Below are 57,671 nucleotides of genomic sequence, written 5' to 3' on the forward strand. Positions count from 1 at the left end.
CTGGAGTGATCTCAAAACTCACCGTTTTCTGCGTATTCTGACTATCCAACAAGCTCAACGTCACCGTCGCGGTGTCACCCACACGGCCCGCGTTGCCATTGAATGTGATACGGCCCGCGTTAATCTCCAGTTGGTTTATTGTTATACTCGGTCTTAGTAGGATTTTTTTTTCTGAATACACTTCACCTTCGTTACCAAACTCATCACGATACCCTGAAATCACCACCGCTAACGCCAAATCTTCAGACGTCGCTTTGGCTATCGCGGTCCCTGTCCATTTCTTAGCGCTATCTTGTGTTTCCCAAAGAATTTTATTGGTTGAGTCACCGAGATAAGATGTACTTGGCATAGTCGTTTTTTCAGCAAACGTTACATTAAAGGTAATCTGTTCGTTTGTGTTAACCAATTCAGAGCTCAGTTCAACGAGAGTCGGTGATGGAGCGCTATTCTTTACCGCAAATTCTTCACTAAAGGCAACAACGGGGCCTTCCACCCCTGTGACTTCATTCTTCACCATTCCAGCCGCGATGGTAAACCTGACGCTTTTGTCGGTATCAGTCGGTGTCGTGTAGTCAAACAGCCATGTTTTTCTGTCGGTTGTTTGGAGTTGAGTAAGGCTCCCAACGTCACCGCCGTCATTCACAGTCACTGTGATGTCTTGTTGAACAAATTCCTGTACCGCTTCATTAAACACAATCTTAAATCGGGCCTTTACCCCCCCGCCCAGCGTCCTTTTTCCTGACTCAGTCATGATCGACGATACCGTTGGAGCCTCCGCCTCATCAACCTCAAACTGAGTTGCTGGAGTGATGGTTTCTCTGCCAACTAAATCCACCACTTTAACCGTCGCTTTGTACCCCCCCACAGGCAGTTGCAATTTGAGTTGGTAGTCTTGGTCAGTACCCACTTTAACCATGGGATAAGACTTGGAGAACGGCCCATCTGTACTCGTCAGTGTCACGGTGGCAGCATCGAAGTTGACATCCTTGATCTCAGCGAGCACCGTCACCTCATATTGATTACTCTGCGGCTTTTCACTAACATCTATCCTAAGGTTGTTGACAACTGGATCCAGAAAGTCCACCACGGTTAACACGCCTTCAGTACTGAACGCTTTACCAGAAAACGTGAAGTTATCAGACGTTCTACCAATAGAGTCCATGACTTCGATTCTCAGTTTGTAACTGCCTTGGGCATCGAGGTCCAACGTTAATTCATCCTTTTCATCCTGACTCGAAAAGCGTCCTTCTTTCAATATTTGGCTATCCGGTGTAACCGAATCCAAAATGATTTTATATTTGGCTGCCGTGACATCCGAATCCGTCTGAGTATTTTTTAAGGTAAACGCTTGAGCTGACTTTTTAATCGCGATTTTTTGTTCATTTAAGCCTGAGATTCCGTCCAATAGCAGTTCAATTTTCGGGACGGACAGATTGACTTTTACGTTCTGTATAAACGTATTGCCGGCGTCATCAAAGGCTTGTACTTTGACGGTCATTGTCGTTGTGTTTGTCAAGGTTTCAACAGGAATCTCCAACACGTTGAAAGGTACTTTAACAACCTCTGTGTCTTGGTCAAAGGCCGTGTACTTGACCTTAGAGAGTTGGCTACCGCTATCCTCGATAGCAAATTCAAGTCTGACCTTGCCATTGTTGTCGTGAGTCAAATTCGTCAGTACATCACCAATAGTCGGTTCGGTTGTATCAATGGTGACCGACTCTACCGTTGATACGCCACTTTCGCCCCAAAAATCGGTGACCACCACTTTAATGGGAACCACTTGCCCTTCTTTGTTCTGAGGAGTATCAATAGTGAATGTCTGGCATAATTTTTCAGGATCGTCAGTACATGTTTTAGCTTGCCCAAACATAGTCGGTTTTTCACGTCGTGAATAGGTGACGTTGTCCACTTCCACCTTCACATCATCAATCTTCGAACCAGCGTAAGATTTGACTTTGTAGACAACCACAAGGCTCTCGCCACTGACGTATTTAGGCACGTTCAGTTCAACGCCAATACCATCGGTAGCATCAGGCGTTTTGAACTCGATAGTTAGGTCCGTCCCGTTACCAGCTAAATCTGCCAAGTTACCGACTTTAAATACTTGATCGATATTGTTTATATCAATGAAGTCGGCATAAGGACCTCCAAACTCGCACGAAATACGGTTTTCATCCGTTTGATTGGCGACCTTTTTACACGACGTTGGCGTAATCGTTTTATTTAGCGATTCTAGTCGAGGAAACCGCGTATCATCAGTATCATCAGTATCATCAGTATCATCTGTCAATATTCCGGAGAGGTTGTCACTAAAGAACAAATCAAATTTGAGTTGCTTAGCTTTTGATTGCTCGTCATAAAACACATGCTGATTTTTCAAATTGAAGTCGCTGCCAGTGACGCAACGGTTGTTTTCAAATGTGCGACAGTATTCTGGTGCTTCGATATCTACTTGCTTGAAAGACCATTTTTGAACACTTTCCGCACCATTACTCCCTTTGGTCCAGAGAATGAACGATGGGTTATCCATGTTCGTATCAATCGATTTAATTTCACAGTCTTGATAGTTGTTGGTAAGCAGGCTTGACGCATTTTTATTCGCCTCATCTCCTCGCGGCTCTATGTCTGACGTATAATTATTGCGAACCCAACAGCGCATTTGAGAAGGCACCACCGTACCATCCAATGCCAGTTTCACGGACAAATTATGATTTGACGTATGAGTTGCAAAATCTATAGGTTCAACGATTGAAAGTTTAGGCCCACTGCGCGCAACAGAAAAAGGATAGGTTGTTTCTGTTTTTTCTTTCGCGCCTAAACTATTCACCTTAACTCTGTTCGAAGCGGTGAACTTTATAAGATAGTGACCATCGGAAGAAATAACGCCCTGATCAACGGTTGCAGCCCATAGGTTGCTTTCTCCCTCAACTTCCTTAAGAGTTAGTGTTCCAATTTGGGTGTTTTCCCCATTGAGAAGGGTACCTTTAAGCGCATCAATACCGCTTTTGTCTTCGACTTTTATCTTGACCTCAAGATTACCTTGTTTGGTGACTAAGTGCTGACTATTGCCTTGAGGCCTTTCTACGTCGGTACCATCCGCATACGCAATACTCACCAACTCGATTGACGGCAAACTGTTACGGACATTTATTTTCTTTGTAACTTCATGACGGTTACCACGTATATCACTTCCGGTCATTGTAAGATTCAAAACACCGTCAGTTAGGCTGTTTAACGATATACGTTTATCTACTATCGGCGTTCCTGTGCCAGATTTACTGCTGCCTTCCTCAAACAACCAATATGTGAGGCTATCATCGTCAATCCCTGCTGCGCCTTTGTTACCCTCCAATGAAATGTAATCTTGCGCGTTGACGGTGAACTGATAGTCACCTTTATAGTAAGCCATTGAATCATAACCAGACAGGTTAATTTCCGGGCCTTCTTTGTCAAACAGTACCTTGGTGCCGTTTGAGCCATGTGATGCGATATGTGAAAGTGTGTAATTGCCTTCGACATCGGTCGCTTTTATATAAAAGGTTGCAGATGGTATATCACCCACTGGGATGATCTTTTCACTTTCTATCTCAGTCACTGTAATCGCATCAACTAGATTACTACGAGAAACCCTTTTTATCAGTATGTCGTTAGGTTTATTGCCATCAATGTCTTCGACTTGATATTGATACAGCTCAAGCGTGATTGGGGTATCATTCGATAGTGAATCGTCTGCAATGTTCTTGAGCTTAACATGAAAAGTTTTTCCTAATACGTATGTCGAGCGATTGACATGAGTATCCTCTAACCAAGGTTCTTGCAAGTCTAAAACGGGCCCTTTACGATCAAAATAAACATTTATTTGTGTTTTTTCACTGGTATTAGCGGGCTTCGCTTTGTCGGTCGCCGAAATGTATAACGTACTTGGTGTATCGTGCTGTGTGAATGCCCTAGCGACCAATTTTACTTTCACGTTGGGTTGGTCGCCGATCAGGCATGGTTTTTCATCGGCTGAATCGAGTAAAGCACATGAAACCAGATCCTTAGTGCCTGATCCTTGAAGGTTGAGGCTGACCGAGACCCGCTCACCAGCACTAAATGGAGTAACGCCTTTGTCTCCTTGCCAGTTAATCGATGGCTGCAACATTTCATCACCTGAAAGCCAATTTTTTTCTGTTGTAGACAGCGCTTTACCGCCGTTTAGCAACGAGTTGACAATAGGAGGTGTGGTATCAAGCAAGATTTTTCCTACTTGTTTTGTTTGTCCATTTTCAAGGTAATCGGTTGCTTCAACATTGATGTTCCATTCACCATCACCTTGCAGATAGAAGTTATGTTCCCTTTCGGTTGGCCTACTATTACACCCTTCCCCCTCTTTTGAGCCACACAAACCAATCGCAAAAGAAGCGTCTTTGTTCAACAGCATCTTGGGGTCTACAAACGCGTAAACCCTTGTCTCAGTATGCTCTAGCGAAACGCGACGCTTGCTCGGCTGATCTCCTACCGCATCGCTCACCGAAAAATCCAAGGAAAAGAACTGCGAAGGATTAACAAATACGTCCTCCAAGGAAGTATCCCAATTTGCACCCGTACTGTCTTTCAAGTGGTAGGTTACGACAGGGACATCATTATCAACCACTAAGGTTTCAATATAATTATCGAGGGGATAACCTTTGAAGTCCTCTGCACTTATATGCAATAAGAATTTTTCAATATTCTTGTATTGATCTAACGTCGAATCTAATGAAAAATTATAACTCTTTTTATAAGTGCCACCCGTCGGATCATTGACAATAATACTCGCATCTTTCTCATTGTCGTCACCCAGCGATACCCACTTCGGTTGCACACTGGAAGCTTTAACCCCTGATGGGTCTTCGATTGTCAAGCTTACATCAACCTGACCAGCGATATAAGTGTTCGCGCCCTTTTGATACTGTTTTCCGGTGGTAATTGTCAGGTTGTGAGACGGGCCACTTTGGTCAATGCTACTGCCTTGCTGCTCAAAAATAGGCGTCTCTCCAAGTTTAGGAAAAGCCAAGGCCAGTTGATCTGCTATCTGTAGCGCAATTGGGGCAGAAACGAAATACGACCCCGATTGTGGATTAACCATACGTTCTTGGAATTTTTGCGCCCAAATGATCTGGTACGTTGCTGCGCCATGAGTAGGTAGTCCATGGGCCTTCCCATCCTTGAGGTCCTCATATATTTTGCGGGCAATCGAAGTGGAAGTATTAACCTCACTTGGTTCGCCATTTATAAACGCTAAGGACTCAGCAAGTAGGCGATGTTTTTGGGACGGTGATAGCGAAGTGAGCACAGAATCGCCGTTAGTGTCTCTTATGGCTTGTGCCTCTTCAATGGTCTCATAAGCAGTGCGGGTTGGATCAAAACCGAAAAATGAATCTGTCCCTTGTAACGCTTCTTGAACCAGAGCGAGGATCTCCTTAGCTCTCTCAACCGTCCTGTTTTGCCCATCCTGCCACAAAGATTCAAATAATGCAGAATGAAACACGGTTAATTCGTTAATATAAAAGGTTTGGGTCGCTTCAGGAGAAAAATAGACGGTAAAGTCTTTATCGCCCAAATCAACAGTAATCTCAGTCGGTGCCTCATTACTTTGACCGTACACCTCTGGATTGTAATAATATGTGGCACTACCGCTTAAAGATACACTAAAAACGCTAGCCATATCGCCACTGAGCTCGACGCGGCAGGAGGCGACATTCAAAGCTTCATCACCTGCAGCATTGAGCTCCTTTTTGGTAGTACACGCGCCAATATTTGAACCTGAGATAAGATCCTTAACCTGAACGTTCGCACCCGCATAAGGCGTCACGACCTTAACCTCAGGAAGGTCATAGGACATTTTGAAGAAGACGGTTTTTGTCAAGCTGGGATTTGTCGCTTGATCTTTCGCCGTAATTTCCAACTTATTGGGGACATTTTGCTCCACACCATTCAAAATATCATCGCTCAAAGGGATATAATAGTAAGCGAACTGATCCTTCTCTTGGTACTTTTTCCGAGGAATGTTTACTGCATTGCCTTCAATAGCGTTAACCACATGTGGAGCAGAAAAAGCGCCATTACGAAACACTGAATGCTTAACGATCAGGTTGATTTTGTCTGGCGTTGATTTTGGCGTACCCGTGTCCTCTACTTCCGCAATAAGATAAGGGACTTGCCTCAAGATCGTATTAGTATTGGTATCTTTCTCTATAAAATCTTTAGCCGATACAGCAGAAAAGTCACCAAAGTTACCACTAAATGCCCGCAACCCTTCTGTACCAGCGATATAGTCAACCCACAGTGAGGTCGGATCATCTTGAACTGTGTCTGCTGTATAGGTGGTTGGTAACCACCCCTTTGGATTTGACCCTTTTTCTCCGTTGTCGATAAACAAGAATTCAACTCCCGATCCAGATACACGTAGATTAGGAGGATTATTGTCACGCGTGACCGTTTTAATGTCGGAACCTTTAGCGCCGACGCTACTGGTGGCTGTCACCACAATTTCGGCTACATTACCCGAGAATATGTCTTCAGTTTGATAAGCCTTATTATAATCACACGTATATACTTTTGTTTCGCTATTCTGGCCGCAGGTGAGGTCAACGATTGTTGGTGCCCCTCCGTTAAAAGTAATCTCTGCGCTCTTAATTTTCTCTAAATAATCGACGGAAAAGCGTAAAGTGTAGGTATCTTCGCCATCCTGGACCGAATCTTGTGAAAGAATGTTCACTTGGGGTTCAGAATTATCCCACTTAAACTCGATATCTTTTGATCCTTCATTTTCGAGCGTGTCTTCGGCTTCCACAATTAATTTTGCCTGCCCTAAATCAGCACCGGAAACACTGTCTAATGCGAAGGTGTTTACTCTAACCCCAATAGTCGCTTCACGTTTGCCTTGTGTGAATTGGGTAAGATTCAACGAACAAAACTCAGGACTTTCGTTATTATCGAGATCGCAACTGAATTGCTGAACGGATTGACCTGCAGGCTGGTACGAAATGGAAATGCCAACATTATCAATACCCACATCATCACGCAGTGTAAGTGCAACCATATCCATGCCGTACAACTTCTGCTCACTATCACGACTAACGGTAGGCGGCTTCTCGTCGAGTGGTACCCCAGTGCCCGTTAGAATTGGACTGTCCAGAACATTCACTTTACCACTGAAAGACGTCAATTGATTCGGAGGTAACCCGACCAGATTAACCTCGCTATTATTGGCCGAAATAATAATATGTTTGGCTAACTCATGAGTATAGAGTTGAGTCATTGGTATTTCTTTTGGGTCCACGTGACCAAAACCGAGTCGTTTTGTAGTGTTGTCTTCAGTGAGACCCACTCCGTCTAACTTTCCATCTGCCTTGATGTCTTCGTATTGAATATTAGCCAAGTTTGCAGAGGAATGACGATTATGTTCGTCTTGAGGAAACTCGCTCGCGAAGGAAGAATACGCGGTGAGCAGCATCCCATACTCATGCCCCGGAGTCGCAACTTTGCTCGGGCCACCAGAAACAAAATCTACTGGCTTGGTCTCGATTACGTCAAAACCATACAGTTCCTTGACCGCATCATTGGATGACGTAATGGCATCGCTCGTATTATTGATATTGTTTTTGATTTTGAACTCGGTTAGCCCCACGGAGATATTCGTCAATGGAGTAACCATCACGGTGGCATTGCTCCCCTCTTGATAATTGATTGCGCTTTTAAAACTTAGGGAGAAGCCATCAACAAATTGAATGTCTGATCGCGTAAAGGGGTCCTGATAGCGGCCGCCGTTAGAAGTGATCAATATCGGTCTAGGCCCCGATGTCACTGGAATACTGTAATGACCATGTTGGTCAGTCTTTGTCACACCTAAATGGCGTCCAATTTTTCCATTGTCATATTCCCAAGCAGTCACTGTCGCACCAACCACTGGCGCATCATAAACATACCCCGAAATCGAACCAACTTTTCGTGCAGGGGGCGACTTGTCGTCACCATCGCCGCCACCGCCGCCACACGCTGAAAGGAATATAGAGGCACACAGTGCCAAATAATTATAATGTTTCATTTTTACGCCAATGCCAATGACAGTTTGAATTATCAGCGATTATATTTAGGTATTTAAATTTCTCAACGTTGCGAAATGACTGGCGAAACCCTCATTTTGACTATTCAAACCAAGCTTTTGTTGGTTAATTCTCCCCTATCACCTGCATTATGTTTTTATTACCCTGCGAATTGACTTTTTATTGTCAAATTTACAAAAAAATATATCTAGATTTTGATAAATAAATCTCTATCATTGCCACTCAATCACCAAAAACTAATGAACTCCATGCCTTCAATACCTCTTGCTCAAAGAAGCCTTCGAGATTCTCTGTCACTTTGGTATCTGGCGTTTATTCCTTTGACCGTGTGTTTATTGTTAGAATTTATCCCTCATTTTTTTGGCGTTCCTTCACCCAAAAACGCGATGCCTAAGGTTAAAGTAGAGGCACAAATCGACTTACCATCAACACCAACAGCTAATATTTCTCGTGTATTGACTAGCCGCGTTGGCTATTCGTTTTATGGTGCAGCCGTCAGCCTTAATCTCAAGCCTGACGTTATTCAGGAATTAACCTCCCTCTCATCGGGTAAGTTCGATTTTATTCACTCTGTAGCGAGCAACGGTACGTTTTCAGTTAAGTTGGATAACAATCAACGCCTACGGGCATTTCTATATCAAGACAGCCGCAAGACGTATTATATTTATCACAACAATAACACGACTCTATACAGTCAAGATGGTAAACGATTCTACAAAGACAAACTGTTGCTCTCACCGGTTTCACGCCAGTTTCGTATCAGCTCTGCCTTTAATCCATCTCGACGCCACCCAATCACCCAGAAGGTCACAGGCCACCTAGGTACTGACTACGCTGTCCCAATTTCAACGCCCGTGGTGACGATTTCATCCGGTGAGATCCTCGCATCTCGTTATCATCCGTTAGCCGGCCACTATATAGTGGTCGCACACCCGAATGGGTTAAAGACGCGCTATCTGCATTTGTCAAAACGCTTTGTTAGTAAAGGCGAGAGTGTCATGCAAGGACAAAGTCTTGGACTCAGTGGCAATAGCGGCCGAACCACAGGCCCACACCTCCACTTTGAGCTTTGGAAAGACGGTCGACCAATTGACTTTGAAAAAAAACGAGCCTTTGCAGAAAAAGTGGCGGTAGCGGCCATCTCGTCCCAAACCGTTCAGGCCAAGAAAACGTTCGCTACCCTGAAAAGCTCGTTGAATTAAATTGACCTGTGTTATTCCAGCAGGGAACTTAAATTGAGGAGAATAATTTTATTCTCGAAGTGTTTATGCTCAGAAGAGGGCGCTGAATGTATACGAATGAACGTCGGCAAGCTTACATAGACCTTCATCTCGGTCTATTTTTTTATCCTGATAGGATATGCTCGTAACCCCAAATTAACTGACACAGAATTATGAACGGTCTCTTTTCGGGACAATAATGGTGACTCTCTTTTATTGACCTTAATCGCCTGTCCTTTTTCTATTCCTCTGCTGTCAAAATAAAGTGCAATCATTGTTATAAGCAATGTTTCAATAAATCTAACCACGGTTCAATTAAATCGACATCACCAGAATCCAATATACATATCGTCAAATAGGCAAGTATGATTGTTGATGCCGCCAAAAGACGAATATTTTTTGAAAGCCAGCTGTCTGATTTCATGTCGTTACCATGCCGTTGGCTGACCTCTTTGTCTTGCTAAACCAACGCATTGAGCTGAGCAATGTTAAAAACTATTCACTTCTTTTTCTAACTCAATTTTTAACGGTTCGCGTTCTTGATCTGATGTCACTAATTTATCTATTGTACGGCCTATTGAATCAACTAATTTACTTGCGCGGATGAAAGTGTAGATGTAATAAAAGACATAAAACCTCCTTGTCGGCTTTAATTTTAAATCATGAATTGTTCGACAGATTAGGGGACTAGATATTGAGTAGTTCTGATCCGATCCAGTCAGACTAGAGCCGATAAAACTTCTCGAAGTGACTCAGATAATGAGCCATCACTAAACGAAATAACAACTTCTCAATCAAAAGACATTTGAATAGTTTAAGTTACTATCTATCACACAGCGGTCATCAAAGGGCCACTGTGGATTCACGCCCTTCAGTAAGGCATTCGCTCAAACGTCAAACACAGAAAACACGCAATTAAGCGCGAGAATGATAACATTGATTGTGGATTAATTTGGCTTTGGACTAAAGCAAGAATTGCGTTATTTGGAGCGTGCAGTGGGAATCGAACCCACATCATCAGCTTGGAAGGCTGAGGTAATGCCATTATACGATGCACGCATAGGATGCTGAGAGATTGGAGCGTGCAGTGGGAATCGAACCCACATCATCAGCTTGGAAGGCTGAGGTAATGCCATTATACGATGCACGCATCATCGTCGAAGCACGTACAATATGCCACATCAACCTGAAAAGAAAAGTCTTTTTTTACAATATTCGGTTCGTTTGCTGGCTTTGAACTCAATCTGATGATTTTTCGACCGATTTCATCGATTTCATCTGTTTTTATGAGGCCATTTTTCGGATCACAACACGATCTTTGCCTAATGCTTTGGCTTCGTACATCAGATGATCCGCATCCGATAGGGGTATATCCGCGCTTGAGCGCGGGTAATAGGCACACCCTAGGCTTACGGTGACTTTGTGGTCTGGTTCGCCACCGAAGTCAATGTTACGAATTAATTCACAAATGGTTTGGGATACTTTTTTGATTCTCAATTCATCTTGGTTACTGACGACCAAAGCAAATTCTTCCCCACCAATTCGACCAAGAAGATCGTCAGGCCCAGTGTAATTTTGAATCGTTTGTGCCACCTTCTGAATCACCCAATCCCCAACATGATGCCCATAGCGATCATTTATCTTTTTGAAATCATCGATATCAAACACCATCACACACACGTGACTCGCTTTTGTTAGACAATGATGAAACTCTTCAACAAAATGTCGTCGATTACTTAGCCCCGTTAGGTAATCGGTTTCCGACAGTACTTTCAGCTCTTGATTGGCTACTGCCAGCTGGCGTGTTTTGGCTTTAACCGTGACCTTGAGTACCAAAATGTAAGACACCGCAAGTAAAACGGCAATGGCAATCAAGAGTGGCGCTAAATAAGCAGGGTAGACGGTATTGATGTGCATCCATCGGCTAAAAATACGCCGCTTCTCATCATCAGAGATCAACGCCTGACCTTGGCGAACCTGATTTTGCAATTCACGGTTCCCCTCGGCCACCGCCGATCTAAGATCCCCAGAATACAAATGACGGACACCGATGAAGGCGTTGCTCTTGTGACTGCTCAGCAAGTAGTAGCTCGCGACCTGAAGATCGGCGACAAACGCCTGTATTTCACCATTGAACGCGGCGTCAATCATGATTTGGTTATTGGTAAACGTAATCAAATTTAGATTTGGGTAATGAAGACGGGTATAGTCCGCTTCATATCCCCCTTCCACGACACCAACCTGAAAATCGTGTTCCCCCAACATGAATTCATTTAAGTCAAGGCCAATCAGACTCTGACTAATATACATCTGGGTATCAATCGTCATAATCGAAGGCGTGTAATCAAAAAAACTGTCCCTTTGTTCTGACCACAATAATCCCGCATGGAGATCGGCCCGACCGCTTTTAACTGCTTCAAGAGATTCATTCCAATCAAGCAACAGAAATTCAACCTCAACATTATTAATCCGCGCGTACTCTTTCCAGTAATCCACGAGAATGCCCGCTGGCTGGTTACGGTCATCAAGGTAGGAAAACGGCTTCCACGCTTTGGAGTTCGTAACCACTAGCGGGGTTGGATCGGCAACTTTTGCCGCAGCAGCAGAAACCATGGCCGCCAGTATCACAATTTGAATGATACGAAACATACACAACGTCAACCAATCAGTGCCCATTGCTCAGTAGCGAACGCATGGGCGGTTTATTTAATATTACTATCAATAATAGACCGCTGGCGTCTATTCGCCAGTGCTCATCGGGCGATGATGGCCTTCTTTATTGGGGCGTATAATCGAGTGCTTTTGTTACCTCAGTAAAGCATCTAGGTCGAGCAAAACAACTTGACGGAGAAGCCGTCAATCATAGAGTTCGATGCCTTATGGCAGCGCTTATCATGATCTGCGGCGTTAAGAGCGGAAGGTTTGCTACACAAAAACAACAATCGAGACATCAAATTAACATTCACAAATAATATCAGGATCCCATCAAAAACTGATTCCAATCATCGCAGCTTTGGTTATAATTCGCGCCCGTTACGCTTTGTGTTGATAAACGCAAACTTAATTTTAATAAATCGATATTCACCGATCCGCGTTACTGACATGATCGATGATTCACCCTCCTCTCTTTATATAGAGAGTCAATTGAGAAATGAAATGAGTAAGATTGATAAAGCGACACGAATTCTGCTAGCAGGATTTTGTATCAACCTTTGTCTTGGCATCTTATATGCCTGGAGTGTATTCAATAAAGCGCTGGTCACGGAAGCCGGCTGGAGTGCCGCTGAAGCTTCTGCCCCTTACGCGATGGCCACCATCACTTTCTCTGTGTGTTTACTGGTTGCTGGCATCCTACAAGATAGAATGGGGCCACGTAAGATTTTGCTGTTGGGGACGAGCCTAACCGGCTTAGGTATGATTGCTTCTGGTTTCGCGACGACACCACTGCTCCTCAATATGACGTTTGGCGTGATCACAGGGGCGGGAATCGGTTTTGGTTACGCTTGCCTGAGCCCATCGGCAATGAAGTGGTTCCACCCTTCAAAGAAAGGGATGGTTAACGGCCTGATTGCCGCTGGATTCGGCTTAGCCGCTATCTATCTCGCCCCGCTTACTGCGGCTCTGATTGAACATGTGGGTATCCAAACCAGCTTTATGCTGCTCGGTGCGGGTATTCTTGCTATTGCTGTCCCCTTAGCCGCGACAATTTATAACCCACCGGCAGGTTACACCCCGACGCCACCGCAAGTGAAAGCAGGGCAGATCGCCCCGACCGTGGCAGACACTGAGGATGTAAACTGGCGCTCAATGCTCAAAACCCCACAATTCTACTCGTTGTGGATCATGTATGCTCTTGCTGCGTCTGTTGGTTTGATGATCATCGGTAATATTACCACCATTGCGAGCATACAAGCGGATCTACCCAATGCTGTCTATTTAGCGTCTGTGCTGGCGGTATTTAATTCTGGTGGTCGTGTCGTAGCAGGCATGTTGGCAGATAAAATTGGCGGCGTGCGTACTTTGCTATTAGCCTTTTTGCTGCAAGGCGTTAATATGGCCCTGTTTGCTGGCTTTGATTCTGAATTTACTCTGGTTGTCGGAACAGCAATTGCCGCTGTTGGTTACGGTACCCTGCTCGCTGTATTCCCAACGCTAACCGCAGAATTTTACGGATTGAAAAATTATGGCACCAACTATGGTGTCTTGTACACCGCATGGGGTCTAGGCGGAGCGATTGGTGCGGTCGTGGTCGGCTATTCAATGACTAGTGGTGGCCACTATGGGATAGCGTATTCGGTTTCTGCCGTGATGATGGGCGTGTGTATTCTTTTAGCACTGATCACAAAACCCCTATCCCAGTCAAAGGTAGCTGAGCTGAAAAACGCCTGATCGTTTCACTTTTTGAACAAAGGCTCAACCTAAAGGTTGAGCCTTTTTTGTATTGGTCTCTCACCCCGCTGTTTATCAATGATGACTTGGGGAATGTTGTTAAAAAGTGACGCCGTCACTTTAAGGACGGCGTGCACCTGTCGATATCGCTGTCACTGGATACTCAGTCTTAATAAGGTGTCATTCGTTTGCTCGGCAATAAAGCACCGTGAAAGACTACAACCGTGATTTTTAAATGACTAAAACGGCATGGCTTTGATACTTGATACGATGTGTCTCTGAAAAAACGCAGCGGTCATTCTCATTGTGGTGATCGTTCAGCGACCTGACTCGTAAGTGGGATTGCAAGGCCAAAACCTCACATTTAATGAAGGCGGTTCAACAACTGAGGTTGTGAGTAACTGTTAGAGAGGTAGATTAAGGCAGGTAAAGCTGACGAAGGTTGGACGTTTGGCTATAATATTTTTGAGCGTACACCGAATCGTTCAACCGAGCGTCTTAACGCGGGAGGTGAGCATGAGTATTAGAGACAGTATTAGAGCGATTGAGCAGCAGATATACATCGCTTGCTCAGAAGGGGATTATGACACGGTCCAGATGCTTGAGCACCAGCTCGATTGTCTGAAAGTCAAAGATGACAGCGCCTTGGATGATCCTTATGCTCCTGAAGGGAAATTTTATCCCGACGATGACTGGCACTAGTCCAGATAATACTCACGTTAAAGCCCCGTAACTACGGGGCTTTTTATCACATTAATACGAGTCACGTAGCTTCATAAAAAGTCAATCTGTGATCGACCTATTTCATTTTTCTTCGCCGCCGTATCGGGCGTCTTTTGTTGCACAGGCTGTGCGCTACCGTGACGCGCTGCTTTATCGCTGCCTTTGTCTTTAGCAGGTTTCGACGCTTGGCTAACCTCAGCGTCTTGCTGCGCTTTAGGTGCCGCTTCTCGGTTAGGTTGCTGAACGGGTGCATCACAGACCACCACGTAGTACTCTTGGTTAAACTCGAAGAAATCACCATCGTACATTTTGCGACGTTTACGAGTTTCCAGTTCACCATTAACCGCGACATACCCTTCAGAGATCAAATGCTTAGCTTCACCACCTCCCGCTACTAAGTTGGCAATTTTGAACACCTTGTACAGCTCAATCGGCTGCACAGAGACCTCAATACCAATGGCTTCAATCTCTATTTCTTGTTCGTCTTGGTTGTCTTGAGTCATAGCCTGATTTTATCGCAGTAAGAAAAACCCAGAGTCTAATGCCTATTCTTCAATAAATAAACTAAAGTTAAACGAAGAGTTGTGCGTAACAGGAACTGATTTTGCTCAAACACGTGCTTTTACTATGGCTAATGTCTTCGCAAGCGCTGGCTTATCAACCCCCAACCAAAGTACTGGTTTACGGTGATGATGCTTATCCACCTTATAGTTACGTCGAAGATGGTGTAGCCAAGGGCATTTATAGTGATATTCTACGTCGGGTATTTGAAGACTTACCTGAGTACGACGTCACCCTCGTGCCTATTCCATGGCAGCGCGGACTCAAGATGTTGAAAGTCGGTCAGGGGTTTGCTTTGTATCCACCTTACTATTACTCTGACAAGCGTGCTTACATTTACCCCTACTCTCAACCGATACTTGATGAAGAAGTCGTCGTATTTTGTAATCAAGAAAGCTTGCAAGGTCGGCCTAAAAACAATTGGCCAACAGACTATTTTGGCCTGACTGTTGGAGTCAATGAAGCCTTTGCTTTGGGTGGAAATCAATTCTGGGATGCCGTCAAAGCTGGAAAGATTAACTTGGTTGAAGCAAAAGGCAATCGGCCTAACCTACTTAACTTACACGACAAAAAAACCGACTGCTACATCAATGATCGCATCTCGATCCTTTGGGAAATCAGCCAAATGGCCAACGAGAATCTGCTCCCTTCCGACTGGCAACCCACGCTTGGCGCTATTGTCAGCGCTGAGCAAGGTTATCTTGGCTTTACCAATCAGGCCCCACAAGCTTTCCCGTATAAAAAAGACTTTGTTGATAAATTCAACACCGCCTTGATTACACTGCAGCAGCAGGGAGAAATTCAAAAAATCATTAACAGTTATTTTGATAGCACAAATTAACTGAGTTTACCTACACTGCCTTAATCATTTGATTGAATCTGAGTTTCAGCCGTTTGAGGTTCTGGTGGACATCAATTAACTGGCTACGTCGCATTCCCAAAGAATGGTGCAATGCGGCTTCACAATTAACAATCGCATTGCGCACATCCGTCATTGGAATTGATGGCGGTATTTCCCGCTCGAACAGCGTGATAAGTCGAGTCGCTACCGCAATGCAATGCGGCCGTGATTTAAAGACCTCAAGACAAAATGAAATCGCTTTGCGTACTGAGTCTTGCTCGTAACGATCGATTTGAGCAATCAATCGTTTTAAAGCGGATTGACGCTTTTGTCCGTTTTCTATTTGCGTGTCAATGAGGCGTTTCAAGCACACACCCGCTAAAGACTCATCAAAATAGTCACCATGTGAACGCACAAACTGGGCGACCCGACTAAACCAATAGTAGTTATCAGTAATGTAGAGCAGATACAATAAATACAGCAGCGCCATTAGATCGAGTTTCTTGAACTGTTTCAGTAGCCCAACCAACTTAGTACGTGCTTCTTTGTATTTGCTTTGCACCAGCTCGATATGCACATCCAGTAATAGCAGCGCCAATTCATTGCGGCCATCGAGATCGGCGTTGACTAGCCGTTGCAACTCTTGATAAGCGCTCCGAGTCACCGACTGCGCCAGCTCGTAGGCACACTTGAGTTTGAGACGGATAAAATCAATCTCACTTCTCACCCCGCAGCGATGAGTATTGGCAATGTTCTGACGGTATATTGAGTATCCACTCAATGCGTCTTGATGATCGTCGTTCATCTCACAAAGACGTGAGTAGGCAAGTAAACGCGTCGCTTCACCTTTAGACAAACTGACCGCCTGATCAAGGGCCTGTTTGGCACCTTTACGATCATTCAGTTGCAAACACGCCAACGCCAGTTCATCGCAAATTTTAGCGCTGCGCTTCCCGCCTGTATTCACCGTCCAACAGTTCAACGTCTCTTGAACTTGAGTAAAACGATTCAGCCCTATCAGCGCACGGACTTGGCCGAGTAACACCCAGTGACTGTTTTTCTTTTCAGCACAACGTTGGTAAAAAGCCAGTGCCTCCGAGTAAATGCCGCAGGCTAATTTACGTTCTCCTAGGAGTCGATTGAGGCTGTCGGTGTATTCTGGAAAGTTCACCTTCGCTCGTTCAAAACAGCGGTTTTCTTCCTCAGCATCGATCGTGATCGGCAGCCGAGCCAATGGCGCCAGTGTCTGTTTGCGTTTATAGACGCCAGCGATACGCTTCTTAAATTGAAAGAGTGAATAGGGTTTTACCACGTAGTCATCCGGTTCAGCTTCTACAATCGAGTGCACCACGTCAGCACTGGTCTCACTGGTGAGCATCACGACTGCGCATTCAGGACGGAGTAAACCTAAATGCTGGCATTCCTCATAAATTTGTTTGCCGTTGAGTAATCGGCTGAAATAGTAATCGCAAATAAAGACGTCAATGGCGATTTCTTCCAGCGTTTTATAAATCGTTTTTATATCTTTGGCGGAAAAGATCAATCGATGACTAAAGCCTATTTCACTGAGTAAAATACGTAAGTTGGCCACCACCAAAGGGGAATCATCCGCTATCAGCACCCCAGCCTGACTGATGTTTTGTACTTGACTCTGCATCATTCAAACTTACTTAGACTTAAGAATAAGTCGATAGCGTATAGAAAAAAAAAGTATATGCACATATCCTGTTTATCAGTGTTGTGTTAAATCCATCCCGAATCAGAAATACAATAAATATTATCAACAATCACATTCGCTATTTCTATGCGCTTGCTTCACCATAATATTTCGATGACGGGATCCCCACAGGCAATCCGTCAAAATATCGATATCTGACCCATTTACTCTTTTAAAATGTCTATTAATTAAGCACAGAAGCATCACAGAGTTGGACGACAACGATATTAGCCAATATCGAAAAATCCAAGTTGATAATCTTTTTCATTGAAAAATGTGAACGCATATCAATAAAGCTCACATTTGCTGACGAATAAAGGGTTCACTACTGGAGATGAATAAATATTTCATGTTACATATATACACTACACGGAAGGTATTTATGCGTTCAATCAAATGGCTATGACGGCTGGTCGTACGATAAATTGGGTACATCGGATTATATGTCACAAGTAATAAAGAACAATTCTCCGCATTTGGAGGTTTCATTGCTACCGGAACATCGCTCTTCTCAGTCGCTCACTGAGCAAGATACGCGCCCTCCTGCTTTAAGCGGTGCGGAGCTCGATGAACTGATGGATAACCACTTTAAACACATGTTTGATGTGTTCAATGATGGTATCTTCTATATGACTGGTGAGCATGTCTTTTTTTACAATCCATCATTTTACGATCATTACGATATTGAACCCGGCCTCAATCACCTCGATTCGTGGTTGGCTTTGGTCCATCCGCTGGACAAACACATACTGCAACAGCGCGTCACAGAGCACCTTTATAGCGAAGAGTCTAAAATGACCAGCCAATACCGTGTCAGGTGCAAAACAGGGCAATATGTGTGGATCGAAGGCACAGCCCTAACCAAAAACATCGATGGGCAACATTTTATGGTCGGTTGTCACCGCGATATTTCTGACCGGAAGTTGATGGAAACCTACGTCCAACAAGCCGCATTCAGAGACAATGCCTCTGGGCTATCAAATGGCCCCAAACTGGCTCTGGATCTCGAGGGTCTGGCCGATCAGCAACCCGGATTGTACTCGTTGGCCTACATACAAATCGGCGACATTCGATCGTTTCTCAGTGCCTATGGCCCTGATATCCTTCGCGAGGTTATGGTTAACCTTATTACAGCGCTAAACTCTTTTTCAGAAGAATTCATCGACATTTATCGCGTTCGTTCAGACGATTTTGTGGTGCTGATTCGCGGCCATTACGCCACAGAACAGCTGCTGGTTCTTGGCCAAAGAATATCCCTTGCCTATCAGGGTTCCGTCAAAGCCAACGGTTTTAGCTACTTTACCGACATTAGTATTGGTATCTACCCAAGCTTTGATATGCAGCTAGGGACAGAAGAAATCATCAAAATTGCCGCTAGAACCTGCCAATTTGCCAGCGAAAAACGGGCATCTAGGGTTGGGGTCTACAGTGATGCGACCAAAGCGAATGTTGATCGCCACTTTTACATCGAAAGAGAGCTCGCTAGCGCGATTCAACATGACAAGCTGACGGTCAAGTTCCAGCCAATAATCTGTGCTCAGGGCAACCGGGTTGCCAGCTTTGAAGCACTGGTTCGCTGGCGCAGTAAAGAGATTGGTGAAATCTATCCTGACGAGTTTATCCAAATCGCAGAAAAAAAAGGCGTGATAGTCGATCTTGGCTATTTGGTCTTTGAGAAAGCCTGCAAATTCTCCAAACATTATTTCCACACCCACGGCTACAATATCCGAGTAAACGTCAATGTCTCGGTACTTCAACTGCTCAACCACCAATTTCCGAATAAGCTTAAGGCGTTAGCCGATGAGCAAGGGATCGACACGAAACACATTGTCTTAGAATTGACTGAAACCCTTATTCTGGATGGGAATAAAAGCGCGATCTCACAACTGAACCGACTCAGTGATTTTGGTTTTCTGCTCTCGCTGGATGATTTTGGTTCTGGTTACAGCTCGCTAAACAGTTTCTTTGATCTTCCCTTAAAGCAAATTAAGGTCGATAAGTCGATGGCTTGGCGCTGCTTAGATAACCCTGTCACGCTGGAATACCTGACTTTCATTACGCAGTTGTGTAAGGCCCATCAAGTCGATGTCGTGGTTGAGGGGATCGAAACGGCTGAAATGCAAAAATGTTTTACCGACATGGGCGCGTCCTACCTACAGGGCTATTGGTTCTCGAAACCCTTGTCGATTGCCAGTGCCAGCCAATACACACTCGTCTAAATCCACTTTTCACCGACCTCTGGTTACACGCCACATCCATTTTCTGTCTCAATACCAAGATTATCGCTCACGATCATCGGATAGTATTTGACTCGACCCTATGATCTGTAGAAAATCTCACCACATTTGATAGATGAATCGGTTCTTGTAGGTTATATAATCAGCAAATGAGTCAGCATTCCGCGACACTCAGGCACTGATTAGACACCAACACAGCGAGGAAAACAGCGTTTTCCAAATCACGGAGATGATATTCGCTTACCCCTATAAGCAGCAACGCGTTAAGGGCGATATGAACAAGGGAAACACTGAGTATTTAGGAGTTTACCGTGTCAAAATATCATCGCGTTTACGCTTTTGTTGTGACAGCAATGCTGTCTGTCACCGCGATCATGCCCGCCTTTGCCGCCCAGACCCAGCCGTTATGGTTTGAGCCTTCTGATCTTCATAACCCGCGCAATATACACGCCTTTGTGCTCAACAATGGCATGCGGGTGGTTTTGATAAATACTCGCAAGAGCAATAATGACCTTGCATTGCGCCTTAGAGTCGCCGCTGGCGTGCACCAAGAGCCCAATAACCTGCCCGTGTCACGTGTGATTGCCAAACAGATGATCGACGACTCCGATTGGCTTGCAACTTCAGACTATCAACAAACCATTTACCGTCATCATGTTGATAAGGCGAATGCCGACCAAGTCGATGCTGCGCTTAATTTCATCGCGACACGTTTCTCAAGCATCGCATTTGACTCTGGCACCACGCCTAAAATCAATGAGTTGATAGACTACCCGCAACAAGTCGAGAATAAACAGATCAGTGAGTTGGCGATTTCGCACAATGTCGCCTCTATGTCGGCAGCCAGCTTGGTGTCTTCTTCTGACATCGATCATTATTTTTCGCGTTACTACGCACCGTCAAACATGACGCTCGTAGTGAGTGGCGACGTGCAATTACGCGCCTTTCGTCAACAGGTTCAGCAAGCGTTCTCAGAGTGGCATCGCACTTCGGTAAGCGTACCTGCTGCTTTGCCTACTTTGACATTGGCGACCGCTCCAGAAGAAAGCGGCATGCAACAAGATAACTTTACGATCAGTACATTAGCGCCACTCACTTACGAAACCGACAGTAAACTTAGGCGTAAAAACCTATTGCTGGCAACGGTAGCTAACACCATTTTACAACATAGAATTGAAGCGAGTCTGGCTCAAGATCTGTCTGACGCACAAGTGTCTACGCTAAACCGTATCGTATTCAATCAGAAATTACTCGCCCAAATCACAGTGACCCATGTAGAGGCCGATCAACAATCCGCGACTAAGCATCTGGTTGAGCAACATATTCGGGCAGCCTTGAACGAAGGGTTCAGTGATTCGGAACTGGACGCCGTTTTGGGTGAGCTTCGTCGTGCCAAGCAACAGGATGTTGAACGATTTCAGACATGGGACGCCGCGCAGATCGCTGATGATGTGGTAGATTCCATTGATAGCGGCACCGTGTATACCACACCATCGACAGAGCTCGAATTATTGGAATTTCACCTTGCCCACCTCAACAAAACAGACATTAGCCAAGCGTTTTCATCTCTCTGGTCAACCATGCTTCAGGCACAATGAAACATTGGGCGAGTGGCGCCCAGCTTATACACTCGACAAGGACACAAGTTGCTGGGTATAAGCTTGTTGGGGATGGTCGAACAGATCTAGGGTCGCACCCTGCTCAACGATTTCCCCTTGCTTCATGACGATGGTGTAATGGCACAACGACTTGACCACATTGAGATCATGACTGATAAACAGATACGTCAGGCGATATTTCTCCTGAAGGGCTTTTAGCAAGTCAAGGACTTGAGCTTGCACCGTTCTGTCTAGTGATGAAGTGGGTTCATCAAGCAAGAGGAATTCTGGCTTGAGGATCAGGGCTCTCGCAATGGCAATCCTTTGTCTTTGTCCACCAGAGAACTCGTTGGGGTAACGATGACGAGTGAGTGGGTCAAGATCAACTTCACTCATGACATCGCAAATCATTTTATCGATTTCTACCTCATCAAGACGCTGATGGACACGAACCCCTTCCCCGATGACCTGAGCCACTGACATCCTCGGGTTCAACGCTGAAAATGGGTCCTGAAAAACCACCTGCATCCGACTGCGGTACGGCAACATTGCCTTTCTATCTAGCCCTTGAAGTTCCTGACCCTGATAAGAAATCGACCCTTGTGAGGCAATCAACCTCAAGATCGCCATTCCCGTGGTCGATTTTCCCGAACCACTTTCGCCAACCAAACCGATTGAATGCCCCTGCTGTAAATCAAACTTCATGTCGGTCACCGCTTTGATGTAAGACGCAACCCGTTTGAAGACACCCCCCGTGATCGGAAACCATACCCTTAATTGACTCACGCACAGTAGATCTTCACTGTCCGGTTTAACAGGCACTGGCAATCCTCTTGGATCAGAGTCAATCAGCTTTTTCGTATACGGGTGGCGAGGCGCTAAAAATAACTCTCGGCAATCTGCTTGTTCAATTAAGGCGCCCTCTTGCATCACAGCGACGCGGTCAGCAATGCGTCGCACAATACTCAAATCATGGGTGATAAACAACATCGCCATGCCCAGTTCTTGTTGCAGTGCTTTAAGCAGATCTAGAATTTGTGCTTGCACGGTCACATCGAGCGCCGTCGTTGGCTCATCGGCTATCAACAGTTCAGGCTGGTTGATCAGCGCCATAGCAATCATGACACGTTGCCTTTCACCACCAGATAACTCGTGTGGATAAGCGTTTATCTTAATGTCAGGGTGACGAATACCGACCTTTTCCAACCATTCTTGTGCCTGTTGCTCGGCTTGACGTTGTCGGGTGCCATGATGAATCGACAAGGTTTCGACCAATTGACGGCCGATTTTATGCAATGGATTCAAAGACACCATCGGTTCTTGAAAAATCATTCCGATACGCCCGCCCCTGAACCCTCGAAGAACTCGTTCCGAACAACTCAGGATATCAATGCCATCAAAGATAATGCGACCTTCAAGATAGTGACTGGCCCCTTTGGGCAAGAGTTTAAGAACGGAATTGGCAGTGACCGATTTTCCGGAGCCACTTTCTCCTACCAGCGCCAGAGTCTCTCCTTTTTTGATTGAGAGTGACACCTGACGCGTCACCTGCTCGACTTGTTTGCCCCGCCTAAATCCGACCGATAAACCATCAATGGTCAATACATCTGTTTCCATGTCAGTTTCCTTGATGATGTGGGTCAAAAGCGTCTCGTACCGCTTCCCCGACAAAAACCAGCAGTGAAAGCATCACAGATAAAACAATGAACGCAGAGAACCCCAACCAGGGTGCTTGTAGATTGGCTTTACCCTGCGCCAAAAGCTCGCCAAGCGATGGCGAACCCGCAGGCAATCCAAAGCCAAGGAAATCCAGTGACGTCAACGTCGTGACCGAACCGGAGAGAATAAACGGCATCATGGTCAGTGAAGCGACCATTGCGTTTGGCAACATATGCCGCAGCATGATGTGCGAATCCTTAACCCCCATTGCCTGCGCAGCACGAATATAGTCAAAATTGCGACAGCGCAAAAATTCGGCGCGTACCACGCCAACCAAACTCATCCAACTAAACAGAACCATGAGACCGAGTAACCACCAGAAGTTAGGTTCAACAAAACTCGATAAGATAATCAACAAAAATAAGGTCGGAAGCCCAGACCAAACCTCGATAAATCGCTGACCAAGTAAGTCGAGCCATCCGCCATAATAACCTTGGGTCGCACCCACTACGACGCCAATCACACTCGATATTAGAGTCAGGGCAAAACCAAACAACACCGAGATCCGGAATCCGTAGATGATTCGTGCCAGCACATCCCGCCCTTTATCATCGGTGCCAAGCCAGTTGACCTGATCCGGCGCAGAGGGAATCGGGCCGGAGATCGTATAATTAATCGTATCGTAACTAAAGCGGATAATGGGCCAAATAATCGTCCCTTCTTCACTAATTAAGTCAATAACATAGGGGTCGGTATAGTCAGCTTCCGTTTCAAATTCACCGCCAAATTCGGTCTCAGCATACTGGGTGATGATGGGAAAATACCATTCATGTTCATAATGAACCACCAAGGGTTTGTCATTGGCAATCAGTTCGGCAAACAAGCTGCTGATAAACAGCACCGAGAAAATCCATAGTGACCAGTAGCCGCGTCTATTTGCCTTAAATCGCAGAAATCGTGCTTGATTGAGTGGATTACGTCTCGTTTTATTTCCCATTTAACGAGCCTCAAAGTCAATTCTTGGATCCACCCAGGTATAGGTGAGATCCGAGATAATACTTAGAAGCAGACCCAGTAAGGTCATGATATACAGAGAGCTGAATACCACCGGATAATCTCTCTGAATGGTCGATTCAAAACCAAGCAGGCCGATCCCCTCTAGAGAAAACATGACTTCAATCAACATTGAGCCCGTAAAAAAAATACTAATAAACGCCGCAGGAAACCCGGCGATGATGATCAACATGGCATTGCGGAACACATGGGTATAAAGAATACGGCTTTCATCAAGACCTTTCGCCCTCGCTGTGACAACATACTGCTTGTTAATCTCATCCAAAAAGGAATTTTTGGTCAACATACTCAGGGTCGCAAACCCCCCGATGACCATGGCCAAAATCGGCAGCGCTAAATGCCAAAAATAATCGACAATTTGTTCGCCCCATGTCAGTTGTTCAAAATTGCTCGATACCAGACCACGCAACGGAAACCAACTCAAATAATTACCACTCGCAAACAGAATAATCAGGATGATCGCGAACAAAAAACCCGGTATGGCGTAACCCACAATCACCACTGCACTTGACCAGATATCAAACCGAGAGCCATGGTGAATCGCTTTCATGATCCCAAGGGGTATGGACAACAAATAAATGATCAGCGTGCTCCATAATCCCAAAGAAATTGACACTGGCAGACGTTGAATAATCAAATCAATGACGTTGCCCCCCTTGAACAAGCTTTCACCAAAGTTAAAGGTCGCGTAGTTTTTGAGCATATCGATATAACGCTCAAGCACTGGCTTATCAAAACCAAACTGCTTTTTAATTGCTGCAACGACCTCGGGGTCTAGGCCTCGTGACCCTTTGTAACCGCTAGCACTGATGTCATCGGATACGCTTAGGTCAACGTCACTTCCCCCTCCAGCAAAGCGTTCCATGATACCAGAGCTATGGCCTTCAAGCTGAGCAATCGCTTGCTCGACAGGCCCGCCCGGCGCAATCTGTATAATGAAAAAGTTAATGGTGATGATCGCCCACAAAGTCGGGATCACCAACAGCAGACGACGAAAGAGGTAAGCGGCCATATCTTCCCCTTATTAACGACGTTTCTCGGGTAACTTAGCCGACTTAGCTTTTGAAACCCACCAAGTGTCCGTGCCCAAATCGTATTTCGGCAGAGTCTCGGGCCGCTCAAACTTATCCCACATCGCAACCCGATACTCACTAACGTGCCACTGCGGAATGATGTAGAAATTCCACTGCAATACCCGATCTAAAGCTCGGCCTAATGCCAACAGGACGTCGGGGTTCTGCTGGTTCTGGGCAATTTTCGTGGTCAGATCATCCACGATAGGATCGACCACCCCAGCGCGATTGTAAGAGGAATCTAAATAGCTTGAGTTCCAAATAATCAACAGATTAGGACTGGGGTAAGGATTGGCTGAGTAGGCCGACGACACCATATCGAAATCGCGATCACGTAAGCGTTTGATGTACTGCGTCGTATCGATAGTGCGGATTTTCATATCGATACCCAACCGTTTCATATTTTTCTGAACCGGAATCGCAAACCGCTCCGTGGTTGGGCTGTAGATAAGCAATTCAAACTCAAACGGTTGACCGGTTTCCACATTCGTGAGCACCTTATTATTCAACGCCCAACCTGCGTCTTTTAACAACTTAAATGCGGTTCTCAACTGTGTCCGTATCCGACCCGACCCATCAGTCACAGGCGGTTGATATTCTTGGCTGAACAGTCGAGGGGGCAGTTGATCTTTATACGGTTTTAATACCTCTATTTCCTTGGCAGAGGGGACGCCCCTTGCCTCGTAATCAGTATTCTGGAAGTAACTGCGAGTGCGCGTATACTGCCCGTAGAACATGTTTTTATTCATCCACTCAAAGTCCATCGCATAACTGAGCGCTTCACGCACGCGAGGATCGGTAAACATTTTACTTTGAGTATTGAATACAAAGGCCTGCGTATTTTCGGGTTTTTGGTGAGGAATTTCTTGTTTGAGAATATACCCTTTGTCGAAATTAACCCCTGTATAAGCATTCGCCCAAAATTTGGCTGAGTTCTCCAAACGGAAATCAAACTCACCAGCCTTAAACGCCTCCAGCATCACGGTATCATCACGATAGTAATCATATTGAACTTGTTGAAAGTTATGACGCCCCACATTCACAGGCAAATCTTTCGCCCAGTAGTCTTCAACTAGGGAATAGGTGACGCTTTGTCCGGCTTGATAATCACTAATTTTGTAGGCAGAACTGCCAATCGGAGGCGTCGTTAATGGCTCAGAAAAAGCTTTATCTTGCCAAAAGTGTTTTGGCAAGACTCGGGTTTGTTGCGCTAGGCTAAATAATGTTTCCCGATTGGGCTTGGTCATTTCAATGCGAACCGTAAGGTCATTCAACGCCGTTACCGATTTAACGTCTTTATAGTAAACTCGGTACTGGGGAACGCCTTCCGTCATAAACTTATCAAACGTAAATGCCACATCATGCGCAGTAATCGGCTTATCGTCGTGAAAACGAGCCTTAGGGTTGAGATCTAACTCTAGCCAAGCGTAATCGTCAGAATATCGAACCCGCTGAGCGATAAGCGGGTAGTAGGCATCGATTTCATCACTGGGAGAAAACATCAAGGGATCATACAATTCACCGCTAGCGGCGGCCGACACCCCGCGGGATGCATAGCGGTTAAAATTGTCGAAGGTGCCAATCCGACCATAAGTGATCTTGCCGTATTTGGGCGCATCGGGGTTAACATAATCAAAATACGGGAAATTCGACGCGTATTTCGCCTCGCCAAACCCCACCAAGCGAGTTGTCTCTATAACTTTTGCATCGCTGGCCAAGCTCACCGTGGCGAGCATTGCCCCCAGCCACACGATCACATTGCGTGTTTGCCTCATTCCCTGCCCCCTCAACGTTATTGACATTTAACCTTATCATCAATAATTAATAACAATAATATAACCAATAAGATAAGTATAGGTGATCTCAAAAAGCTTGCGTTCAGATCCTGCCATAAAGACTAATGACATAAGGTATTATGATGAGGTGAACAACACACAAGACTGGTGTTACAGAAGTGTCAGCCCTTATTTTTAGCGTCAGATAAGGGCCGACGAAAGAAGGGGGTCTTTGTGCTAAAGCACGGCCTACAGCATGTCCTTGGCAATGAGATGGAGTAAGTACGTTTCACGCTCAATGCTCATGCCTTTTTTGGGGCTATGGCTCATGGTTTGCTCGTTATGCGCGATGGCTTTGTGGATATTTATCCACTCCGCTTTCATGCCGTTTTTGATTTCGTAATCTTCATAATCAGTGTCGCCAAGCTGGCGATCAATTTTGCAGGTGTAGCAAAAAGAATGCATGTGCATAACATCGGCCTCGTCTTTATACCAAGGACGAAATTCCTCATAAAGACCAAAGGGTTTAATACTGTGAATATTCTGCGCGCCGGTTTCTTCGCGAAGTTCACGCACCAAACCTGCCAGAATATCTTCCCCTTGGTCAATACCGCCACCAGGAATACTGTAATCATGATATCGCTCGGTATAAAGCAATAAGATGTCTTCACCATCAAGCACAATGGCTCTCGCGGCTTGACGCTGTATGATGGTTTTGTTGTCCAAATGATCTAATTGAGGATGAATCGCGGTTTTTAGGTGGCGCATAATCACTTCACAGTGGTGAGATTTTCCGCGATTCTATCATATCTTAAGTGTCAAGTTACGCCAGTTTAAAGCGTTGGATCATTGCCATGAGATCATTGGAGACACGGCCAAGTTCTTTACTTGAGCTGGCCATCTGTGCCGATTCAGCCGAAACGGTGATCGCCATGTCATTAAGGCTAACCATGTTGCGATTAATATCGTTGACCGTCACCGTTTGCTCTTCCGCCGCTGTCGCAATGTGCTGATTCATCTCTTCAATCGTGTGGACTTCTTTATTAATTTTGCCGAGCGCGCCACCCGCTTCACTTGATAGCGTAGAAGCGTTGATGGCTTTGGCCGATCCCTCATCCATGACTTTAACCACATTCTCTGCACCGGATTGCAGTTTCTCAACAATGTTTTGAATCTCAAGTGTTGATTCATGGGTACGAAGTGACAAGCTTCTGACCTCATCGGCCACCACGGCAAAGCCACGCCCCTGCTCCCCTGCCCGTGCCGCTTCTATGGCCGCATTAAGGGCCAATAAATTGGTTTGTTCAGCGACGCCGCGAATCACTTCCAACACGGTGTCAACGTTGCGGGCATCTGACGCCAACTTCTGCACCACTTGACTGGCCGCTTGTATCTCGTCCGCCAGATCATTGGCGCCTTGTACATTTTTATTTATGATCGCATGGCTGTGACTGGCCTCATGAGCCGCCTGACGGCTCGCATCGTTGGCCTCCACCGTTCGCGCCGCCACTTCCTCCACCGTCGCCAGCATTTCAGTCATGGCAGTGGCAAGCATGTCTACATCACTTTGCTGCTGATTGAGACTGTCATCAATCTGGTGAACTGAATTGGAAAGTTGATTTGATGCACTCGATACCTGACTACCCGCATCGCTGATACCCAGCATAATTTTCTGAACCGAGCCGACAAACTGATTAAAATAGCGAGCTAACAGGACCAATTCCTTGCTGCCTTCCTCTTTGAGCCTTTGTGTAAGATCACCTTCGCCTCTGGACAGCGTTTCCATCGCTCTGACGGTCCGTTTTATTGGCGAGGTAATGGTCTTGATAAAGAAACCAATCGCTATTGACAGCGTTGCTAATATCCCAATGGCATAGCCAATAGACGCTAACTCTGAATTTTTCAGGTCCGCCTGTAGCGCCACCATATTCATACCCGATCCCACCATCCAGCCCCAAGGTTCAAACATCAGTGCGTAACTGGTTTTGGGATCCATAGTGCCGCTATCGGCGTTTTTCCAACTGTAGTCAACAAAACCGCCACCGCTCCTCGCCACCCGATATAAGTCTTCGACAAAGGCTTTTCCTTCACTGTCTCTAAGAGCGAGTATGGGTTTACCAATCATAGACTGCACACCTGACGCCAATTGAATACCTTTAGAATCACCAATAAAGATATAGTTGTTGTTGTCAAATCGCATCGCGGCTATCGCGTTTAGCGCTTGCCCCTGAGCCTCTCCTTCAGAGAGTTGGCCTGATTGATATAATTGGTAGTGGTAGTCAATCACACCAGTGGCCGATTCAACTAAGGTGGACACGCCACGCTCATAATTGTCACGGGTATGCTCGCGGGTCTGATCAATATTAAGGAAGGTGTTTGCAAACAGCCCAAGTGCAAACAAACCCAAAATCGCCCACGCCCGCAATGCAATGGACACCTCAGAAAGCGGTTGTTTAATCATATCCCTATTTCCTAGCCAAAGAACAACTGTTTATGATCCCCGAGCAATTCATCAAAATAACGGATGATTCAACCAAGAGACATTCTATTTATAAATAACAATCTAGCAGTAAATCGCTGACTTTGAGGGTGACAATCGAACAAAAAATAAACAAAAAATACACCGCGACACCATAATGATATCATTGTTAATTTAAGCAACTGATGAATATCGGGGGTTAGGTGACATGGCAGAAATTAAGGGTTTTATTTTTGTTTAAATGCAGGTTCAATAGGGGCTTACTTCACTCACGTCACGTCTTAGAGAGGTTGACATATGTTAGATGTCGCTGTTTTTAGTGCCAAGGCTTACGATCAGGCTTCTTTCGCCAACGCCAACCAGCAGCATGGGTTCGAGCTCCATTTCCATGAATTCCAGCTCACCCAGAAAACCGCCAAAATGGCCATCGACTGCGACGTAGTGTGCGCATTTGTCAATGATGATTTGTCTGCCCCAGTGCTCACCATACTCGCAGAGCAAGGCGTTAAGCTTGTTGCGATGCGCTGCGCGGGCTTTGATCGTGTTGATATTAACGCCGCTAAACGCCTCAACATCCAAATCGTTCGAGTCCCCGCTTATTCTCCAGAATCAGTCGCCGAGCACGCCGTTGGGTTAATGATGAGCTTAAATCGTCGTTTTCATAAAGCCTATCAACGGACTCGTGATGCCAACTTCTCACTCGATGGTTTAGTGGGATTTAACTTTCACGGCAAGACCGCTGGTATCATTGGCACGGGCAAGATCGGGTTGGCAACCATGAGAATTCTCAAAGGTCTCGGAATGACTCTACTGTGCCATGACCCGTATGAAAACCCCCTTGCCTGTGAGCTTGGCGCGACCTATTGCTCAAAAGGCGAACTTTTTCAACGCAGTGATATCATTACTCTTCATTGCCCTATGTCAGACGACAACTACCATTTGCTTGATGAACAAGCCTTTGGGCAAATGAAAGATGGTGTAATGATCATTAACACCAGCCGAGGTGGACTGCTCGACGCTTCTGCCGCTATTGAGGCGTTAAAACAAGGCCGTATAGGCGCTCTGGGGTTAGATGTTTATGAAAATGAAAAAGCGCTGTTTTTCAGAGACAAATCAAACGATGTGATCGTCGACGATGTGTTTCGTCGGCTGTCCTCCTGCCATAATGTCTTGTTCACTGGCCATCAGGCATTTTTGACCGAAGAGGCTCTGGGCAATATTGCCGATACAACCCTCAACAATATCGCCTGTTTTACGACGCAAACCCTTTCTGGTAATGAGTTGATCACACCGTAGCCCGCATTGTGGTTAATCCGCCGGGCTAAACGCTCGGCGCTCCGGTTATGGTTTTAACGGCTTTGACGGCGCGGTTTGTCGTCGGCGATCACCCAATAGCATAGCAACGAGCGGCTGCCTCGCCTCCTTGCCGCCCAAAATACACAATAGTGCCAACCCGCCCGGGATCAGAATCACCATCAACACAGGCCTGAGAATATAAGAAAAGAAACCGATCGTGGGTAGAAAAATAAACCATTGACCTAATTTTAAAATCACCGACATACAACCTCCAATTATAAAAATGAGCACGTTCATTTTTATAATTGAACGCGCTCAATTTGTCAATAAGCAAGGTAAAGTGGTACGATGGGCTACCCTCTGATTTGCTCTATTCGCTATGAAAAAACGACAACGGACTCACCAAACCATTCTTCACGCGGCGTGGGAATTATTCGCCCAATATGGATACGAAAACACCACCACAAGGCAGATAGCGCAACGAGCGAACGTTGCAGACGGCACCGTATTCAGCCATTTTCCAACTAAGTTAGACCTACTTCGCCAAGGTATGCTCGGCCAATTGCGCGATATTGGCCATGGTTTGAACGACAATGACACCCTGTCGACTGCACAAGACTTCATCTCTCTTATCACACCGTACTATCAGTATTATTTTGACCACATATGTTTAAGTCAGGCACTGTTGAAAGAGGTGATTTGGGATCTTGACTACTACAAAGAGATGGATTCTCAACTGATCGACACAATGGAGCATTCCCCCAATGTGCTTGTCAAATTGCCATTGTTGATGGATAGCTACTTTATGACTCTCATCCGTCACCTCAGCAAACCGTGCCCAAATTTGAACGCGGCGCTTGACGATCTCAGCGCTAAAGTACGACAAATATTGGGGAGCCAGTGACCGTAATACAGGCGAAAAAAAGCCCCTTTCGGGGCTGGCTGGTTTGATTTTTCCGATCTCAGGGCTATTTTCTCAGCGCATTGAGCTTAGCCTGCGCAATACCAAACACAGTATCTATCGGATAGCTGCCTTCATCACTGGGCTCTCCTGCGGGCTTGCCACTAAACAACTCAATCGCTTCTGTCACATGGTCGATCGCCCAGATTTGAAACTCGCCACGCTCAACAGCTTTGACCACATCAGGCCTTAGCATCAGGTTATGCATATTGGCCCTCGGGATCACCACGCCTTGGGCATGACTGCGACCTTTAATTGAGCATACATCAAAAAAGCCCTCTATTTTTTCATTAACGCCACCGATGGGCTGAGCTTCACCGAACTGGTTCATTGACCCAGTAATCGCTATATCCTGTCGATTGGGTTGTTTTGAGAATGCCGAGACAACCGCACAAAATTCTGCCATGCTCGCACTATCGCCATCCACACCCCCATACGATTGCTCAAATGTTATCGTGGTTGTGAGCGGCACTCGGGCAGTTTTGCCAAACACAGAAGAAAGGTAGGCAGTGAGAATCATGACGCCTTTCGAGTGAATACTTCCACCGAGATCGACACTACGCTCAATATCAATCACATCTCCATCGCCATAACAAGTCGTCGCAGTGATCCGGTTGGGTGCCCCAAACATGTATTCACTGGTGCTCAGGACAGACAGAGCATTAACTTGACCGACCGCTTGGCCGTCAGTTTGTAGCAAGGTTGTGCCATTAATGAACCCTTCCATCACGCTGTCTTTAAGGCGGCTGACGCGCAGTTCCTGATTCGCCAGTGCTTCTTCAACATGGCTGCCGCGAATCATGTTTGAGTTGGCCTGACGGGCCACATAGTTTGACTCCCGGATAAGGTTTGCGATATTCGCGGAATGGAGCGAGAGCTTGGTTTGATCGCCAGAAAGGCGTGAGCTGTGCTCAATGATCCGCGCGATCGCTTTTTTATCACAGTGCAGCATATTGTTGTCGTTGACCACACTGGAAATAAAGCGCGCGTATTGCAACTCTGACTCGGGGCTACGCAACATTTCATCTTCAAAATCTGCCGTCACACGGAACAGTTCACTAAACTCGGGATCGTAATGTTGGAGGAGTTGGTAGGTTCGGTAATCACCGAATAGGATGATTTTGACGTCCAAAGGAATCGCTTCAGGATCCAGAGAAACAGCCCCTGTTAAAGTGACTTCTTTTTCTAATGAAGTAAAGCTCAATTTCCGTGCTCGAAGCGCTCGTTTAAGTCCGTCCCACACATACGGTTGTTCCAGAACTTTTTGCGCGTCCATCAATAACACGCCACCATTCGCCTTATGTAAGCTGCCCGGACGAATTAAGGAGAAATCGGTGAACACGGTACCTTTAAAGGTCGCCGTTTCAATGTAACCAAACAAGCTATGGTAATTGGGATTTTCCTCGACAACGATAGGGAACTCATCATCTTTACGACTGACTAAAACATTGACCTTGTATCGTCTCGGTAGTTTTTTATCCAGAGACGCCGTGGCCACTTCACCCTGTTCACCACTTTGCTCAAGGAAGATATCCGCATTATCGACGATATCCTGTTGCAACTCCGTTAAGTACGTCTTGATGGCTGCATAGCCCGAATAATCCTTCTTGAGCTGCTTTATAAAATGGGTAATGACGTCTAGCGTCACATCGTCATTGAGCTTTTTAATTTTGTCACTGTACGACTCTTCCCATTCGGTCAGTTGTCGAACCATATCTCTTAGTTTGATTTCCAGCTCATCAATCGTGGTGCCGAAATACTCCTGCTGTTTTTTTGTAAGTTCGTCAAACGACTCTTCGGTATGAAGCTCTTCGCCGTCCATCGCAACAAATTGATAATCACCTTGTGTGGTGATGGTCAGGCTAATCCCCTTTTCTTTCGCGTCTTTCGTGATAAGCGCCAGCTCTGCTTCCTGCTTTTGTGTCAGTTGGTTTTTCAGCCTATCGGCGCGGCTGTAGTAGAGTTCGTTATCAAACGCGAGTGGCATAGCGTTGACCAGTTTGGCCATCAACTTTTCAATATCCTGTTTGAGCCGAACACCGATACCGCAGGGAAGAGCAAGTACTTTAGGGGTTCGGATATCCTCAAAATTCGCTACATAACACCAGTCGAAAAGCGTATTTGCATCATGCTGGTGACGATGTAAATAGCGCAAAATCATGGTACGTTTCCCCAAACCATTTTGCCCGATGGCGTAGATGTTGTAGCCCTTTTCTTTTATGGACATCGCAAACTCTACCGCTTTCTGGGCACGTTCTTGTCCGACGATTTCATCGATAGGAGCCAGCTCTTTGGTTGACTTGCTCGGTAGCATTTCCAGCTCCGCCGCATGATACAACTGACTGAATTCAAGCCTTTGAATTGCCATGTCTTTTCCTTATCATTCTCTTCCACCTACTCCATACCGAACTAGTGTAGGCCAGTTTGGGTTATATTTTAGTGACTTAGGCGTTATTAGAGTTCGTTCGATTAAAAATCAACCAATTAAGCACCAAAATAACACTTAAATGATAATTATTTGCAATAGATAATGAATTCTATTTAAATAGAAGAGGTTACGATCTTGGTGGAGAAATTGAACATGGACTTACAACGGTGCTGGACATATTACCTAAAGGCTGAGCAGTTATTGGAACAGGGCCACTGGCCTGAAGCCCATCATCTGTATGATGAAGTATTGCATCATCTCCCTGCCCATATTCAAACCGCACTCGTTGATGATCAAACTCAACCTTGTCAGTTCAGTTGTTTATTAACAGGCCTGCGTGATGCCGCGATCTCTCAATCCGAGATACTCAACAAAATGGGTCAACACCACAACGCTTTCGATTTGCTAAACCAAAGCTATGCGTTGCTTCAGTTTATATCGATCGAGACCACATCTTTGATTCAGGCCACTCACCACACTCTCGACAAGAACTGCAACGATCTGTTACATCACATGGGTGCATTTTGCCGTGCTCAGCGCAATGCTCAATGGATGTTAGAGTATGAACAAGTCCAAAAAGCCCATTATCACTTCTCTCAATTAAAGAGCTATGGCAACGCTATGGAAAGCTCTCACTGAAACAGCAATACAAGGAAAGCAAATGTCTCAAAAGCCAATACTTGAAGTCAACAATCTATCAGTCAGTTTTACCACCAATGACGGTATCGTCGATGCGGTAAAAAACGTTAACTTCGAACTTTTTCCCAGCGAAACTCTCGCGATTGTCGGGGAATCCGGCAGCGGTAAGTCGGTTTCAAGCAGTGCCTTGATGCAACTTCTTCCGAAAAATGCCATTGTTCATTCACCAGCAAGTATTGTTTTCGAAGGTCAGCAATTGCTCGACAAAGATGAGCAAGACATGCAATTGATTCGCGGTGACCGTATCGGCATGATTTTTCAAGAACCGATGACGTCTTTAAACCCTTACATGCGGGTCGGAATCCAAGTGGCCGAAGCCATCATGTGCCATCGTCCTGTCACTCGCGCCCAAGCGAAACAAAAAGTGCTTGAGTTGTTTGATTTGGTCCATCTCCCGCAACCTCAAACCGCCTACACCAAGTATCCACACGAATTTTCTGGCGGACAACTGCAGCGAATCATGATCGCCATGGCACTGATCAACGAACCCGACATCTTGATTGCCGATGAACCCACCACCGCATTGGACGTTACAGTTCAGGCGGAGGTGCTCAACCTAATCAAAGAAATTCAAGCCAAAATGGGCATGGCCATCCTGTTTATCACCCACGATTTGGGGGTCGTTAAACACCTTGCTGATCGCGTTATTGTCATGTGCAAAGGCCATATAGTCGAAGAAGGTCAATGCCAAGGCTTGTTTGCCAACCCTGTACACGACTACACAAAAATGTTGATCAACTCCATTCCCAAAGGGGGCAAAGATCCCATCGATGCCAATGCGCCACCGCTTCTCAAGGCGGACAACATCAGAGTCAAATTTTTGGTGAAGGCTCACTTTATCCAAAGTCGAAGTCAGTACTTTGAGGCTGTTAAAGGCATATCGCTTGAACTCAAACAAGGCGAGACGCTCGGCATCGTGGGTGAGTCAGGGTCGGGTAAATCCACTCTCGGCAGGGCGCTGATTGGCTTACTGCCATGCAGTGGTGATATTCGCTACAAAGGAAAAGATGTGTCTGCATTGAGTGAAACAGATAGGTTCGCGCTCAAAAGCGACATTCAAATGGTGTTTCAGGACCCTTATGGATCGTTATCGCCGCGCATGACCGTGGGCGACATCATCACAGAAGGCCTGACTGTACACCACCCCAAAATGACCCACAGTGAGCGCATGCAGCGCGCACGTCAAGCATTAGAAGAAGTCAGGTTAGAGACCAATTCGATTAACCGCTATCCTCATGAATTCTCCGGGGGCCAACGCCAGCGAATCGCTATCGCAAGAGCGCTGATTCTTGAGCCTTCCTTTATTCTTCTCGATGAACCGACATCGGCCTTAGATCGTTCTGTACAGCTTACTGTGATTGACTTGTTGAAAGATATTCAAAAGAAACACAACATTGGTTTTTTGTTTATCAGCCACGATTTGAGTGTCGTCAAAGCGCTGTCTGACCGAGTGCTAGTGATGCAAAAGGGGGAAGTGATGGAGCAAGGAACCGCTGAAGAAATCTTCCGTTCTCCCGCTCATGATTACACCAAAAAGTTGATTGATGCGTCTTTTGAGTTAGATGAAGAAGCCGCTGTTATCGCCTGATCAAAAACTGCCGGCGTGAGACTACGCCGGCAATAGGATGCGTTGCCAAGTGCCCGCTTAGAACTTGTAAGTGCCACCCAGATAAAAACTGCCTATGGACTGAGTGTAGGTTTTGCCTCCAGTATCCAGACCAAAGTGATCGACCTCATAAGCCAAACGAACCGCCCCGCCCTTGAACATCTCCGGTGAGTATTCCATACCTGCACCAACTCGCAGTGCTGTTGCTGAATCAGAGAAAGAGAAATTGTTAGAAGCAGATGTGGAATTAGAATGGTTAGTTTGATCTACACTAATACTGCCTAAGCCAGCGGTGACAAACGGTCTGATTCCGTTGTCAAACGTGTAGCCAAGGTTTGCCGCTACGGTAAACGAGCTGTAATCCGATTCACTCGTGCCAATCGTAGTGTTGTTGAGTTTTGTGTTCGCTTTAACTGAGCCGTATTTGGTGTACTGGGCTTCCACCGCGATAATACGGTTAAACTGATAGCCACCAATTAATCGGTACGATAAGCCGTCGGTTTCACTGCTTGTTTTAGTTTCATAACCATATCCACTCAAAGTAGTGTCAACGTCGTTGTAGTAGCCATCATCGCTGAACGTGGTGCTGCCCAAACCGCCTCCAACATAGAAACCTTCATAAGATTGGGCAAAAGTGAGTGGGCTAAATAGTAATGTGGCTAAAATTAATTTTTTCATTTTTTCTCTTAATGTGTGTCTACAGGAGCGACAAATTTTAGTCACCCTAAGAATAAAAGAATCAATAAAAAACAAATACTTTTCACACGGTTACACTTAAAAATTCATCAAATGATAGTACTGTAATTTTAACTCATTGAATTTGAAGTATATAATAATATTTATTTATATTATCAATAAAAAGCTTGCTTTTATCTTTTGTGTAAATAGAATTCAACTTCCGATTTTTAGGCGAGCCAAATTTCTGACGATTTCTCGGCGTGAGACTGTAGAGTAAGTTGTACCCATGAAAAAATTAGCCATATCCAACCTAGTTTTGGATCTGTCAGCCAGAAAGTTAAGTAATAGCCAGCACAATTGTGTGACGTTGCGTCCCTTAAGTTTTGAAGTGCTTTTATTACTGATTAAAAACCAAGGTGAGCCAGTTAAGCGAGAGGTGATCTATGAACAGTGTTGGCCACAACGTATCGTGACCGATCAAGCCTTGACCAACGTTATTTCCGAGTTAAGACGCCATTTGGTCACACTTAAAGCACAAGGTATTTCAATCAAAACCATCAGTAAGGTCGGTTATTATATTGAGCTCGATGACCGCGTTCCAATCGCAAGTTTGCCAACCGAAACAAAAACCAATGGCTTTGAATCTCCTACCAATAACACTTTACCTGTATTGCCCAAGTTCGACTTCACAGGGATGGTGAATGAACGCCTGACACCATTGGTATTACAGTGCATGGTGGCAGTACTGGCATGTGTCTGCGCAGGCTTGTTTGTTTTCAAACCATTCGAACAACGCCCTGATTTTGCAGATCCTAGCCAATACCAGAGAGCCGATTTCACCGGGGTTCGTTTATACTTTCACAACGCAAGTCAACGCAAGTTCTCACTAGAAAACATCAAAAAAACCATCAGTGCTTACCCATCGCCAAGCTGTCCAATTACGGTTTATTTGCGTATCCACAACTCCCTCTACGAACCGAATACGCTTGCAGGTAGAGCCTACCTTTACGCAGATAACTTCACTAAAAGTCGGACTTATACCCGTTTTTCTATTGATCAACTTCAGTTAGTCAACGAACTGAGTGCATTAATTCAGCAAGGTAAAAAACTGTGCAATACTTCTTAGTCATCGCCACTTTAAGCATAATGATCGCGATCAGCTCCTATACACAAAGCCAATCAGGCAACATCCATTTTAGCGGCACTCGCTGGGTCTGTGCGGAAGAAAAGAGCGGCTTCATCCGAAAATCGTATGACCAATATCAGCGAATTACCCAAACCCATACCCTGTTTTTTACGTCAGACACCATGGTGTCCCAGTACTACAGTGGCACCCTAATTCACAAAAATGGGCTGGAGGAGAATTTTGAACTCGTCTACACGGCATCGTACCAAACACACGGTCAAGCCCTTAAGATCAATGTAAAATCCATCGACTGGAACGAAAAACCAGAGCGCTCTCCGATGTTCATCAAATACATCAACGCACTGAAAAACCAATCGATTGATACGAACTATTATGCCCAAGACGGTTATCTGTATCTCTACAACAACAGCCAAAGTGAGGACAGTAATCTCGTCTGCTACGCGACTTAATCCCACACGCTAGCATCAAGATAACCTTCAGAAATAGTGGGCAATGGCAAGGTAGCGGGTGCGGATGTGCTCGATAAGCAGCTTCACTTTTTTCGCGGGCTGGCGAGTAAAAGGGTAAACGGCATAAATGCCGAGTTTTTTACCCACCAAATCAGGGAAGAGATCAATCAGCTCACCGTTGCGGATATCATGATAGACCAGACAACGTGGCATGTACGCAATACCATGGCCGCCCATGGCCGCCCATGGCCGCTTTGCGCAGCGCGGTGGCATTATCGGTAGAAAAGGCGCCTGAAATCTTAACCATGTAATGGTGGTCATGGGACTTGAATTCCCAGTCTGTCGCGCCTGTAGATTGATAAGCGTATTGCAGACAGTTATGAGAAACGAGCGCTTTTGGTATCGGCGGTTTACCCTTTCGGGCAATGTAGGATGGAGACGCACACACGACCCACTGAGAGTCGAGAATATGGCGTGCAATTAAGCTCGAATCTTCAAGGTAACCTGTCCTTATCACTAAGTCATAGCCGTCATTGACAAGATCAACAAAACGATTATCCAGAGACATATCAACGCTAAGACCGGAGTGAAGATTACAAAATTCAGCCACTGCCTCAGCCAAAACCAGCTCACCCGATATTGACGGCACAGACATCTTTATGTGTCCGGTAATGTTTTCTCCAAAACCAGAAACAGCATCTAGCGCCTCCTGAGCGGCCTGCTTCACGTTTTGCGCCCCAAGGGTGAGCGCTTTGCCCGCTTCGGTTAAGGTGAGTTTGCGTGTTGTCCGATATAGTAGTTGCACACCAACTTGATGCTCTAAGCGTGCGATCCTTTTGCTAACGACCGAATTTGTAAGGTTATTTACTTCTGCTACTTTGCTAAAGCTGCCCAGTTCTACGACCTGAGAAAACAGAATTAAATCATCTGCCTTCATAATACTATGTCACTTTTGGAATTAATTATTTTCATTATTTCCGTATATCACTGAAAAATAAAGCGTTAAATTCACAGCCTGTTAACACCCACAAAACAATTTACATGATTGTAGAATTCGGTCGCCTTATTAAGAGTCAGTCCGTGTACGAGGATACCCCATGAGTGAAACTTTTCTGGCGTTCGCCGCTTTCTTACCGATTATTGTCGCCGCACTCTTGTTGGTTGGCTTTAACTGGCCAGCCACACGGGCCATGCCGATCGCCTTCGTCCTCACCGTGTTTATTGCCTTGTCTGTTTGGGAGATGTCGCCGACACGAATCGGTTCTTCGGTCTTGCAAGGGCTTGGGGTGACAGCTTCGGTACTTTGGATTGTCTTTGGCGCCATACTATTACTCAACACTCTCAAGTACACGGGCGCTATCGCTACGATACGCAACGGATTTACTCATCTTTCCCCAGATCGACGTGTCCAAGCCATCATCATTGCGTGGTGCTTTGGTTCCTTTATCGAAGGCGCTTCCGGTTTTGGCACTCCGGCGGCCATCGTAGCTCCGCTGCTCGTCGCTGTCGGTTTCCCTGCGTTGGCCGCCGTATTAATGGGCATGATGATTCAATCAACGTCCGTATCATTTGGCGCGGTTGGCACCCCGATTATTGTTGGCGTAAGCCAAGGGCTTGACTCGTATTCGATCAGTCAAAACCTTCTTCAAAATGGGTCCAACTGGGAGGCTTACCTGCATCAGATCACGTCAAATGTCGCGGTGATTCACGCCACCGTAGGCACTTTAATGCCCGTGTTAATGGTGATGATGCTAACGCGCTTTTTTGGCAAGAATAGGAGCTGGTCCGAAGGGCTTGAAGTGCTACCTTTTGCGCTGTTTGCTGGCCTTGCTTTTACCCTTCCCTATGCGCTGACTGGCGTACTGCTCGGCGCCGAGTTTCCGTCACTTATTGGCGGGTTATGTGGCTTGGCTCTCGTCGTTTTTGCCGCTAAGAAAGGTCTATTACTGCCCAAAACGTCCTGGGATTTTGCAGACGAAGGCACTTGGCCGAAAGAATGGCTTGGTACATTGAAGATGGATGCGACGACGCCAAGCGCACCGCCAATGCGGGTTTATCTCGCATGGTTGCCCTACGTCATCCTCGCGATCTTACTGGTGCTCAGCCGCGTAAACACTGAGTTTAACTCCCTACTCCGCAGTGTAAGCCTGTCGTTCATCAATATCGCCGGAGAAACCGGCATTCATACGGTGATCCAACCCTTGTATCTTCCTGGCGGTATTTTGGTCTTTGTTGCTCTATTCGCCACCCTGTTACAATCAGGCAAGATCACTCCCTTGACCAAAGCCTTCGCCGAATCGAGCAAAACCCTACTTGGGGCGGGCTTTGTACTTTTGTTTACCATTCCCATGGTGAGGATATTTATTAATTCAGGTATCAACGGGGCGAATCTAGCCAGTATGCCAGTCACAACCGCTCATTTTGTTGCCTCGCTGGTAGGGGAAGCATTCCCAGCTCTCAGTGCCACTATTGGTGCACTCGGGGCATTTATCGCCGGTTCCAATACCATCTCCAACATGATGTTTAGTCAGTTCCAGTTTGAAGTCGCGCAGACATTGACGATGTCAAGTGCCATGGTGATTGCATTGCAAGCCGTCGGAGCCGCAGCCGGAAATATGATCGCCATTCACAATGTTGTGGCGGCATCAGCAACGGTTGGATTATTAGGGCGTGAAGGTGCGACCCTGCGCAAAACGCTGTTGCCAACCGTCTACTATCTTGTCATGACTGGTTTCATCGGCATGTTTGCCATTTATGGATTTACCAGTAGCGATGCCTTAATGCTAAAACACTGACACACCAGCGCCAAGCCTTGTTAACCGTCGTGTGGATGCCTCATTAAGACATTCAATTAACCGTCATTTTAGGACTGAATTTATGATCATTTCAGCGTCAACGGATTATCGCCAAACGGCCAAAGCCAAGCTACCGCCTTTCCTGTTCGATTACATCGATGGCGGCTCATATGCCGAGCATACCCTTAACCGAAATACCTCTGATCTGGCGAGCATTGCACTCAAACAGCGCGTTCTCAAGGATATGTCTCATCTCAACCTTGAAACCTCGATTTTTGGTGAGTCGTTTGCGTTACCGCTCGCTTTATCGCCAGTCGGGCTAACCGGCATGTATGCCCGCCGAGGTGAAGTACAAGCCGCCATGGCTGCAGACAAAAAAGGCATCCCTTTCACCCTCTCTACCGTTTCAGTGTGTCCGATTGAAGAAGTCGCGCCAACACTGACTCGTCCTATGTGGTTCCAACTGTATGTCCTAAAAGACCGCGGCTTTATGAAAAACGTGCTTGACCGTGCCAAAGCCGCGGGGGTCAAGACTCTGGTCTTTACCGTTGACATGCCTGTTCCTGGGGCTCGTTATCGGGACAACCACTCTGGGATGAGCGGCCCAAATGCCGAGATAAGACGCATTTGGCAAGCCATGCGTCACCCTTCCTGGGCGCTCGATGTCGGCATCTTAGGCAGACCTCATGACTTGGGCAATATTTCGGCTTACCGCGGTGAGCCGACTGAGTTAGCAAACTATATCGGTTGGCTAGGTGACAACTTTGATCCGTCTATTTCATGGCAAGACCTCGAATGGATTCGTGAGTGTTGGGACGGACCTATGGTCATTAAGGGAATATTGGATCCACAAGATGCCAAAGACGCCGTAAGATTTGGCGCAGATGGCATTGTGGTGTCGAACCATGGTGGACGGCAACTCGATGGCGTGATGTCCTCCGTTAAGGCTCTGCCAGAGATTGCCGACGCGGTCAAAGGCGATCTCAAAATTTTTGTCGATTCCGGCATTCGCAGCGGGTTAGATGTGGTTCGTATGCTGGCTTTGGGGGCAGACTGCGCCATGATTGGCCGCTCTTACATTTATGCTCTGGCAACCCACGGGCAGGCTGGGGTTGAAAACCTACTCAACTTATATGAAAACGAAATGCGAGTTGCAATGACACTCACCGGAGCAAACACTATTCTCGCGCTGAATACAGACTCACTTGTGTCAATACAATAGGTGGTGTCGTCACCGGAGGCCTTAAGTCTTCTTCGCAAATTCGAGCGATGACTCTTAAATTAAGTTAATCACTAAGTAAGATGAGTATTGTACTTTTTGAGAATACGCACACCAATACTCTAAATTGGCGATTAAAGAGCAGCATTGTGAATATCATTTACATCACACGTTCACTAAAACAGTAGGTCAATAAATATTGACATGTTCACCTGCAATACCTTTTACCAATGAAAGATTCAAGGGACATTGCGTTGCTGTGGTGTTGCTCGCTGACTGGCTAAACGATGCCATGTTGTACACAAAAAGCCAGCTCTATATTTAGGACCACCTTCCCTGTTTGACTGTGAGGCAAAAATACTAGCGCATAACACCGTTAGTTGGCAGTATGGGGCCAGAATCTTTACCGAGGTCAGCGATGAAACTCATCATTCTTCACGGGCTATATATGCATGGAGTCGCTATGCGTCCGCTAAGTCAAAAGCTGAAAGCGTGCGGTTACCAAACACAGACGGTCAGTTACAACAGTGTGGCAATCAACGAAGAAAAGGTGTTTGCAACCATCGATCGTGCACTGTCCAAATCCCAGACCAATGTCTTGGTCGGCCACAGCTTAGGCGGCCTCATCATCAAGCATTATCTTGCTTCACGTCAACCCAACGTGCGCCAAGTGTCCCACGTTGTGGCGATTGGCTCACCGTTAAGAGGCGCCTCGATTGTCAGCCGAATACAAGATCTTGGCATGGGTTCGGTGCTAGGTAATGCCTCAAAATTTGGGTTAGAAGAACACCATGATGTTTGGCGCTTTCCGCAAAAACTTGGCAGCATTGCGGGCACTATGCCGTTGGGAGCTCGAGCCCTCCTGATGATGAGCGATCCATCATTGTCCGACGGCACGGTGACGGTAGAGGAAACCAAAATAGAGGGGATGACAGATCATATTGAAGTACACCGTTCACACACCAGCATGATTTATTCCTCTTTTGTTCCAAAGCAAATCGACCAATTTATTCGATACTCTCAGTTTGAAGCGCCTTTTAAATCCTCTAATTCGTAAGGGTAGGGATAACTTATTATAAATAAGTATTTCGATCACATCTAATCGTGGTCAACTCATTAGCAGAGAGTAACGCTTTGCATCTATCCTTGACTTTAAATTCGCGGAGTCAAACGCTGGCGTTACTCTTTTTCCTACTCGCTTCCATTCAGTCTACTCATCTCTTGCTGGATTTTCCCGCACAAGGCCTGTTCATAAAACTTCTGGGCACAATCCACTCTTTATAAATTGGTTATTTTTCAATTTGAGCTGAGTCGATAACACGTATAATTCGCTAATGAAACTGAGTGCAACATCCTCTATTTACCATAATTTAGTTGTTGACGACGTGACCATGACTCATTATCGACTCTGAGAAGAGCGACGCTAAGTGTATATTTTTTAAACGTCAGGGGTAGAATATACGCGGAGAGATCTACCAAAGTCGCTCTTCTCATTTTGATCATCATTCAATAAAAAGTCTCTCTATTTGAGCCTCACTCTTTCTTTCACGGTTCAAGCCGCCTCTGTACTATGATGTTTGCCTAATAAACCCGCATAAAAATCGCCGTCATCCAGCACACCAATCAATTGGGTCCCTTCTACCAATAAAATAGGGAGAGCGCTGCGTTGTTTTAGTCCTATCGCCTCGCGCATTCCGATGTCTGGGTTGGCGATTACCACAGATTGTCGATCAATATCTTGGATTTTAATCGCTTTATCCCGCCAATCGACCAACTTAAGATCAGGGTGTTGGGCTAAATACAGCTGATTGTTACGTTCTTCAATCCACACTTTTTGCGTTGAGCAAATCTGCCACCTGTCGATTTCTTGCACCAGAGTACTGGCAGGTTGCATCAAAGACCGCCCTTTTAAAACATTCAGTGGGTTGGTGTGCGAAACAAAGTCCTTCACATAGTCATTTTTGGGCGACAGCACAATTTGTTCTGGCTTACCGTGTTGAATTAACTTACCCGATTCCATAATCGCAATCTTGTTGCCGATTTTCAGCGCTTCATCAAGATCATGGCTAACAAACAGAATCGTTTTATTGAGCTTTTTCTGTAATTGAATTAACTCATCTTGTAGCTGTGCCCGGATGAGCGGATCCAGCGCTGAAAAAGGTTCGTCCATCAACAAAATATCGGTGTCCATGGCAAAGGCTCTGGCCAAACCGACTCTTTGTTGCATCCCTCCAGAGAGCTCATGCGGGTATTTATTTTCCCAGTCTGCTAATTCGACCATTTCCAGTTGTTGTCGGGCTTTATCGCGACGTTCGGCTTTAGCGATGCCCTGCATTTCTAAACCGAAGGCCACATTGTCTAAAACCGTTAACCACGGCATGAGAGCAAATTTCTGAAACACCATTGAGATACGGCGAGTGCGCAAGTGGCGAAGAGTCTGCTCACTGCATGAGGACAGTTCAACCAGCTGTTCTCCGTCTTTAATTTTCAGCGAACCTCGCGTAATCGGATTTAAACCATTAACGGCGCGGAGCAAACTCGATTTACCCGACCCGGACAGGCCCATCAGGACACAAATCTCTCCTTCTTTGACACTCAGGCTGACCTTATCGACACCGACAACTTGGCCAGTCTGATCAATGATTTCTTGTCTCATTTTACCTTGGTCCAGCAACGTCAACGCCTGCTGGGGCTTATCACCAAAAACAACATCGAGATCGTTAATTTGAATCGCATCCATCATTATGCTTCCTTTTGATTAGGTGATTTGCACAAGCGATCAAGGATAATTGCCACCAATACAATCGCCAAACCCGCTTCAAAACCCTGTGAAATATTGACCGTGTTCAATGCTCTCACCACAGGCTTACCCAACCCATCGGCACCCACTAAAGCCGCAATAACCACCATAGACAGTGACAGCATAATGCACTGAGTAATGCCAGCCATGATGCTTGGTAGGGCTGCCGGAAGCTCGACTTTATACAATAACTTCATTTTGCTAGCCCCAAACGCCTGTCCTGCTTCGATCAGCTCTTCTGGGACTTTGGTGATGCCCAAATAGGTCAGTCGAATCGGCGCGGCAATCGCAAAAATGATCGTCGAAATCAAGCCAGGAACAATGCCAAGCCCAAACAAGACTAGAGTCGGTATCAGATAGACAAAGGTGGGAACGGTTTGCATCAGATCTAAGATCGGCCTTAACAAGGTATATAGCCAAGGACGATGCGCCGCCATCACACCCACTGGAACACCAATCAATACGGAAATCGTTGTCGCGGCAAACACCAAAACAAAGGTTTCCAGCATTTCTTGCCAGTAGCCAAGATTGAGTATCGTCAGTAAGGCCGCAACAATGAAAAGAACCAAAGGAATACTGCGATGAAGATACCAAGCGATGGTTGCGGTCAACACTATGGGAATAGCTGGAGGCATCCATTTAAAAATGTCGACCACAAACAAAATAACGGTTTCTAAAAAGAAGGAAATAGCATCAAAGAAACCGGCAGCGTTAAGCGTTAACCAGTCGACCACGGTTTCCATCCATGCACCCACGGGGATTTTGTTATTCGTAATAAAGTTCACTATAAAACCTTTTATTGGAGGTGAGGGAACCTAGGTTTCCTCACCAATAGGATTAGGCGTTCGAATTGATGTAACGATTGACCGCCGCCGCCGCATCATCACCTGTCAGCGTTTTCACGCCTTCTAGCCAAGTTTCAACTTGCTGCGGGTGCTGCTTAAGCCACTGCTGTGCGGCTTTCGAGGGTTTCACATTTTGATTCAGAATGGCTTCCATCAGCTGGTTTTCCATGTCTAAGCTAAACTCAAGATTTTTGAGCATTTGCCCAATATTTTGACACTCAGCCATATAATCCGAACGAACGTTGGTATAAACATTCGCACCGCCAAAGTTGGGGCCAAAGAAATCATCTCCACCAGACAGGTACACCATCTCGACATTACTGTTCATAGGATGAGGTGCCCAGCCTAAGTACACAATCCATTGGTTGCGGCGCACCGCTCGGGTAACTTGAGAGACCATGCCCGCCTCACTCGACTCGACCAGAGTAAAATCCTTGAGTCCAAACGCATCACGGTCGATCATTGATTGGATTAGACGATTACCGTCATTACCTGGTTCAATCCCATAGATGCGACCTTTAAATTGGTCAGCGTGCTTGACGATATCATCAAAATTCTTGACCCCAGCGTCATAGACATACCTAGGAACTGCAAGGGTATACTTGGCGCCTTCAAGATTCGCTCGTACCGTTTCAACTGTGCCTGCTTCACGGTATTTAGCGATATCTCCCTCCATCGTTGGCATCCAGTTGCCAAGGAAGATATCGATATCACCGTTTGCCATCGATGAATACGTCACTGGGACCGACAACAGATCGGTTTTGGTTTTGTAACCCATTCCTTTGATAAGCTCGGAGGCCACTGCCGTCGTGGCGGTTATATCCGTCCAGCCAACATCGGCAAAACGAACCGTTTCACATTGATTCGCATAAGCGTTGGCCGTCAAGGCACTGAGCGCAAGTGCCGACAGCGTTTTTGTTATCATAGACATCATCATTTTCCTTGTAAGATTTACTGATTTGAATCGATAGACGCCAGCGATCTTTTTGGCATCGATAATCTTTGTTTGTGTTGCCATTGCGGGGCCAACCAAACGGGTTGGTTCGCGGGTTCCAACACCGGATGGCCCAGAATCATATCCGCAGCGCGTTCGGCAACCATAATAGTCGGTGCATTCAGGTTGCCATTTGGAATGGTCGGGAACACCGAAGAATCGACCACTCGAAGAGAAGCAATGCCTCTTACCCGACACTCGGCATCGAGCACCGCAAGAGGATCATCATCCGCCCCCATTTTGCAAGTGCATGAAGGGTGATAGGCGCTTTCAACATTTTTCTTGACCCAGTCATCAATCGCTTCGTCTGTGCTGATATCTAACCCAGGCTGAATCTCATCTCCACGATAAGCATCCATCGCAGGCTGCTGCAAGATCTCCCGTGTCAAACGAATGCAATCACGCCAATCCTGACGATCCTGACTGGTGGAAATGTAGTTAAACTCAATTCTAGGCTTGTCGATAGGATTCGAAGAAAGGATAGACACCGCCCCGCGACTTTCCGGCTTGTTCGGCCCAACATGGACCTGAAAACCATGACCATCAAACGCTGCCTTTCCATCATATCTCATGGCCGCTGGTAGAAAGTGATACTGGATATTTGGCCATTTCAAGCCTTCTCGAGAGCGGATAAATGCACAAGATTCAAAATGATTAGTCGCCCCTAAGCCTTTGCGGGTCAAGACCCACTCAGTGCCAATCATTGCCTTACTAACCAAGCCCAACTTGCTATTAAGGGTAATGGGTTGCTTGCAGTGATATTGAAAGTAGACTTCGAGATGATCCTGAAGGTTTTGCCCTACTCCTGGTAGCTCATGTTTGACCTCAACACCTGCATTATCGAGCACCGATTTTGGTCCTATTCCCGATAACTGTAACAACTGTGGCGAGCCAATCGACCCTGCGCTTGAGATCACTTCTTGGCTAGCAAAACACTGCGTAATAACACCAGATCTTTCAAACTGAACACCAAAAGCTGCCTGCTCTTTAAGCAAAATCTTATGGACCACGACACCTTTGAGCAACGTAAGATTCCGACGTTTTAGAGCGCGCCTTAAGTAGGCGTTAGACGTCGAGGCTCGGACCCCTTTATCCACCGTCATATGCATCGGGCCGAATCCTTCCTGCTGAAAACCGTTGTAATCGCTTGTCTGTGGGTAGCCAGCTTGAGTCCCTGCCTCTATAAATGCTTGATAGAGCGGGTTGCGCTGCATATCATTGCCGCCACACGTCCCTAATGGGCCTTGACCCCCACGATATTCATCCGCACCACCAATCCAAGATTCCGCTTTTTTGAAATACGGCAGGCATGACTGGTAGTTCCAACCCACCGCTCCTTCTGCTTCCCACTGGTCAAAGTCACAGGCATGCCCTCTGACATACACCATGCCATTAATCGAGGAGCTGCCGCCAAGGACTTTTCCCCTCGGGCAATGCAGATGACGTCCGTCCAACCCCGATTCTGCAACGGTTTCAAACTGCCAAGCGTAGCGATCGCTGTTCATCGGATAAGAAAGCGCAGTAGGCATCTGAATGAAAATGCTTTTGTCGGTGCCCCCTGCTTCCAGAAGTAAAACACGATGTTGACCACTTTCTGTGAGACGGTCAGCCAACACGCAGCCAGCCGAGCCCGCACCAACGATGATATAATCGTAGTGTTGTTGCATTATGAGTCTCCGTAAAATTAACGTTTAGGCGTAAGGGCTCTCAAAGCCACCAAGCTCAATAAGCACACTCTTAGTCTGAGTATAATGACGCAAGGTCTCTGGGCCATTTTCACGGCCAACACCGGAATGTTTATAACCACCCACGGGCATTTCTGCAGGAGAATCTCCCCATGTGTTGACCCAACATATGCCAGCTTGCATCTGGTGGATCACGCGATGCGCCCTGGCCAAATCTTGGGTGAACACGCCCGCCGCCAGACCATAGTCAGTGGCGTTGGCCCGTTGGATGACCTCAGATTCCTCATCGAATTTTAACACTGACATGACTGGGCCAAAGATCTCACTCTCAACATGAGCCATCGAATCATCGCAATCCGTAAATACGGTCGGAGCAACGAAGTTTCCTCTGTCTAACCCATTTTGAGTGATCCGGTAGCCACCCGTTAGCAGAGTCGCCCCACTTTGCTTTGCTTGCTCAATGGCATTTAAGACTTTGTTAAGATGCTCGCTGGAGATCAAGGCGCCAATTTGAGTTTCCATGGCCATAGGATCGCCAACAATCAGCTGTTCTGTTCTTTGTTTTAGTTGCTTAACAAAAGCATCGTAAATCGATGTATGGACGAAAACACGGGTCCCATGGGTACAAACTTCACCCTGAGTGTAAAAGTTAGCGACCATGGCCGCTGATACAGCATCATCCAGTTTAGCGTCATCAAAGATAATCATGGGTGACTTGCCACCCAACTCCATGGTGACCTGCTTTAAAGTCTTGGCGCTATCTGCCATGACTAATTTGCCCGTTCCCGATTCACCCGTGAACGAGACTTTGGCAATGTCTGGGTGTGCAGTCAGCATCTGACCGACTCGGTGATCCCCCTGCACAACATTAAACACGCCCTCTGGCAAGCCCGCCTGAGTAAAAATTTCCGCCAGTTTAAGCGCGGTGAGTGGTGTTTCCTCAGAGGGTTTGAAGATCATCGCGTTACCCGCAGCCAGTGCCGGTGCCGATTTCCACATTGCAATTTGAATGGGGTAATTCCACGCTCCGATACCCGCACATACGCCTAATGGCTCACGACGGGTATAGAAAAACTGGCTGTCACTGAGCGGCTGCTGTTCACCCTGCAAAGAAGGGGCAAGCCCAGCAAAATACTCTATCACATCCGCGCCAGTGGTGATGTCCACTGCCAGCGCTTCTTGAAGGGGCTTACCCGTATCCGCGACCTCAAGCGCAGCCAGTTCATCATTGCTTTCACGCAATAGAGCTACAGCTTTGAGGAGTATCCGGCTGCGCGCTACTGGCGTCATTGCAGACCAAACTTTAAACCCTTGTTGTGCTGATTTAATCGCACGTTCAACGTCATTCTGGCTGGCCTGACCTAACTTCGCCAAAGGTTCACCATTGGCGGGGTTGTACGTAGTAAAATGCTCTTGCGATGTCGCTTGGCACAGGCGACCGTCGATATATAGTGATTTCATGTCCATGTGATTATCTGACTGTACGTTATTGTTGTGAGTAAAAAGTGAGTTGTTTATCAAGGTAGTCGTTGATGATCAGCCGAGCTTTGTCAGCATCAATGCCATCAGGATTGAGCGTCCCACGTAACCAGATTCCATCAATCAAGGCAGCGATACCATGGGCTATCATTTCAGCGCGTTCTCGGTCAAACAACGCATTGAGCTCGATTTTCAAGTGAGAGAGTAAGCGCCTTTCATTGACCTGTTGAAGACGCTTTAGCTTGGGGTCATGAACCGAATAACTCCAAAACGCTAGCCAAGTATTCGCGACTTTATTTTCTGCCTGATAACCGACAAAGTTGCCGTCAATAATGGCATTAATTCGTTGATGATGCGCATCGCTCGCCAGCGCCGCAAGTCTCTTCGTCACGGTCGAGGAAAGCTGACGCAGGATTTCTCTCATCGTTTCTTCGAGCAAGCCATGCTTACCACCAAAATAGTGATTAATGATTCCCGTGGAGACGCCCGCTTCCTTGCTAATCAGCGAAATGCTCGCGGCATGCAAGCCCACTCTATCAATGACGGTCATTGTCGCTTGAACAAGCTGTGGCTTTCGGATATTTGGCATCCCAACCTTTGGCATTAACGGCTTCCTTTTTTAATTGAACGTTCAATTAAATATAAAATGCCTGAAAATTAGTTCGTACTCAAATTATTTTTAGTAAAAAGTGATAATTATCGGTATAAAAGTGATTGAAAAATAGGGCGAACAACCCGAAAATCAGGAACGAATCTAGCTAAAACCTTCCCAGATTTAGCTAGAAATAATAACATTAAAACCAATACTATCAATAATATATATAATAAATGGCCTAATTCAATGACCCCGTTTTTTATTGAGACCACGATATCAATTTGGGTGGGGAATATTTATTTTTGACAATAATCATTAGAACCCTAATTATTTGCGCTAAAGTGACCTTAGAACGCCGATCTTGCGAAGCGGAATACACAGCAATTTGGGGCTAATAACGGTTCCACTGCCCTTCGCAGTAAACAGAATGTGCTTCCGGCTCCTCTAAAAGCACACTCACTCGACCTGCTTTTCTCCGTTGATAATGGCTAAGTTGCCACTGATCGTTTTCCGTCCAGTGCTGCGGGTAGGTTTTAGAAAACTGCTCGAGGACATCGACTGCTTTCTTATGGTGACCCAACTCACTGTGCGCTCTGGCTAAATAACGCGCCTGTAGTCTCGTAGTCACCTCATGTTCGCTCAGGGCAACGGCTTGGTGGTATTGTTGATGGTCAAGATAGAGCTTCATCAAGGAGTACACGGCGTAGTGATGAGTAGTGGGCGCACGCGTGCCATTTTGGTCACTGACCGCCTGAGTTAAATAGCGATGGGCTTGTTGATATTGCCCCTGCTCACTGTACCCCCAACCCAGAAAAATCAGGCTAGATAATCTCAAAAGTGGGCTCGACAGTTGAGGAAGAATTTGCTCAAACTGTTGCAAAGACAGAGTCAATTTTCTTCCATCGTTAGCAAACAAGCCTTGATCTAACAAAGCGAAGGCCTGATAGAAATGGGCCGTTTCTATTAATTTGGGCGCTTTGAGATCCTGCGCCAATTTAATCGCCTCTGCAAAGGTTTGCTCGGCCTGATACCCACGATGGTACTGAAGCTGAAAAAAGCCTGTATAAATAAGGGCTTCAGCTAACTCATAGGGTTGTTGTAACTGGCGGAAAAGTGAGACTGCCGCCTGCAGAGCCTCCTCGCGTTCTTGTTCAGGCAGCGCATAGTTACGCGCCATGGCAAGTTGAGTGTCCGCCACTTTCGGCAAATACCCCAGTTGTCTGTAATAGTTGAGAGCCTGACGTAGTTTTGGACCATTTTCCGTCATGTCGGCCATTGGACTCTGCTCCAGACCTTCGTTTGCTTGATTGCCTAAATAGAACAGCCTATCTGCCTGATAATTTAGATTATTGGATGGCGTTTTAATCTGCTGTGCTTTTTCCAACCAGTGCTGTTGCTCCTGCCATTGCATTGACTGAAAAGCCACGCTTGCCGCTAAGCGGTAGGCCTCAGACTTTAGTGGGTTATCATGACTGCGCTCCGCCGCGGTAATTGCGCGCTTAACTGACATTGCTGCCTGTTCATTGCCAAAGCGTATGGCCAGCTGTGCCTGCCAAACCGAAAATAAACCGCGCAACACCTTGTCTTCGGGTGGCACCTGAGCGTCTAATTGCTCGAAAGTTTCTTGGGCAGCTTGCCAATCGCCCAGTAACAGTTGAGTCCGGCCGAGATAAGCTTTTGGCCACCAGTCATTAGGATCTAATACCGCTGCTGCGTTAAAATATCGCTGTGCTTTCAACGCACCAAACTGCTCTAAGACACTGATGCCCTTAGCAAAACTTTCAGAACTCAGCTGCAAAAAAGTCGCGCCACCCGTTTTTCGCTTGGTGGCACGCGGGTCAAGCAGCAAATCGATCTGTTCAGCCACCGCGTAGATGTCACTCGGTAATGATGGGTAGCTGATACTGCCCTGCTTAATCGAACCATCCGCGTAAATGATGTTGAAGTCCAATACCTGCTGCTGATTGTACAGCCTAAACTGCGCTTCAATTGCCACGTCTGTTTGATGGCGTTTCAGTAACTGCTTGAGCTGCTCAGGAGATGTCGAAGCCCCCAGCTTCCCATCCAGCAACAACATTTGTGTCTCGCTCGGCGAAATCACATCGTACTTGGCCGTCTGTCTCATCACCATTGACATCATATCCGCGAGCCCTAACTCAACCCAGTTGAATTGATTCTGTCCTGTTTGGTTACTAAACGGCAGTATCATTAAAGAATGCACAGCAGTAGATGTTGGAGACTGAATGGTTGGCTGGACATGGCGTAATACTACCGCTCCCATCACAAACACCATTCCAATGACGGCACCCAGTCGAACCAACGCACGTCTCGGCACCGATCGTTTCTGGGTTGGTGGGCAGGTCTGATCCGCCACTTCAAGATAAGCGACACCTTGCTCGTCTGGTAACTCTGCCTGCGCTGGACTGACATCTGCTATCCACTGATAACCCCGTTGTGGGTAGGTCCGAATGTAACTGGGGGTTTGCGCTTTGTCACCCAAGGCTCTGCGCAGATCACGCACACTCTGAATCAGGGACGTATCACGATATTCGCCATGTCGCCACAATGTGCTCAACAATTCATCCTTACTGACAACCCTATCTTTATTTTCGATCAAGTAAGTGAGTAATTCAGCGACTTTGTGGCGCAACCTTTTTTCGCTGCGCTGCCCGCCTGATAGGTCATAGAGGTACCCGGTTTCCGTGTCGAATTCAAAATGCATGAAAACGTGCATATTCCAACCATGGTGAAACAAAACATGCCCAGTATATTAAATCAATTTCACCCCCAACCTCAATCAAACACGGACATTAAACCAACGCTATGTAACTAATTTTATGTGATTTTATACCAATTTTAGGTCGATTTTAGGGGCTGATGATATGGCCTCAAAAAAAACGCGCTATAACTCGGTGGCCTCAATCAAATCAGGAACCCATTAATGGAAACGCTTATTCAAACCATGCTTGTGGACGGCCAACCTTCTTTGTCTCTGCTGGTCATTATTTTTGCGGGCGGAGTGCTGACGAGTCTCACTCCCTGCGTCTACCCCATGTTGCCGATTACTGTCTCTGTGGTGGCGAGCCAAGCCAAAAGCCGTCTGCACGGTTTTCGTCTATCGCTGCTCTATACATTTGGGCTAGCGCTGGTCTACAGCTTGCTCGGTTTCCTTGCCGCGAGCACCGGCCAGTTGTTTGGCGGTGTCGCTAGCCACCCTGCGACCATGACACTGGTCGCTAGCCTGTGTTTGTTGATGGCATTGTGGATTTCCGGGTTGATCAACCTGCCTGCCTTTACAATGCCTGTCCCAGTTTTGCTAAAGTCCCCTTGGCTAAATGTGCTGGTCGCCGGCGCTATTTCCGGACTGGTGATGGCCCCTTGTACGTCGCCTGTCCTCGGTATGATGCTGATGTATGTCGCCTCAGCAAACAACCCGATCTGGGGCGCAGCGATGATGTTTGTCTTCGCCTTTGGAATGAGCACGCTGCTTATTCTGGCCGGCACCTTTACAAGCTTTCTCACAACGATGCCACGCTCTGGTCGTTGGATGATCGCTGTTAAGTGGTTTATCGCCCTCACTATGCTCTGCGTTTCGGCCTATTTTTTCTACCAAGTTTTTACCCTACTCACATAAGGAAATATCATGAAATCACTCTCGATTATTCTTACTAGCTTGTGGCTGGCAACACCGGTCGCTGCAAGCGCCTTGCCGGAACAAACGGCCAACCTTCAAAGCGTCACTTTATCTGGTCGCCAGATTGATCTCGCTGAACTGAAAGGAAAAAAACCGGTATACCTGAAGTTTTGGGCAACATGGTGCAGTTACTGCAAAGAGGAAATGCCTCATTTACAAGCAATTAAAAACCAGTATGGTGATGATATAGAAGTTATTTCCATCAATGTCGGGCTCAATCAAACGCCGCAGCAAGTCACACAATATATGCAAAACCATCAATACGACTTACCTGTTGTCTTTGATCGCGATGGACTAATCACTCAATCTTTTGATGTGGTCGGCACCCCGCATCATATTCTTATCGACCGCCAAGGTAACATCGCTTATCGAACGTTCTTGGCCACTGATAAGCTCGACGCAATCATTGACCAATGGTCTAACGAAAAGTAAGAGGCTCGCATGAAAAAATTAATCACTCTAGGGGCACTGGCCTTCTCCTTTTCAACACTGGCCAATCCACTCGCGACCGAACTGCGCAGTATTGATGATCATGCCCTATCGACAGATGAACCTCTTCACTTGGTCTTTTTTAATATCTGGGACAACTACGACCCTCAAGCAGGCGCATTGGGCTTTGTGTCGCGCCTGCCAAATGAGTTTAAGCGCCACTACAAACGTGTCTGGATTCAACCTGACATGAATATCACACTCCAGCAAATGAAGGATTATCAGGGGTATTTCCCAACCGTCACCCCATTGATCCTAGATAAACAATTTAGCCTAATGAAGCACCAAAAAATCTGGACAACACCTCATCATATTCTGCTCGAAGACGGTAAAATGACGTTTTCTGGGACAAGTGCTGAGTTAAGCCGTGAATTGGGTCTTACAACCGACGCCGCCGAGGTTACCGTTAGCTTGCCTTCAACCGAACCTAAAGGCAGTGGGCCTGTCGTGTACAAACGTTTAAAAGTGGGGGAAGCCGCGCCTCTGTTTGTCAAAAAAACCTTACAAGGACAGGCACTCTCGCTTTCTGATCAACTAACACCCCCACAAGCAAGACCCATGACGTTAGTCTTCCTTGATGCAATGTGTCCGATGCCCCATTACCCAGACTGCGAGGAAAAAATTGCCCGTCTCAATATGGCCGTGGCCAGTGATGAATCCACGCAATGGCTTGGCGTCATCAGCCCATTTTACATCAATGAAAACATCGCCTCAGAGTTTGCGGCCCGAATGAAGCTGGATTTGCCTTTGGTGTTTGATTATGGCAATGAGATCTTTCGTGCCTACGGAGTCCACGCGACACCTTATCAGATTAAGCTCACTCCGGCAGGGACGGTGGCGAGCCGTGGCAATATAGAGTAGATGACAGTGCGCGCCGTTGCGGAAGCTGCCAATACGGTGCGCTGAGTATGTAAAAGACTGGCATACCTACCGTTATGTGAGCTGATACCCGTGTATACGCTGCCTGTTCATTATCGGGATGACCGTGGGGAAACTCGCTTTCCCTCCCACCAATAAAGCGCGTTTATGTTCTAACTGGGTGCATGCCGTTAACCAAGAGCATGGGCTGATTTTCACTGTTTGGAGCAGTGGTGGTATGGATTGAGGGACGCTTTGTTTGTTCGGCCTCATCTGTCTTCCGGTCCAATCGACCAGTTCAAGGTAGTCGACCAACCGAAAAGGCAGGCCGTCGAGGTTAGTCTGGTCAGCGTGACCAATAAAAGGATGAAGGCAAGGAGCGCTTGGTTGTGGCTGAATTAAGGCTTCAAGCCGCACTTTAATGGAAGTATAGTCACACGCTTGTAACGTATCGCTTAGGCCAGCACGGATAGGATTTAAGTCCGTGTATGCCATGGCGGCCAGCAACGCCTTTTCATCGAGTAGCGCCTGACTTTTGTAGCGGCTTTCCCAAAAGTGGCCCGTGCAGCGGTCTTCTTTATTGGCTTTTAAGGCAATCTCAAAATTGAGCTCCCGCATAAACCAACTCAGGCTGAACAATCGCTCTCGCCACTGCGCGATGAGAGTTAGGGCGGCCTGATGCTCAGCATCGCTGCCCAATGAGTGGGACAAAAAACGCTGAATAAGAACGGGTTGAGTATGCAATTGAGACCAACGCTCGATGATTTGCTGGTCAGACATTGCTTGAGCGCGGGCTTGGTTGATGTGGACAACCAGATGATAGTGGTTACTCATTACGGCATAGGCACAGATATCGATACAAAATATCTGGCTTAGAGTTTGAATCCGAGAAGCAATCCATTCTCGGCGATGTTCGTAACTTTTTTGTGTATGGGCATCGTAGCCACATAGGAAAGTGCGTCGGACACAACGTGAAACGCAGTGATAATAAGGTGTGGCAGCCAGGCAGATTTGTTGGTTGCGTGCTCGTGTCATGATGGTGCCTAGGGATGGAATGAGAATGTCACGACTGTAACGGTTTCTTTTCTGGAAAGCGGAATAAAGATAAGTAGTTACGAGGCAGAGTTGATTTTTCTGCTGGGCGTCATACCTTGCTTACAAGGTGCCTGTCCTTGTTTAGACGGTTAGACTCGGTCCCTGTTAAACTTAAACTTAAACTTAAACTTAGGAAAATGGGATTCCTAGTGAACAAAGAAAGTAATTTGTTCACATTTCAAATGATTACAGGCCTTAATTTTTTGCTCACCTTTGAGGGAATGAGCATCTACTGTGTTGCTACTAGGGGCATTATTGATAAACCAACGAACGCGCCTATTTGAAGATTTAAATTCAAATGTCTGATCAGGATAAGGGTAGATATGACTCCCATTTTTTGGAAACACAATTTCAAAATCCTTGTTATTTTTTGTCGAGTGTCTATTCCAAGCTTCAAGTTTCTGAGGCCATTGATGTAAGTTG

40 protein-coding genes, 2 tRNA genes and 1 pseudogene (1 of these 43 only partly in view) are annotated in these 57,671 nt (G+C 46.3%); 18 read left to right on the top strand and 25 right to left on the bottom strand.

From position 1 onward, the window contains the following. A partial coding sequence (locus HLM86_RS12755; RefSeq protein WP_170883051.1) for a hypothetical protein occupies window positions 1–8,071 on the bottom strand: 8,071 nt, incomplete at its 3' end. A 267-nt stretch (window positions 8,072–8,338) separates the two neighbouring features. On the opposite strand from HLM86_RS12755, the gene HLM86_RS12760 reads away from it, so the two are divergent. Further along, window positions 8,339–9,292 carry a peptidoglycan DD-metalloendopeptidase family protein gene (locus HLM86_RS12760; RefSeq protein ID WP_170883053.1) on the top strand — a complete coding sequence of 318 codons (954 nt, stop codon included), beginning with the start codon at window positions 8,339–8,341 and terminating at the stop codon, window positions 9,290–9,292. Window positions 9,293–10,295: 1,003 nt separating this feature from the next. On the opposite strand, the gene HLM86_RS12765 is transcribed toward HLM86_RS12760, so the two are convergent. From HLM86_RS12765 to HLM86_RS12775, 3 genes are all read right to left on the bottom strand, one after another. After that, window positions 10,296–10,369: transfer RNA gene (locus HLM86_RS12765), tRNA-Gly, on the bottom strand. Window positions 10,370–10,386: 17 nt separating this feature from the next. Further along, window positions 10,387–10,460: transfer RNA gene (locus HLM86_RS12770), tRNA-Gly, on the bottom strand. Between the two features lie 134 nt (window positions 10,461–10,594). Continuing rightward, complete coding sequence (locus tag HLM86_RS12775) at window positions 10,595–11,959, bottom strand: sensor domain-containing diguanylate cyclase (protein WP_170883055.1); 1,365 nt, start codon at window positions 11,957–11,959, stop codon at window positions 10,595–10,597. A gap of 507 nt (window positions 11,960–12,466) precedes the next feature. Between HLM86_RS12775 and HLM86_RS12780 the strand changes: the two genes are divergently transcribed. Then, window positions 12,467–13,699: an L-lactate MFS transporter gene (locus HLM86_RS12780; protein WP_170883057.1), complete on the top strand. Its 1,233-nt coding sequence runs from the start codon at window positions 12,467–12,469 to the stop codon at window positions 13,697–13,699. A gap of 516 nt (window positions 13,700–14,215) precedes the next feature. Then, window positions 14,216–14,401 carry a hypothetical protein gene (locus HLM86_RS12785; RefSeq protein WP_170883058.1) on the top strand — a complete coding sequence of 62 codons (186 nt, stop codon included), beginning with the start codon at window positions 14,216–14,218 and terminating at the stop codon, window positions 14,399–14,401. A 71-nt stretch (window positions 14,402–14,472) separates the two neighbouring features. Here the strand turns inward: HLM86_RS12785 and HLM86_RS12790 are convergent, their stop codons facing one another. After that, entirely contained in the window at window positions 14,473–14,925 is a 453-nt protein-coding gene (locus tag HLM86_RS12790; RefSeq protein WP_076590548.1) for an RNA-binding S4 domain-containing protein, read from the bottom strand. A 131-nt stretch (window positions 14,926–15,056) separates the two neighbouring features. Between HLM86_RS12790 and HLM86_RS12795 the strand changes: the two genes are divergently transcribed. Next, window positions 15,057–15,824 carry a substrate-binding periplasmic protein gene (locus HLM86_RS12795; protein WP_170883084.1) on the top strand — a complete coding sequence of 256 codons (768 nt, stop codon included), beginning with the start codon at window positions 15,057–15,059 and terminating at the stop codon, window positions 15,822–15,824. A 10-nt stretch (window positions 15,825–15,834) separates the two neighbouring features. On the opposite strand, the gene HLM86_RS12800 is transcribed toward HLM86_RS12795, so the two are convergent. Beyond that, window positions 15,835–17,484: a response regulator gene (locus HLM86_RS12800; RefSeq protein WP_170883060.1), complete on the bottom strand. Its 1,650-nt coding sequence runs from the start codon at window positions 17,482–17,484 to the stop codon at window positions 15,835–15,837. A gap of 500 nt (window positions 17,485–17,984) precedes the next feature. Between HLM86_RS12800 and HLM86_RS12805 the strand changes: the two genes are divergently transcribed. Together HLM86_RS12805 and HLM86_RS20450 are read left to right on the top strand one after the other, a co-directional pair. Next, complete coding sequence (locus HLM86_RS12805) at window positions 17,985–19,760, top strand: bifunctional diguanylate cyclase/phosphodiesterase (RefSeq protein WP_076590547.1); 1,776 nt, start codon at window positions 17,985–17,987, stop codon at window positions 19,758–19,760. A 329-nt stretch (window positions 19,761–20,089) separates the two neighbouring features. Beyond that, on the top strand, window positions 20,090–21,376 hold the full coding sequence (locus HLM86_RS20450; RefSeq protein ID WP_170883062.1) for an insulinase family protein: 1,287 nt from the start codon (window positions 20,090–20,092) through the stop codon (window positions 21,374–21,376). A 24-nt stretch (window positions 21,377–21,400) separates the two neighbouring features. Here HLM86_RS20450 and HLM86_RS12815 read toward each other — a convergent pair whose 3' ends face one another. The 6 genes from HLM86_RS12815 to HLM86_RS12840 all read right to left on the bottom strand — a co-directional run bounded on the left by HLM86_RS12815 (window position 21,401) and on the right by HLM86_RS12840 (window position 29,418). Beyond that, complete coding sequence (locus HLM86_RS12815) at window positions 21,401–22,993, bottom strand: ABC transporter ATP-binding protein (RefSeq protein WP_076590545.1); 1,593 nt, start codon at window positions 22,991–22,993, stop codon at window positions 21,401–21,403. Window position 22,994: 1 nt separating this feature from the next. After that, a complete protein-coding gene (locus tag HLM86_RS12820) occupies window positions 22,995–24,032 on the bottom strand; it encodes an ABC transporter permease (RefSeq protein WP_170883064.1) in 1,038 nt (345 codons plus the stop codon). After that, the gene (locus HLM86_RS12825; RefSeq protein ID WP_076590543.1) at window positions 24,033–25,121 is read right to left on the bottom strand and encodes a microcin C ABC transporter permease YejB; all 1,089 of its coding nucleotides are present in this window, start codon (window positions 25,119–25,121) and stop codon (window positions 24,033–24,035) included. 12 nt (window positions 25,122–25,133) lie between these two features. Further along, window positions 25,134–26,957 (bottom strand): extracellular solute-binding protein, encoded by a 1,824-nt coding sequence (locus HLM86_RS12830; protein WP_076590542.1) that lies wholly within the window; start codon window positions 26,955–26,957, stop codon window positions 25,134–25,136. A gap of 249 nt (window positions 26,958–27,206) precedes the next feature. After that, window positions 27,207–27,725, bottom strand: a complete 519-nt coding sequence (locus HLM86_RS12835; RefSeq protein WP_076590541.1) for an NUDIX hydrolase — start codon at window positions 27,723–27,725, stop codon at window positions 27,207–27,209. A 55-nt stretch (window positions 27,726–27,780) separates the two neighbouring features. Beyond that, on the bottom strand, window positions 27,781–29,418 hold the full coding sequence (locus HLM86_RS12840; RefSeq protein ID WP_076590540.1) for a methyl-accepting chemotaxis protein: 1,638 nt from the start codon (window positions 29,416–29,418) through the stop codon (window positions 27,781–27,783). Window positions 29,419–29,733: 315 nt separating this feature from the next. Between HLM86_RS12840 and HLM86_RS12845 the strand changes: the two genes are divergently transcribed. Next, a complete protein-coding gene (locus HLM86_RS12845) occupies window positions 29,734–30,732 on the top strand; it encodes a 2-hydroxyacid dehydrogenase (RefSeq protein ID WP_170883066.1) in 999 nt (332 codons plus the stop codon). Between the two features lie 45 nt (window positions 30,733–30,777). Here HLM86_RS12845 and HLM86_RS12850 read toward each other — a convergent pair whose 3' ends face one another. Then, window positions 30,778–30,996 carry a hypothetical protein gene (locus tag HLM86_RS12850; RefSeq protein WP_076590538.1) on the bottom strand — a complete coding sequence of 73 codons (219 nt, stop codon included), beginning with the start codon at window positions 30,994–30,996 and terminating at the stop codon, window positions 30,778–30,780. 115 nt (window positions 30,997–31,111) lie between these two features. Between HLM86_RS12850 and HLM86_RS12855 the strand changes: the two genes are divergently transcribed. Then, complete coding sequence (locus HLM86_RS12855; RefSeq protein WP_076590537.1) at window positions 31,112–31,636, top strand: TetR/AcrR family transcriptional regulator; 525 nt, start codon at window positions 31,112–31,114, stop codon at window positions 31,634–31,636. A gap of 64 nt (window positions 31,637–31,700) precedes the next feature. On the opposite strand, the gene HLM86_RS12860 is transcribed toward HLM86_RS12855, so the two are convergent. After that, window positions 31,701–34,061 carry an ATP-binding protein gene (locus HLM86_RS12860; RefSeq protein ID WP_076590536.1) on the bottom strand — a complete coding sequence of 787 codons (2,361 nt, stop codon included), beginning with the start codon at window positions 34,059–34,061 and terminating at the stop codon, window positions 31,701–31,703. Between the two features lie 213 nt (window positions 34,062–34,274). Here HLM86_RS12860 and HLM86_RS12865 point away from each other — a divergent pair, with 213 nt between their 5' ends. Next, window positions 34,275–34,760: a hypothetical protein gene (locus tag HLM86_RS12865; RefSeq protein WP_076590535.1), complete on the top strand. Its 486-nt coding sequence runs from the start codon at window positions 34,275–34,277 to the stop codon at window positions 34,758–34,760. 22 nt (window positions 34,761–34,782) lie between these two features. Further along, a complete protein-coding gene (locus tag HLM86_RS12870; RefSeq protein WP_170883067.1) occupies window positions 34,783–36,408 on the top strand; it encodes an ABC transporter ATP-binding protein in 1,626 nt (541 codons plus the stop codon). A gap of 57 nt (window positions 36,409–36,465) precedes the next feature. Here HLM86_RS12870 and HLM86_RS12875 read toward each other — a convergent pair whose 3' ends face one another. Then, window positions 36,466–37,104: a porin family protein gene (locus HLM86_RS12875; RefSeq protein WP_170883069.1), complete on the bottom strand. Its 639-nt coding sequence runs from the start codon at window positions 37,102–37,104 to the stop codon at window positions 36,466–36,468. A gap of 286 nt (window positions 37,105–37,390) precedes the next feature. Between HLM86_RS12875 and HLM86_RS12880 the strand changes: the two genes are divergently transcribed. Together HLM86_RS12880 and HLM86_RS12885 are read left to right on the top strand one after the other, a co-directional pair. After that, window positions 37,391–38,230: a winged helix-turn-helix domain-containing protein gene (locus HLM86_RS12880; RefSeq protein WP_170883071.1), complete on the top strand. Its 840-nt coding sequence runs from the start codon at window positions 37,391–37,393 to the stop codon at window positions 38,228–38,230. Beyond that, entirely contained in the window at window positions 38,215–38,700 is a 486-nt protein-coding gene (locus tag HLM86_RS12885; protein ID WP_170883072.1) for a hypothetical protein, read from the top strand. The genes HLM86_RS12880 and HLM86_RS12885 overlap by 16 nt, the downstream gene beginning before the upstream one ends. A gap of 27 nt (window positions 38,701–38,727) precedes the next feature. Here HLM86_RS12885 and HLM86_RS12890 read toward each other — a convergent pair. Then, window positions 38,728–39,637, bottom strand: a pseudogene (locus HLM86_RS12890) (LysR family transcriptional regulator). 160 nt (window positions 39,638–39,797) lie between these two features. On the opposite strand from HLM86_RS12890, the gene HLM86_RS12895 reads away from it, so the two are divergent. From HLM86_RS12895 to HLM86_RS12905, 3 genes are all read left to right on the top strand, one after another. Then, a complete protein-coding gene (locus HLM86_RS12895) occupies window positions 39,798–41,495 on the top strand; it encodes an L-lactate permease (RefSeq protein WP_076590529.1) in 1,698 nt (565 codons plus the stop codon). An 82-nt stretch (window positions 41,496–41,577) separates the two neighbouring features. Continuing rightward, window positions 41,578–42,717, top strand: coding sequence for an FMN-dependent L-lactate dehydrogenase LldD (gene lldD, locus HLM86_RS12900; protein WP_076590528.1), 1,140 nt, complete (start codon window positions 41,578–41,580; stop codon window positions 42,715–42,717). Between the two features lie 415 nt (window positions 42,718–43,132). Continuing rightward, complete coding sequence (locus HLM86_RS12905) at window positions 43,133–43,771, top strand: lipase family protein (protein WP_076590527.1); 639 nt, start codon at window positions 43,133–43,135, stop codon at window positions 43,769–43,771. 495 nt (window positions 43,772–44,266) lie between these two features. Here the strand turns inward: HLM86_RS12905 and choV are convergent, their stop codons facing one another. The 7 genes from choV to HLM86_RS12940 form a co-directional block, all read right to left on the bottom strand. Next, window positions 44,267–45,454, bottom strand: a complete 1,188-nt coding sequence (gene choV, locus HLM86_RS12910) for a choline ABC transporter ATP-binding protein (RefSeq protein WP_076590553.1) — start codon at window positions 45,452–45,454, stop codon at window positions 44,267–44,269. Window positions 45,455–45,456: 2 nt separating this feature from the next. Then, the gene (choW, locus tag HLM86_RS12915) at window positions 45,457–46,299 is read right to left on the bottom strand and encodes a choline ABC transporter permease subunit (protein WP_076590526.1); all 843 of its coding nucleotides are present in this window, start codon (window positions 46,297–46,299) and stop codon (window positions 45,457–45,459) included. A gap of 52 nt (window positions 46,300–46,351) precedes the next feature. Beyond that, the gene (locus tag HLM86_RS12920; RefSeq protein WP_076590525.1) at window positions 46,352–47,290 is read right to left on the bottom strand and encodes a choline ABC transporter substrate-binding protein; all 939 of its coding nucleotides are present in this window, start codon (window positions 47,288–47,290) and stop codon (window positions 46,352–46,354) included. Window positions 47,291–47,310: 20 nt separating this feature from the next. Continuing rightward, window positions 47,311–49,020, bottom strand: a complete 1,710-nt coding sequence (betA, locus tag HLM86_RS12925; protein WP_170883074.1) for a choline dehydrogenase — start codon at window positions 49,018–49,020, stop codon at window positions 47,311–47,313. 24 nt (window positions 49,021–49,044) lie between these two features. Continuing rightward, complete coding sequence (gene betB / locus HLM86_RS12930; RefSeq protein ID WP_170883076.1) at window positions 49,045–50,505, bottom strand: betaine-aldehyde dehydrogenase; 1,461 nt, start codon at window positions 50,503–50,505, stop codon at window positions 49,045–49,047. Window positions 50,506–50,524: 19 nt separating this feature from the next. Continuing rightward, on the bottom strand, window positions 50,525–51,121 hold the full coding sequence (gene betI / locus HLM86_RS12935) for a transcriptional regulator BetI (protein ID WP_076590522.1): 597 nt from the start codon (window positions 51,119–51,121) through the stop codon (window positions 50,525–50,527). Window positions 51,122–51,503: 382 nt separating this feature from the next. Then, on the bottom strand, window positions 51,504–53,834 hold the full coding sequence (locus tag HLM86_RS12940; RefSeq protein ID WP_076590521.1) for a winged helix-turn-helix domain-containing protein: 2,331 nt from the start codon (window positions 53,832–53,834) through the stop codon (window positions 51,504–51,506). 219 nt (window positions 53,835–54,053) lie between these two features. Between HLM86_RS12940 and HLM86_RS12945 the strand changes: the two genes are divergently transcribed. The 3 genes from HLM86_RS12945 to HLM86_RS12955 are packed head-to-tail and all read left to right on the top strand — an operon-like array spanning window position 54,054 to window position 56,156. After that, window positions 54,054–54,746: a cytochrome c biogenesis protein CcdA gene (locus HLM86_RS12945; protein WP_170883077.1), complete on the top strand. Its 693-nt coding sequence runs from the start codon at window positions 54,054–54,056 to the stop codon at window positions 54,744–54,746. Window positions 54,747–54,755: 9 nt separating this feature from the next. Further along, a complete protein-coding gene (locus tag HLM86_RS12950; RefSeq protein WP_076590519.1) occupies window positions 54,756–55,238 on the top strand; it encodes a TlpA family protein disulfide reductase in 483 nt (160 codons plus the stop codon). Between the two features lie 9 nt (window positions 55,239–55,247). After that, complete coding sequence (locus HLM86_RS12955; protein ID WP_170883079.1) at window positions 55,248–56,156, top strand: peroxiredoxin family protein; 909 nt, start codon at window positions 55,248–55,250, stop codon at window positions 56,154–56,156. Between the two features lie 72 nt (window positions 56,157–56,228). Here the strand turns inward: HLM86_RS12955 and HLM86_RS12960 are convergent, their stop codons facing one another. Together HLM86_RS12960 and pbpC are read right to left on the bottom strand one after the other, a co-directional pair. Beyond that, the gene (locus tag HLM86_RS12960) at window positions 56,229–57,188 is read right to left on the bottom strand and encodes a transposase (protein ID WP_171831456.1); all 960 of its coding nucleotides are present in this window, start codon (window positions 57,186–57,188) and stop codon (window positions 56,229–56,231) included. A 206-nt stretch (window positions 57,189–57,394) separates the two neighbouring features. Beyond that, window positions 57,395–57,671: the 3' end of a penicillin-binding protein 1C gene (gene pbpC / locus HLM86_RS12965; RefSeq protein WP_076590566.1), read on the bottom strand. 1,847 nt of this gene lie beyond the right edge of the window; only the last 277 of its 2,124 coding nucleotides appear in the window; its start codon lies off the right edge, out of view; it ends in the stop codon at window positions 57,395–57,397.

Origin of the sequence: Vibrio ostreicida (genome assembly GCF_013074385.2) — a bacterium.
Classification (GTDB): Bacteria; Pseudomonadota; Gammaproteobacteria; order Enterobacterales; family Vibrionaceae; genus Vibrio; species Vibrio ostreicida.

Excerpts from the sequence above, each read along its gene's own strand:
- HLM86_RS12760 (WP_170883053.1), top strand. The coding sequence starts at position 8,339 with ATGCCTTCAATACCTCTTGCTCAAAGAAGCCTTCGAGATTCTCTGTCA.
- HLM86_RS12775 (WP_170883055.1), bottom strand. The coding sequence starts at position 11,959 with ATGTTTCGTATCATTCAAATTGTGATACTGGCGGCCATGGTTTCTGCT.
- HLM86_RS12780 (WP_170883057.1), top strand. The coding sequence starts at position 12,467 with ATGAGTAAGATTGATAAAGCGACACGAATTCTGCTAGCAGGATTTTGT.
- HLM86_RS12785 (WP_170883058.1), top strand. The coding sequence starts at position 14,216 with ATGAGTATTAGAGACAGTATTAGAGCGATTGAGCAGCAGATATACATC.
- HLM86_RS12790 (WP_076590548.1), bottom strand. The coding sequence starts at position 14,925 with ATGACTCAAGACAACCAAGACGAACAAGAAATAGAGATTGAAGCCATT.
- HLM86_RS12795 (WP_170883084.1), top strand. The coding sequence starts at position 15,057 with ATGTCTTCGCAAGCGCTGGCTTATCAACCCCCAACCAAAGTACTGGTT.
- HLM86_RS12800 (WP_170883060.1), bottom strand. The coding sequence starts at position 17,484 with ATGATGCAGAGTCAAGTACAAAACATCAGTCAGGCTGGGGTGCTGATA.
- HLM86_RS12805 (WP_076590547.1), top strand. The coding sequence starts at position 17,985 with ATGTCACAAGTAATAAAGAACAATTCTCCGCATTTGGAGGTTTCATTG.
- HLM86_RS12815 (WP_076590545.1), bottom strand. The coding sequence starts at position 22,993 with ATGGAAACAGATGTATTGACCATTGATGGTTTATCGGTCGGATTTAGG.
- HLM86_RS12820 (WP_170883064.1), bottom strand. The coding sequence starts at position 24,032 with ATGGGAAATAAAACGAGACGTAATCCACTCAATCAAGCACGATTTCTG.
- HLM86_RS12825 (WP_076590543.1), bottom strand. The coding sequence starts at position 25,121 with ATGGCCGCTTACCTCTTTCGTCGTCTGCTGTTGGTGATCCCGACTTTG.
- HLM86_RS12830 (WP_076590542.1), bottom strand. The coding sequence starts at position 26,957 with ATGAGGCAAACACGCAATGTGATCGTGTGGCTGGGGGCAATGCTCGCC.
- HLM86_RS12835 (WP_076590541.1), bottom strand. The coding sequence starts at position 27,725 with ATGCGCCACCTAAAAACCGCGATTCATCCTCAATTAGATCATTTGGAC.
- HLM86_RS12840 (WP_076590540.1), bottom strand. The coding sequence starts at position 29,418 with ATGATTAAACAACCGCTTTCTGAGGTGTCCATTGCATTGCGGGCGTGG.
- HLM86_RS12845 (WP_170883066.1), top strand. The coding sequence starts at position 29,734 with ATGTTAGATGTCGCTGTTTTTAGTGCCAAGGCTTACGATCAGGCTTCT.
- HLM86_RS12850 (WP_076590538.1), bottom strand. The coding sequence starts at position 30,996 with ATGTCGGTGATTTTAAAATTAGGTCAATGGTTTATTTTTCTACCCACG.
- HLM86_RS12855 (WP_076590537.1), top strand. The coding sequence starts at position 31,112 with ATGAAAAAACGACAACGGACTCACCAAACCATTCTTCACGCGGCGTGG.
- HLM86_RS12860 (WP_076590536.1), bottom strand. The coding sequence starts at position 34,061 with ATGGCAATTCAAAGGCTTGAATTCAGTCAGTTGTATCATGCGGCGGAG.
- HLM86_RS12865 (WP_076590535.1), top strand. The coding sequence starts at position 34,275 with ATGGACTTACAACGGTGCTGGACATATTACCTAAAGGCTGAGCAGTTA.
- HLM86_RS12870 (WP_170883067.1), top strand. The coding sequence starts at position 34,783 with ATGTCTCAAAAGCCAATACTTGAAGTCAACAATCTATCAGTCAGTTTT.
- HLM86_RS12875 (WP_170883069.1), bottom strand. The coding sequence starts at position 37,104 with ATGAAAAAATTAATTTTAGCCACATTACTATTTAGCCCACTCACTTTT.
- HLM86_RS12880 (WP_170883071.1), top strand. The coding sequence starts at position 37,391 with ATGAAAAAATTAGCCATATCCAACCTAGTTTTGGATCTGTCAGCCAGA.
- HLM86_RS12895 (WP_076590529.1), top strand. The coding sequence starts at position 39,798 with ATGAGTGAAACTTTTCTGGCGTTCGCCGCTTTCTTACCGATTATTGTC.
- lldD (WP_076590528.1), top strand. The coding sequence starts at position 41,578 with ATGATCATTTCAGCGTCAACGGATTATCGCCAAACGGCCAAAGCCAAG.
- HLM86_RS12905 (WP_076590527.1), top strand. The coding sequence starts at position 43,133 with ATGAAACTCATCATTCTTCACGGGCTATATATGCATGGAGTCGCTATG.
- choV (WP_076590553.1), bottom strand. The coding sequence starts at position 45,454 with ATGGATGCGATTCAAATTAACGATCTCGATGTTGTTTTTGGTGATAAG.
- HLM86_RS12920 (WP_076590525.1), bottom strand. The coding sequence starts at position 47,290 with ATGTCTATGATAACAAAAACGCTGTCGGCACTTGCGCTCAGTGCCTTG.
- betA (WP_170883074.1), bottom strand. The coding sequence starts at position 49,020 with ATGCAACAACACTACGATTATATCATCGTTGGTGCGGGCTCGGCTGGC.
- betB (WP_170883076.1), bottom strand. The coding sequence starts at position 50,505 with ATGGACATGAAATCACTATATATCGACGGTCGCCTGTGCCAAGCGACA.
- betI (WP_076590522.1), bottom strand. The coding sequence starts at position 51,121 with ATGCCAAAGGTTGGGATGCCAAATATCCGAAAGCCACAGCTTGTTCAA.
- HLM86_RS12940 (WP_076590521.1), bottom strand. The coding sequence starts at position 53,834 with ATGCATTTTGAATTCGACACGGAAACCGGGTACCTCTATGACCTATCA.
- HLM86_RS12945 (WP_170883077.1), top strand. The coding sequence starts at position 54,054 with ATGGAAACGCTTATTCAAACCATGCTTGTGGACGGCCAACCTTCTTTG.
- HLM86_RS12950 (WP_076590519.1), top strand. The coding sequence starts at position 54,756 with ATGAAATCACTCTCGATTATTCTTACTAGCTTGTGGCTGGCAACACCG.
- HLM86_RS12955 (WP_170883079.1), top strand. The coding sequence starts at position 55,248 with ATGAAAAAATTAATCACTCTAGGGGCACTGGCCTTCTCCTTTTCAACA.
- HLM86_RS12960 (WP_171831456.1), bottom strand. The coding sequence starts at position 57,188 with ATGACACGAGCACGCAACCAACAAATCTGCCTGGCTGCCACACCTTAT.